Here is a 49,302-nt window from a genome sequence, read left to right as displayed (position 1 = left end):
GGCAAGAGTTACGCCCGTGAGGGCGGCTTCCTGGCCGATGTGGAGGGGTTCGACGCGGAGTTCTTCGGCATTCCGCCGCGTGAGGCCCAGTCGATGGATCCGCAGCAGCGGATCGTCCTGGAGACCGCCTGGGAGGCCCTGGAACGGGCCGGCATCCGCCCCGAGTCCCTGAGCGAGAGCCGCACCGGCGTCTACCTGGGCACCATGGGCTCCGACTACGACAACCTCCACAACCACGACCTCGACGCCCTCGACGGATACCTGGGAACCGGTAATGCGAACAGTGTGATCAGTGGCCGGGTGTCGTACTCGCTCGGCCTCCAGGGCCCCGCCCTGACGGTCGACACGGCCTGCTCCTCCTCCCTGGTCGCCACCCACCTCGGCGTCAACGCCCTGCGCAACGGCGAGTGCGAGACCGCCCTCGTCGGCGGCGTCACCGTCATGTCCACACCCGCCCTGTTCGTAGAGTTCAGCCGCCTCAAGGGCATGGCGGCGGACGGCCGTTGCAAGAGCTTCTCCGCCGACGCCGACGGCGCCGGCTGGGCGGAGGGTGCGGGCATCCTCGTCCTCAAGCGGCTCTCCGACGCCGAGCGGGACGGTGACACCGTCCTGGCCGTCATCCGTGGCTCGGCCGTCAACCAGGACGGCCGCAGCCAGGGCCTGACCGCCCCCAACGGGCCCTCCCAGCAGCGCGTGGTCCAAGACGCCCTGACCGCGGCACGCCTGAGCCCCGCCGACATCGACGCCATCGAGGCCCACGGCACCGGCACCACCCTCGGCGACCCCATCGAAGCCGGCGCACTCGCCGAAGTCTTCGGCCCCACCCGCGACACCGACCACCCCCTCTACCTCGGCTCCTCGAAATCCAACATCGGCCACGCCCAAGCCGCCGCCGGCATCGCCGGCGTCATCAAAATGGTCCTCGCCCTCCAGCACGAGACCCTGCCCAAAACCCTCCACGCCGACCAGCCCAGCCCCCACATCGACTGGAACACCAGCAACCTGCAACTCCTGCACCACAACCAGGACTGGAAACGCGGCGACCGCACCCGCCGGGCCGGCATCTCCTCCTTCGGCCTCAGCGGCACCAACGCCCACCTCATCCTCGAAGAAGCACCCGCCGCAGAGGCCGCATACGCTGCGGAATCTGCTCCGGAGAGTCCTTCGGACGTTCCGTATCCGCTGCTTGTCTCCGGTCGCAGCGAAGCCGCACTGCGCGCCCAGGCCGCCCGCTGGGCCGACTGGCTCGAGAACCAGGACGACATCACCGTCACCGACCTCGCCGCCACCACCGCCCTGCACCGCACCCACTTCGACGTCCGTGCCGGTGTACTGGCCGCCACTGCCGAGGACGCGGTGACCGGCCTGCGGGCGCTGGCCGAGGGCCGGACCCACGAGAACGTGGTGACAGGCACAGCCCGCCCCACCGGAAAGATCGTCTTCGTCTACCCCGGCCAGGGCAGCCAGTGGCAGGCCATGGGCCACGACCTCTACCACCAGGACCCCGTCTTCGCCCAGGCCATCGACGCCTGCGACACCGCACTACTGCCCCACACCGGCTGGTCCGTGCGTGACGTCCTCACCGGCCGCGACGGCACCCATCCCCCCACCGACCGGGTCGACGTGGTCCAGCCCGCCCTCTTCGCCATGGGCATCGCCCTGTCCGCCCTATGGCGCTCACGCGGCATCGAACCCGCCGCCGTCATCGGCCACTCCCAGGGCGAGGTCGTCGCCGCCGTCGTCAGCGGCGCCCTCACCCTGCAACAGGGCGCACAGATCGCCGCCCAACGCTCCCAAGCCGTCCTGGCCTGCGCCGGCCAAGGCGGCATGGCACTGATCGAACGACCCCTGGCCCAGGTCGAGCAATACATCGCCCCCTACGGCCCCGCCCTGTCCATCGCCGCAGTCAACACCGCCACCTCCACCGTCATCTCCGGCCAGACCGACGCCCTCCACCAACTCGTCCAACAACTACAAACCCAGGACATCTACGCCCGCACCATCAACGTCGACTACGCCTCCCACAACGCCCAGATGGACCCCCTCCTGCCCACCCTCGCCGACAACCTCACCAACCTGACCCCCCGCCCCGGTGAGGTCCCCTTCTACTCAACCGTCACCGGACACATCACCGACGGCACCCACCTCGACGCCACCTACTGGTGCCGCAACCTGCGCGAAACCGTCCGCTTCGACCAAGCCCTCAACCACCTCCTGGCCAACGGCCACACCACCTTCATCGAAATCAGCGCCCACCCCGTCCTGGCCATCCCCCTCACCGACGCCGCCACCCCCCACCACGGCCTGGTCACCGCCACCCTGGCCCGCAACCACGGCAACCTGACCCGCTTCCACCACAACCTCACCCTCCTCCACACCCACGGCCACCCCCTCAACTGGACCCACACCCTCCCCACCCCCACCACCCCCACCACCCCCACCAACCTCCCCACCTACCCCTTCCAACACCAACACTTCTGGACCGAGGTCCTCGGCGGTGGCCACAACGTGGCAGCGGCCGGTCTCGGCGCGGCCGAGCACCCGCTCCTCAAGGCCGAGGTGGACCTGCCCGATTCCGGCGGTGCCCTGCTGACGGGCCGTCTCGCGCAGCGAAGCCAGCGCTGGCTCGGTGACCACCGGGTGATGGGATCGGTGCTGCTGCCCGGTACCGCCTTCGTCGAACTCGCGATCCAGGCGGGCAACCACGTCGGCTACGGTCACCTGGAAGAGCTCACCTTGCAGGCTCCGCTTCAACTGCCCGCGCAGAGCGGTGTGCAGGTCCAGGTCGTCGTCGGGGAGGAGGACGAGAACGGCAGCCGGCCGGTGAAGATCTTCTCCCGCTGGGAGGACGCGGGTCCGACGGAGGGATGGTCGCACCACGCCACCGGTCGTCTCGGCCGTGAACTGCCCTCGGCCTCCTTCGACCTGGCGCAGTGGCCCCCGGTCGGGGCCGAGGCCGTGCCACTCGACGGCTTCTACCCGAACCTGGTGGAGGCGGGGCTCGAATACGGGCCCGCGTTCCAGGGTCTCGGTGCGGTGTGGCGCAAGGACGGCGAGATCTTCGCGGAGGTCGCGCTGCCCGAGAAGCAGCACGCCGAGGCGATCCGGTTCGGTCTGCACCCGGCTCTGCTCGACGCGGTGCTCCACGCCGCCGGCTTCGGACCGCTCACGGCAGAGCCCGGCAAGCCGTGGCTCCCGTTCTCCTGGTCGGGCGTCACCCTGCACGCCGTGGGGGCGACGGCCGTACGGGCACGGATCACCTCCGACGAGGACGGTTCCGTGCGAGTGGAGCTGGCCGACCTGTCGGGTCGTCCCGTCGCCTCGGTCACGTCCCTGGTGGCCCGTCAGCTGTCCGATGGACAGCTTTCGGAGACGGGGGCCGGCTCGCTGTACCGGTTGGCCTGGTCACCCGTCGCCGCCGGTGACACCCTCGCCGATGCGGCGAGCGCGGTGGTCGGCCGCGGTGCCGACACCTTCGCGGCGGCGCTGGAGACGGCCGGCTGGGAGTGCGAGGCCTTCGAGGACCTCGCGGCGCTGTCGGCGCACGTGGAGGAGACAGGTATGGCTCCTCGGACGGTCTTCGCGCCGCTCCTGAACCCCCGCTCGGAGGACGGAACGCCCGACTGCTCGTCGTTCGAGCCCGCGACGGCCCACAACGCGGTGCGTGAGGCACTACTGCTCGCGCAGTCCTGGGCCGAGGAGGGCCGTTTCTCCTCCTCCCGGCTCGTGCTGGTCACCAGGGGGGCGGTTACCGCGGGCGCGGAACCGTCCGACCTGGCGGGTGCCACCGTGTGGGGCCTGGTGCGGTCCGCCCAGTCGGAGCACCCCGGCCGGTTCGTCATGGTCGACCTGGACGACGCCCTCGACACCGGGAGCGCGTGCGAACTGCTCGCGGGTGCCCCGGTCGAGACGGAGCAGCAGCTCGCCCTGCGGGGCGGTGCCTGGCTCGCCCCTTCGCTCTCCACGACGCCCCGCGAGCCGCTGAGCGTGCCCGCCGGTGTGCGGGCGTGGCAGCTGATGCCGGGCGCTGGTGGTCTCAACGACCTCTCGCTGACCCCGTACCCGCAGGCGGTGGCGCCGCTGGCCGCCGGTCAGGTGCGCCTCTCGGTGCGTGCGGCGGGGCTGAACTTCCGGGACGTGCTGATCGCGCTCGGTACGTATCCCGACGCGGGTCACATCGGCAGCGAAGCGGCCGGTGTGGTGACCGAGGTCGCTCCCGATGTGACCGCTCTGGCTCCGGGCGACCGGGTGCTGGGTATGGTCGACCGTTCGTTCGGTCCAGTGGCCGTGGCCGACGCGCGGATGCTCGTACCGATGCCGGAGAACTGGTCGTTCGAACAGGCCGCCGCTGTTCCCATCGCGTATCTGACCGCGTACTACGGTCTCGTGGACCTCGCCGGGCTCCGGGCCGGTGAGAAGGTGCTCGTCCACGCAGCCGCCGGTGGCGTGGGTACGGCTGCCGTCCGCATCGCGCGGCACCTCGGCGCCGAGGTGTACGGCACTGCGAGCCCCGGCAAGCACGAGACGCTGCGGGCTACGGGCTTCGACGAGGCGCACCTGGCCTCGTCCAGGACCCTGGACTTCGAGGAGGAGTTCCTCCAGGCGACCTCCGGCGACGGTGTCGATGTCGTGCTGGATTCGCTGGCCGGGGAGTTCGTGGATGCCTCGTTGCGGCTGCTGCCACGCGGAGGCCGTTTCGTCGAGATGGGCAAGGCCGACATCCGCGACGCCGCCGAGGTGGCGCGGTCCCACGCGGGTGTCTCCTATCGGGCGTTCGACCTGATCGAGGCGGGGCCCGAGCGGCTCGGCGAGATGCTCACGGAGGTCGTGGACCTGCTGGAGAGCGGGGACCTCGAACCGCTGCCCATGCGCAGCATGAGCCTGTGCAACGCGCCCGAGGCGTTCCGGCTGCTCGCCCAGGCGCGTCAGGTCGGCAAGCTGGTGCTGACGGTGCCGCGGACCATGGATCCCGAGGGCACGGTCCTGCTCACCGGTGCCACCGGCGCCATCGGATCGCTGCTGGCCCGCCGTCTGGTGGAGGAGTACGGGGTCAGGCACCTGCTGCTGACCAGCCGTCGTGGCACGGACGCGGCGGGAGCCGCCGAGTTGCACGCCGAACTGACGGCGCTCGGGGCCGAGGTGCGGATCGTGGCCTGCGACGCGGCCGACCGGGAGGCTGTGGCGGAGGTGCTCGCCGGGATCGATCCGGCGCACCCGCTGACCGCTGTGATCCACTCGGCCGGTGTGCTCGACGACGGGGTCCTCAAGGCCCTGACTCCGGAGCGGTTGGCCACCGTGCTGCGTCCAAAGGTGGACGGGGCCTGGAACCTGCACGAGCTGACCCGGGACGCCGACCTCGCCGCCTTCGTCCTGTTCTCCTCGATGGCGGGCACCGTGGGTTCGGCGGGTCAGGCCAACTACGCCGCCGCGAATGTCTTCCTGGACACGCTCGCGCAGTACCGCCGGGGCCTGGGACTGCCGGCGCACTCGCTGGCCTGGGGTCCCTGGGACCTGCGGGAAACGAGCGCGATGATGGAGGGGATCGACGACAACGACCTCGCGCGGATCGCCGGCACGGGCCTCGTGCTGCTGCCTCCGCGGGACGGGCTCGGGCTCTTCGACGCGGCGCTGTCCTCGCCGGAACCGGTGACCGTGCCGGTGAAGTGGGACTTCCGGCAGCTGCGGGCGCGCGCCGCGAGCGGCGCGCTGCCACCGGTGCTGCGCTCCGTCGTCGGCGGGATCGCCCGACGGACCGCTGCGGGCGCTGTCGTCCCCAAGGGCGACGCCGGGCTGCGCGACCGGCTGGCCGGTCTTCCCACCGACGAGGCACGGCTGCAGGTGCTCGATCTCGTACGCGCCCAGGTCTCCGCGGTGCTGGGGCACTCCGGCCCGAGCGCGGTCGAGCCGACCACGGCCTTCAAGGCCCTCGGCTTCGACTCGCTGACCTCGGTGGACCTGCGCAACCGGCTCGGCGTGGCCACCGGGCTGAGCCTGCCGGCGACCCTCGTTTTCGACTATCCGACGCCGCAGGTGCTGGCCGGGCGGATCACCGATGAACTGCTGGACACCCGGCAGGAGATGCGGGCGGTGACGGCCGCGACCGGCACCTCGGACGACCCGGTGGTCATCGTCGGGATGGCCTGCCGCTACCCGGGCGGGATCACCGACCCGGACAGTCTCTGGGACCTGGTCGCCGAGGGCCGCGAAGGCATCTCGGAGTTCCCCTCGGACCGCGGCTGGGCCGTGGCCGACGACGCGGACTACCTGCGGGCGGGCGGCTTCGTCCACGAGGCGGGCGACTTCGATCCGGCGTTCTTCGGAATCAGTCCGCGTGAGGCGCTGGCGATGGACCCGCAGCAGCGGCTCCTCCTGGAGACCACGTGGGAGACGCTGGAGCGGGGCGGAATCGAACCGGCCGCGCTGCGCGGCACATCGGTGGGCGTGTTCGTCGGCGGTGCGTCGACCGGATACGGCACGGACGCGGACCTCGTCCGCGCCGGGGTGCAGGGCCACATGATGACCGGCGTCTCCAGCAGCGTGATGTCCGGCAGGCTGGCCTATGTGTTCGGCCTCGAAGGTCCCGCGGTGACGGTGGACACGGCATGCTCCTCCTCGCTGGTCGCCCTGCACCTCGCGGCCCAGGCCGTGCGTTCCGGAGAGTGCTCCCTCGCGCTGGCCGGCGGTGTGCAGGTCATGGTCAACCCGGCGGTGTTCGACGAGTTCGACAAGCAGAAGGGGCTGGCGTCGGACGCGCGGTGCAAGGCGTTCGCGGAGGCCGCCGACGGCACCGGCTTCGCCGAGGGTGTCGGCATGCTGCTGGTCGAGCGGCTGTCGGACGCACGGCGCAACGGGCACCAGGTGCTCGCCGTGGTCCGGGGCAGCGCCGTCAATTCCGACGGTGCGTCCAACGGTCTGACCGCGCCCAACGGCCCCTCACAACAGCGCGTCATCCGCCAGGCGCTCGCCAACGCCGGACTCGAACCGTCCGACGTGGACGCCGTCGAGGCGCACGGCACCGGCACCAAGCTCGGCGACCCGATCGAGGCACAGGCCCTGCTCGCCACCTACGGCCAGGACCGCCCCGACGGGCGGCCGCTCTACCTCGGCTCGATCAAGTCGAACATCGGGCACACCCAGTCGGCCGCGGGTGTCGCGGGCATCATCAAGATGGTGCAGGCCATGCGGCACGGCGTCCTGCCGCAGACCCTCCACGTGGACCAGCCCTCGACGCACGTCGACTGGACGGCCGGCGAGGTCGCGCTGCTCACCGAGAGCCGCCCGTGGGAGAACGACGGGCGGCCCCGCCGCGCGGCCGTCTCCTCCTTCGGCGTGAGCGGTACGAACGCGCACATCCTGCTGGAGCAGGCTCCGGCGCAGCCGGACCCCGCCACCGGGGAGGAGACCCCCTTCGAGGCGCTGCCCTGGGTGATCTCGGCCAGGTCGGGCGAGGCGCTGCAGGCACAGGCCGAGCGGCTGCTCGCGCATCTCGACACGCACGAGGAACTCCCGCCGGCGAGTGTCGCCGCCGCTCTGGGCACCGGGCGCACCGCCTTCGAGCACCGGGCGGTCGTCGTAGGTTCGGACCGGGCCGAGCTGCGCGCCGGGCTCCGTGCGCTGGTCGCGGGCCGGCCCGCAGCCGGTGTCCTGCAAGGCACCGCGCGCGGCTCGGGCCGGACCGTGTTCGTCTTCTCCGGCCAGGGCAGCCAGTGGGACGGCATGGGCCGCACCCTGCTGGAAAGCAGCCCCGCCTTCGCGCAGACCGCGGCCGCCTGTGACGCGGCGTTCGCGCCGCTGATCGGCTGGTCCGTGCTGGAGCTGCTGCGGGGCGAGCTGCCCGCGGCGGACTACCCGCTGGAGCGGATCGACATCGCCCAGCCGGTGCTGTTCACCATGTTCGTCTCGCTGGCCGCAACCTGGCGGGAGGCGGGCGTGATGCCGGACGCGGTGGTGGGCCACAGCCAGGGCGAGGTGTCCGCGGCCGTGGTCGCGGGGGCGCTCACCCTGGAGGAGGGTGTCCGCATCATCGCGCTGCGCAGCCAGGCGCTCCACCGCGACGGCGGCGGCGGTGAGATGGCCTTCGTCGACCTGCCGCTGGAGGAGGTCCTGAAGCGGTCGGCCGGTTACGGCGACCGAATCGCGATCGCCGCAGTGAACGCCCCGCGGTCCGTGGCAGTGTCCGGCGACACGGACGCCGTACTGGACCTCCTGATGGATCTCGACGACGACGACGTGTCATGCGGTCGGCTCCACTCCTCCTGCGCCTCGCACAGCAAGCACATGGACGGGCTGCTTCCACAACTCCAGGCGCAGCTGGGCGATCTGGCTCCACGCGACAGCCACGTGGCGTTCTACTCCACGGTGACCGGCGCACCGGTAGCCGGGCACGAGCTGGACGCCGCGTACTGGAGCCGGAACCTGCGGGAGACGGTGCGCTTCGAGGACTCCGTCCGTGCGCTGCTCGCCGACGGGCACTCCGTCTTCGTGGAGGTCTCCCCCCACCCGGCCCTGATGATGGCCTTGCAGGACACCGTCCAGGACGCCGGTGCGGACGCCGTGACGGTCGGCACCCTTCGGCGCGGCGAGGGAGGCCTCGAGCGCTTCGTCCACTCGCTGGCCGAGGTGTACGTCCACGGCGGCGAGGTCGACTGGGTGCCGCTGTTCCCGGGGACCGTACGGGCCGAGCTGCCCACCTACGCCTTCCAGCGGCAGCGCTACTGGCTGTCGCCCAGGGCGACCGCGAGGGACGCGGGCGCCGTCGGCCAGGAGGTCCTGGACCACGCCCTGCTGGCCGCCGAGATCGTGTCCCCACGGTCCGGGTCGGCCGTGCTCACCGGAAGGCTCTCGCTGTCCGCCCAGCCCTGGCTGGGCGACCACCGAGTGCACGGGAGCGCGGTGCTGCCCGGCAGCGCGTTCGTCGAGCTGATGACCAAGGCCGGTGACCGGTCGGGCTCCGGCCGGGTCGAGGAGCTCGTGCTCCACACGCCGCTGGTACTCCCGGACGCCGAGGGCAGCGGGCGCGGCACCGGCGGTGTACAGCTCCAGGTGATCGTCGGGGAGGAGACCGAGCCGGGGACCCGTCCGGTCGATGTCTTCTCACGCAGGGAGGACGCCGCTGCGGAGGAGGACTGGACCCACCACGCCTCGGGCATCCTGACCGGTGCCGCCGACCCGGCTCCCGGCTTCGACCTGTCGGCCTGGCCACCACCGCAGGCCCGGACCGTCGACGTCGAGACGCTCTACGAGCTGCTCGCGGAGAGCGGTCTGGAGCACGGGCCTGCCTTCCGGGCCGTACGGGCAGCGTGGCGGCACGGTGACGACCTCTTCGCCGAGGCCGAGCTGGACCGGGACCTGCATGCGGACGTCGACGGCTTCACCCTTCATCCCGCGCTGCTGGACGCCGCCTTGCACGTCGGGTGGTTCGCCCAGACCGGCACCGGCGAGCTGCCCCTGATCCCCGAGCTGGTGCGGGGGGCCGAGCTGTACGCCCGCGGCGCCACCGTCGTACGGGTGAAGGTCACCCGGCGGGCGGAGGACACGTTCGGCGTCGAAGTGGCCGACGAGTCCGGGCGGCCGGTCGCGTCGATCGAGGCGCTGACCTCGCGGGGCATCGAGGCGGAACGGCTCGCCGGCCCCGGAGCGCTGCAAGACGGCGCCCTCTACCGGGTGGAGTGGACTTCCGTCCCGTCGGCGAGGCCCGATTCACCGGCCCGCTGCGCGGTCGTGAGCGCCCCGGACGCGGCGCTGCCCGCCCTTGAGCAGGCTGGTTGGGCCGTTGAGGCGTACACCGGTTTCGAAGCGCTCGCCGAAGCCGCCGCGGACGGAGGCGGAGTCCCGGCCACGGTCTTCGTCCCTCTGGCGGCGGACACGTCGGACGATCCGCTCGCGGACGTCCGCGGGCTGACCGCGTCGGCACTGTCGACGCTGCGGTCCTGGCTCGCCGAACCCCGCTTCGCCTCCTCCCGGCTCGTCCTGGTCACGCGGGGCGCGGTCGACACGGGCGCGGAGGCGCCTGACCTCGCCACCGCCGCCGTATGGGGCTTGGTCCGCTCGGCGCAGTCCGAACACCCCGGCCGCATCGCCCTGGTGGACCTGCCGGACACGGACGACGCATGGTGGCTGCCCACCGACGCGCCATTCGGCACGGAGCCGCAACTCGCGCTGCGAGCCGACGGGTTGCTCGCGCCACGGCTGGCCCCGGCGACCGACGCCGCGGAGCCGGTGCCCGGCGCCCGCCCGCTGGACCCGGCCGGAACGATGCTCGTCACCGGTGGCACCGGGACACTGGGCGCGCTCGTGGCCCGGCACCTGGTCACCGCGCACGGAATCCGCCGTCTCGTGCTGACCAGCCGTCGTGGCCCGGACGCGCCCGCTGCGGCAGGACTCCGCGCGGAGCTGGCCGAACTCGGCGCGGACGCCCGGATCGTCGCCTGTGACACGGCGGACCGTACGGCGGTGGCCGAGGTGCTGGCCGGGATCGACCCGGCACACCCATTGACCGGCGTGGTGCATCTGGCGGGCACCCTGGACGACACCGTCGTCGAGTCGCTGACCCCGGAGCACATGGACACCGTCCTCAGGCCGAAGGCAGACGGCGCCTGGCACCTGCACGAGCTGACCCAGGACCTCCCGCTGGCCGCGTTCGTCCTCTTCTCGTCCATGGCCGGCACGCTCGGTGCGGCCGGTCAGGGCAACTACGCCGCCGCGAACGTCTTCCTGGACGCGCTCGCCCAGCACCGCCGGGCGAAGGGCCTGCCCGCCCACTCGCTCGCCTGGGGGTTCTGGGCGCAGACCAGTGAACTCACCGCGGAGCTCGGCGCGAACGACCTCGCCAGGATGGCGAAGGCGGGCGTCCTGCCGCTCGCGTCCGAGCGGGGACTCGCGCTGTTCGACGGCGCGCTCGACCGGCCCGAGCCGGTGCTGCTGCCGTCCCGTTGGCAGTCGCGCCGCCTCCGGGCGCACGCCACCGCCGGCACGCTGCCGCCGGTGCTGCGCGGGCTGGCCGGCACCATCGTCCGCAGGACCGTGGCGGTCTCCGGGACCGGCACGGTCGACTCTGGGCTGCTGGGCCGCCTCGCCGGGTTGTCGCCCGACGAGGAACTGGCCGTGATGCTCGACCTGGTGCGCTCCCACGCGGCCGCCGTGCTCGGCGCGCCGTCCCCGGCCACCATCGACGAGCACAAGGCGTTCAAGGAGGCCGGGTTCGACTCGCTGACTGCCGTCGAGCTGCGCAACCGGCTGGGAGGGGCTACCGGGCTCACCCTGCCCTCGACCCTGGTCTTCGACTACCCGACACCCGCCGTACTCGCCGCTCATCTACGCGACGAGGTGACCGGGACCCGGACAACAGCCGTGCCGGTGGCGGCGGCCGTCTCCCGGGACGACGACGATCCGATCGTGATCGTCGGCATGGCCTGCCGCTACCCGGGCGGGGTCACCGACCCGGACGGTTTGTGGAACCTGGTCGCCGCGGGTACGGACGCCATCAGCGGCCTCCCGGAGGACCGTGGCTGGGACCTGGACAACCTCTACGACCCGGACCCCGACCGGTCGGGTACGTCGTACACGCGCGAGGGCGGCTTCCTCTACGAGGCGGCGGACTTCGATCCGGCGTTCTTCGGGATCAGCCCGCGTGAGGCGCTGGCGATGGACCCGCAGCAGCGGCTCCTCCTGGAGACGTCGTGGGAGACGCTGGAGCTGGCCGGCATAGACCCGACGTCGCTGCGGGGCAGCCGGACGGGTGTGTTCGTCGGAAGCATCAGCCAGGACTACGTGTCCGGTGTGGCGAAGGCACCCGACGAGGTGCAGGGGCATCTGATGACCGGCAACACCAGCAGTGTGGTCTCCGGCCGGGTGGCGTACACCCTGGGGCTGGAAGGTCCCGCGGTGACGGTGGACACGGCGTGCTCCTCCTCGCTGGTCGCCCTGCACCTCGCGGCTCAGGCCGTGCGTTCCGGAGAGTGCTCCCTCGCGCTGGCCGGCGGTGTCACCGTGATGGCGACACCGGCGACGTTCATCGGCTTCTCCCGTCAGCGGGGCCTGTCGGAGGACGCGCGGTGCAAGGCGTTCGCGGAGGCCGCCGACGGCACCGGCTTCGCCGAGGGTGTCGGCATGCTGCTGGTGGAGCGGCTGTCGGACGCACGGCGCAACGGGCACCAGGTGCTCGCCGTGGTCCGGGGTTCGGCCATCAACCAGGACGGTGCGTCCAACGGTCTGACCGCGCCCAACGGCCCCTCACAACAGCGCGTCATCCGGCAGGCGCTCGCCAACGCCCGACTCGAACCGTCCGACGTGGACGCCGTCGAGGCGCACGGCACCGGCACCAAGCTCGGCGACCCCATCGAGGCACAGGCCCTCCTCGCCACCTACGGCCAGGACCGCCCCGACGGGCGCCCGCTGCACCTCGGCTCGATCAAGTCGAACATCGGCCACACCCAGGCCGCGGCGGGTGTCGCGGGCATCATCAAGATGGTGCAGGCCATGCGGCACGGCGTCCTGCCCCAGACCCTCCACGTGGACCAGCCCTCCACCCACGTCGACTGGACGGCCGGCGAGGTCGCGCTGCTCACCGAGAGCCGCCCCTGGGAGAACGACGGGCGGCCCCGCCGCGCGGCCGTCTCCTCCTTCGGAATCAGCGGTACGAACGCGCACGTCGTCCTGGAGCAGGCGCCGGATGCGGAGCCGGAACCGTGGGACGAAACCACGCCGGAGCGCACCGGCCTTCCGATCGTTCCCTGGGTGGTGTCGGGGAGGACGGCTGCCGCGGTCCGGGACCAGGCCGCCCGTCTGGTCTCACACCTGGAACACCACCCCGACGCCGATCCGCAGGACATCGGCCACGCCCTCGCCACCACCCGCACTCTCTTCGAACACCGCGCCACCGTCACCGGCGAGAACCGCACCGAACTCCTGACCGCCCTGAACGCCCTCGCCACCGGCGAACACCACCCCCACATCACCACCGGCCGACCCACCAAGGGCCCCCTCGCCTTCGTCTTCGCCGGCCAGGGCACCCAACGACCCGGCATGGGCCACGACCTCTACACCGCCTACCCCGCCTTCGCCACCGCCTTCGACACCATCGCCACCCACCTCGACCCCCTCACCGGACACTCCCTCCACGACACCGTCTTCACCACCACCGACCACCGCATCGACGAAACCCGCCACACCCAGCCCGCCCTCTTCGCCTTCGAGGTCGCCCTCTACCGCCTCATCGAAAGCTGGGGCATCACCCCCGACTACCTCATCGGCCACTCCATCGGAGAGATCAGCGCCGCCCACATCGCCGGCATCCTCACCCTCGAAGACGCCTGCACCCTGGTCGCCGCACGCGCCCGCCTCATGCAGGCCCAGCCCACCGGCGGCGCCATGGTCGCCCTCCAAGCCACCGAGGACGAGGTCCTGCCCCACCTCACCGACCGCGTCTCCATCGCCGCACTCAACGGACCCCGCTCCACCGTCATCGCCGGCGACGACGACGCCGTCGAACACATCACCCGCCACTTCGAGGACGACGGCCGCAAAACCAAATGGCTCAACGTCTCCCACGCCTTCCACTCACCCCACATGGACGGCATGCTCCAGGAATTCAAAACCACCCTGGACACCCTCACCTACCACCCCGCCACCATCCCCCTCGTCTCCAACCTCACCGGCCAGCCCCTGACCACCACCGACGCCGACTACTGGACCCGCCACGTCCGCGAAGCCGTCCGCTTCGCCCACGGCATCCACACCCTCGACACCCTCGGCGTCACCACCTACCTCGACCTCGGCCCCGACGGCACCGCCGCCGCCATGACCACCAACACCCTCCCCGACACCACCCACGCCCACATCATCACCACCCACCGCACAAACCAGCCCCCCACCCACAGCCTCACCCACGCCCTCACCCACCTCATCACCACCGGCACCACCCCCCACTGGCACACCTACTACAACCCCACCCACACCACCCCCCACCCCCTGCCCACCTACGCCTTCCAACACCAGCGCTACTGGCTGCCCGCCACCCAGAACACCACCACCGACCTCACCACCGCCGGACTCACCCCCACCCACCACCCCCTCCTCGCCGCCACCCTCGAACTCCCCGACAACAGCGGACACCTCCTCACCGGACGCCTCTCCCTCACCACCCACCCCTGGCTCGCCCACCACGCCGTCATGGGTTCCGTGCTGTTCCCGGGGACGGCGTTCGTCGAACTCGCCGTCCACGCCGGTGACCTGGTCGGCTGCTCCCACGTGGAGGAGCTCACCCTGCAGGCGCCGTTGATCCTCCCCGAGCGCGGCGGAGTCAACGTGCGGCTCTTCGTGGCCTCCGCGGACGAGAACGGCCGCCGCAGGCTCACCGTCGCCTCCCAGGCGGAGGACGGCCCCTGGCTGCAGCACGCCGAGGCGGTGCTCACCACCACCGCGCCCGAACCGGTCGTGGCACCCGACTGGACCGTCTGGCCGCCCAAGGGCGCCGAACCCGTTTCCATCGAGGGCTTCTACGACCACTCGGCCGAGGCGGGTTTCGCATACGGCAGCGTCTTCCAGGGGCTGCGCGCGGTGTGGCGCGACGGCGACGACGTCCTGGCGGAGGTCGCACTGCCCGAGGAGCACCACGAGGCCGCGGGCGCGTTCGGCCTGCACCCGGCGCTCCTCGACGCCGGCCTCCACTCGGTCGGTCTGACCAAGGCCATGGGCGAGGAGGCCATGCTGCCCTTCGCCTGGAACGGCGTCACCCTGTACGCAATGGGTGCCTCGGGTCTGCGGCTGCGGCTGACCCCGACCGGTGCCGACGGCACCGTCTCGGTGGACATCGCCGACGTCGCGGGCCGCCCCGTCGCCCGCATCGAGGAACTCGTCCTGCGGCCGGTCAGCCGGGAGAAGATCTCCGCCGGGCGGACTTCCTCGGGCGGCTCGCTCTACCGGGTGAAATGGATGGCCGCGCCGCAGCTCGCGGTACCGGCCCCCGACATCTCCCACGCCTCCCTCGGGGAACCGCTCGTCGACGGGCCCGCCTACCCGGACCTCGCGGCGCTCCGGGACGCAGTGACGGCCGGGGCACCCGTCCCGGACGTGGTGTTCGTCGCCTGCCCGCCCGAATCGGGGGATGTCCCCGCGGCCACCCGGGCCATCACCGGCCGCGCGCTGCGGCTGACCCAGGAGTGGCTGGCCGAGGAGCGGTTCGAACCGTCCCGGCTCGTACTCGTCACCACCGGCGTGGTCGCGGCCACGCCCGACGCGTCCGTCGCCGACCTGGCGGGGGCCGCCACCTGGGGTCTACTGCGCTCGGCGCAGTCGGAGAACCCGGACAGGATCGGCCTGCTGGACCTGGACGGCGAGCCCACCGCGGCACTGTCCGCCGCTCCGACGGCCGAGATCACCGCAGCGCTCCTCGACGGTGAGCCCCAGCTGGCGGTGCGCGGGGGCGCGCTGCTGGTGCCGCGGGTGGTCACCGTCGACCGGATACCCGCCCCGGAGGAGTCCGCGACCGACGAGCCGTTGTCCGCGGCCGGCACCGTCCTGATCACCGGTGGCACCGGCGTGCTCGGTGCCGAACTGGCCAAGCACCTGGTCCGCGAGCGGGGCGTACGCCACCTCGTGCTGGCCGGCCGGCGCGGCCCGGCGGCCGACGGCGCGCCGGAACTGCTGGCGGAACTCACCGCGCTGGGCGCCTCGGCGCGCATCGAGGCCTGCGACGCCGCGGACGGCGAAGCGCTCGCCTCACTCCTGGCCTCCATCGGCACCGAGCACCCGTTGACCGGTGTCGTACACGTCGCCGGTGTGATCGACGACGGCGTGCTGGCCTCGCTCACCCCGGAGCGGATGGACGCCGTGTTCCGTCCCAAGGTCGACGCCGCGTGGAACCTGCACCGGCTCACTGCGGAGGCGGACCTGGCGGAGTTCGTCCTGTTCTCCTCCGCGGCGGGTGTCGTCGGTGCGCCCGGCCAGGGCAACTACGCGGCGGCCAACGCCTTCCTCGACGCCCTGGCCCAGCATCGGCGGTCGGCCGGACTGCCCGGCCGGTCGCTGGCCTGGGGCGCCTGGGCGCAGGCGAGCGGCATGACCTCGGCGCTCAGCGAGGCGGACCGCTCCCGGATGGCGCGCGGAGGCGTGCTGGCCCTCGAGACCGCCGAAGGCATGGGCCTGTTCGACGCGGCCGCCCGGGTCGGGGACCCGGTACTGCTTCCCATGCGGCTCGATCTGAAGGCCGGTGGCTCGCTGGTGCCCCCGCTGTTGCGGGCCCTGGTTCCGGCCGCGCGGCGCACCGCCGCCTCCGGCACCTCGTCCTCCTTCGGGCCCGCGCTGCTCCAGCGGCTGCTGGTGCAGGGCCCCGAGGAGCAGCGGAAGACCCTGGCCGACCTGGTGTGCGCCGAGGTGGCTGCCGTACTCGGCTACGCCTCCGGGAGCACACTGGAACCGGACGTGGCCTTCTCCGAGCTGGGGTTCGACTCGCTGATCGCGGTCGAGCTCCGCAACCGGCTCAACGGGATCACCGGCCTGAAGCTGCCCTCCACGTTGGTGTTCGACTATCCGAACCCGGCCCTGCTGGCGCAGTACCTGGGCGAACAGATCCTTCCGGAGCCCGAGTCCGTCAGCGACCAGCTGCTCAAGCAGATCGACGGCCTCGAAGCGCTGCTGGCCGAACTGGCACCCGAGCAGGACGACCTCACCCAGGTGCGGGAACGGCTGCGCACGGTGCTGGCCAAGCACACCAAGAGCACGGAGGCGGAGGGCGAGCCCGACATCGAGGACACCTTGCTGTCCGCCTCGGACGACGAACTCTTCGACTACTTCGACAAGGATCTGGGGATCTGAGGTCCACTCCCCCACCCGGCCCCGGAAGCGAGCGCGCTTCCGGGGCCGGTCCCGTTCCGGTGCAGCGCCGGTCCACCACTCGTCAACGCGACCGCAGAACCCAGCGAGGGCTAGATGTCTAACGAGGAAAAGTTCCGTCAATACCTGGCGCGTGCCGCGGCCGAGCTGAAGCAGGTCCGCGAGAAGCTTCAGCAGGTCGAGGACGACTCGCACGAGCCGATCGCGATCGTCGGCATGGCCTGCCGCTACCCGGGCGGGGTCACCGACCCGGACGGTTTGTGGAACCTGGTCGCCACCGGTGGGGACGGTATCTCGGCCTTCCCGGAGGACCGTGGCTGGGACCTGGACAACCTCTACGACCCGGACCCCGACCGGTCGGGTACGTCGTACACGCGCGAGGGCGGCTTCCTCTACGAGGCGGCGGACTTCGATCCGGCGTTCTTCGGGATCAGCCCGCGTGAGGCGCTGGCGATGGACCCGCAGCAGCGGCTCCTCCTGGAGACGTCGTGGGAGGCGGTGGAGTCGGCCGGTATCGACCCTGCTTCCCTGCGCGGGTCGCAGACCGGCGTATTCGCCGGACTCATGTACCACGACCACGTCTCCCGGCTCCGTGACGTCCCCAAGGACCTCGAGGGCTTCCTCGGCAACGGCAACGCGGGCAGTGTCACCTCGGGCCGGGTGGCGTACACCATGGGCCTGGAAGGTCCCGCGGTGACGGTGGACACGGCATGCTCCTCCTCACTGGTCGCCCTGCACTGGGCGATCCAGGCGCTGCGGACCGGTCAGTGCAGGTACGCGCTGGCCGGCGGTGTCACGGTGATGGCGACACCGGCGACGTTCATCGAGTTCTCCCGTCAGCGGGGCCTGTCGGAGGACGGCCGGTGCAAGCCGTTCGCGGACGCGGCCGACGGGACGGGATGGTCCGAGGGTGTCGGCATGCTGCTGGTGGAGCGGCTGTCGGACGCACGGCGCAACGGGCACCGGGTGCTCGCCGTGGTGCGGGGTTCGGCCATCAACCAGGACGGTGCGTCCAACGGTCTGACCGCGCCCAACGGCCCCTCACAACAGCGCGTCATCCAGCAGGCGCTCGCCAACGCCCGGCTGACACCGAAGGACGTGGACGCCGTCGAGGCGCACGGCACCGGCACGACGCTGGGCGACCCGATCGAGGCACAGGCCCTGCTCGCCACCTACGGCCAGGACCGCCCCGACGGGCGGCCGCTCTACCTCGGCTCGATCAAGTCGAACATCGGGCACACCCAGGCCGCGGCGGGTGTCGCGGGCATCATCAAGATGGTGCAGGCCATGCGCCACGGCGTCCTGCCCCAGACCCTCCACGTGGACCAGCCCTCCACCCACGTCGACTGGACGGCCGGCGAGGTCGCACTGCTCACCGAGAGCCGCCCCTGGGAGAACGACGGGCGACCCCGCCGCGCGGCCGTCTCCTCCTTCGGCGTGAGCGGTACGAACGCGCATGTCGTCCTGGAGCAGGCGTCGGCTGTGACGGAGCGGCCGGACGGTTCCGAGGCCTCCGGCAGCCCTGAGGTCTCCGGCGCCTCCGATGCCTCCGAGGTCTCCGGAGAGTCGTCGGCCTCGGCGCCGGTCAGGCTGCCCGTGATCCCCTGGGTGGTGTCGGGGAGGACGGCTGCCGCGGTCCGGGACCAGGCCGCCCGTCTGGTCTCACACCTGGAACACCACCCCGACGCCGATCCGCAGGACATCGGCCACGCCCTCGCCACCACCCGCACTCTCTTCGAACACCGCGCCACCGTCACCGGCGAGAACCGCACCGAACTCCTGACCGCCCTGAACGCCCTCGCCACCGGCGAACACCACCCCCACATCACCACCGGCCGACCCACCAAGGGCCCCCTCGCCTTCGTCTTCGCCGGCCAGGGCACCCAACGACCCGGCATGGGCCACGACCTCTACACCGCCTACCCCGCCTTCACCACCGCCTTCGACACCATCGCCACCCACCTCGACCCCCTCACCGGACACTCCCTCCACGACACCGTCTTCACCACCACCGACCACCGCATCGACGAAACCCGCCACACCCAGCCCGCCCTCTTCGCCTTCGAGGTCGCCCTCTACCGCCTCATCGAAAGCTGGGGCATCACCCCCGACTACCTCATCGGCCACTCCATCGGAGAGATCAGCGCCGCCCACATCGCCGGCATCCTCACCCTCGAAGACGCCTGCACCCTGGTCGCCGCACGCGCCCGCCTCATGCAGGCCCAGCCCACCGGCGGCGCCATGGTCGCCCTCCAAGCCACCGAGGACGAGGTCCTGCCCCACCTCACCGACCGCGTCTCCATCGCCGCACTCAACGGACCCCGCTCCACCGTCATCGCCGGCGACGACGACGCCGTCGAACACATCACCCGCCACTTCGAGGACGACGGCCGCAAAACCAAATGGCTCAACGTCTCCCACGCCTTCCACTCACCCCACATGGACGGCATGCTCCAGGAATTCAAAACCACCCTGGACACCCTCACCTACCACCCCGCCACCATCCCCCTCGTCTCCAACCTCACCGGCCAACCCCTGACCACCACCGACGCCGACTACTGGACCCGCCACGTCCGCGAAGCCGTCCGCTTCGCCCACGGCATCCACACCCTCGACACCCTCGGCGTCACCACCTACCTCGACCTCGGCCCCGACGGCACCGCCGCCGCCATGACCACCAACACCCTCCCCGACACCACCCACGCCCACATCATCACCACCCACCGCACAAACCAGCCCCCCACCCACAGCCTCACCCACGCCCTCACCCACCTCATCACCACCGGCACCACCCCCCACTGGCACACCTACTACAACCCCACCCACACCACCCCCCACCCCCTGCCCACCTACGCCTTCCAACACCAGCGCTACTGGCTGCCCGCCACCCAGAACACCACCACCGACCTCACCACCGCCGGACTCACCCCCACCCACCACCCCCTCCTCGCCGCCACCCTCGAACTCCCCGACAACAGCGGACACCTCCTCACCGGACGCCTCTCCCTCACCACCCACCCCTGGCTCGCCCACCACGCCGTCTTCGGCGGAGTCCTGATGCCCGGGACCGGCCTGCTGGACGTGGCACTCGCCGTCGGCCGGGCCGTCGACGCCCCCCGCGTCCGGGAGCTGTCGCTCTCCAGGCCGCTGGCGCTGCGTGCCGGCGCCCCGGTCAGGTTGCACGTCCTTGTCGAGGGACCGGACGAGCACGGCCACCGTTCCCTCGCGGTCTACAGCCAGCCCGAGGACACCGCCGAGCCCGGCGCCTGGACCCTGCACGCGACCGGTGAACTGGCCGGTGCCACCGCGGAGGAGACCGCCGGTGCGCCGGAGCTGCGCACCTGGCCCGTGCAGGACACCCAGCCCGTCGAACTCGACGGGTTCTACGAGCGCCTGGATGCCCAGGGCTTCACCTACGGGCCTGCCTTCCGGGCCCTCCAGGAACTGCGCACGAGCGGACGCGTCGCCTACGGACGCCTCGTCCTGCCCGAACAGGCGGGCACGCCCGACGGATACGGGGTGCACCCGGCTCTGCTCGACAGCGCGCTGCACGTCCTCGCCGGCATCACCACCTCGGATGACACGCCGGACGCGGACACGGTGATCCTTCCGTTCGCGTGGTCAGACGTGGAGCTGTACGCGACCGGCGCCACGGAGCTGCGAGTCCGCATCGAGCTGCCGCAGTCCCAGGACCCGGGCGGTTCTCCGGTGGCGAGCGTCCTGGTGACCGACGCCGAGGGCGAGCCGGTCCTGCGGGCGCGCGCCCTGGAGATGCAGCGCGCGACGGCCGCGCAGCTGCGGGCGGCCCAGGAGTCCGGCGTGGACCACCTGTACCGCCTCGACTTCCAGCAGGTCGTCCTCGACGGCGAGGACCGCCCTTCGCCCGAGGGGCTGCTGGTGCTGGGCCACGGCGGCGCCGTCGGGGACGCCCTCGGAGCAAAGACGTCCGACGGGCTCGCCCCCGACGCCACCCCCCGGCGGATCGTCGTGGACCTGACCGCCGCCCGCCCCGACGCCGGGTTGGACCTCGATGCCCCGGCCGCCGAGCTGGCGCTCGCGGCCACACGGGACGCGCTGTCGCTCGTCCAGCAGGTGCTGACGGAGGAGCGGCTGTCCGGCACCGAGCTCGTCTGGGTGACCCGGGACGCGCTCGCGGTCGGCCCGCAAGACGGTGCTCCCGGCTTCGCCCACGCCGCAGTGTGGGGTCTGGTCCGCACCGCGCGGGCGGAGCACCCCGAGCGTGTCCTGCGTCTGATCGATCTCGGGGGCGAACCATCGGATCCCGCGGTGATCGGTGCCGCGCTCGCCCTGGACGGGGAGCCGGAACTGGCGCTGCGCGCGGACTCCGCGTACGCCCCGCGCCTGGTGCGCGCGCGGGGCTCAGTGAGCGCGGTGACCCCGCCTGCCGGGGATTCCCCCTGGCACCTGACGATCCGTGAAAAGGGCCGGCTCGACACCTTCGCCGCCGTGCCGACGGACCAGTCCACGCCGCTCGGCGCCGGAGAGGTGCGCGTGCGCACCCGGGCCGCCGGTCTGAACTTCCGTGACGTCCTCAACGCCCTGGACATGGTCCACGCGCCGGAGCTGGGACTCGAATTCGCCGGCGAGGTGCTGGAGACGGGCGCGGAGGTGACCCACCTGCGCGTCGGCGACCGGGTCATGGGCCTGTCCGTCGCCACGTTCGGCACCGAGGTCCGCGCGGACGCCCGGGTGGTCGCCCGGATACCCGACGCGCTGGGCTTCGCCGAGGCGGCGACCGTGCCGCTGGCCTTCCTCACCGCCTATTACGCGCTCACCGACCTGGGCGCGCTGCGGCCGGGCGAGAAGGTGCTGGTCCACGCCGCGGCGGGCGGTGTCGGCATGGCGGCCGTGCAGCTCGCCCGGCACTTCGGCGCCGAGGTGTACGGCACGGCGAGCACGGGCAAGTGGCCGGCGCTGCGCGCCCTGGGCCTTGCCGACACCCACATCGCCTCCTCCCGTGACACCGGCTTCGCGGCCGCGTGGCATGGTGCGGGCATCGACGTCGTGCTGAACGCGCTTGCCGGGGAGTTCGTGGACGCCTCCCTGGGGCTGCTGTCCGACGGAGGCCGGTTCCTGGAGATGGGCAAGACCGACGTCCGCGACGCGGACGAGGTCGCCGCAGCCCGCCCTGGGGTCCGCTACCAGGCGTTCGACCTCATCGAGAGCGGACCCGAGCGGATCGCCGAGATGTTCGCCGTGCTCACCGAGCTGCTGGACGGGGGCGCCCTCACGCCGCTCCCGTTCGCGGCGTACGACCTGCTCAACGCCCCCGACGCCTTCCGGTACATGGGGCAGGGCCGGCACACCGGCAAGGTGGTGCTGACCGTCCCCCGGCCGCTGGACCCCGAGGGCGGCGTGCTGGTCACCGGTGGTACCGGTGAGCTCGGCCGGGCCGTCGCGGAGCGGCTGGTGCGCGAGCATGGCGTACGCCATCTGGTCCTGACCTCGCGCCGCGGGCCGGATGCGCCCGGCGCGGCCGACCTGGCCGCCGAGCTGCGTGCGGCGGGTGCCGAGGAAGTCCGGATCGTCGCCTGCGACATGTCCGACCGCGATCAGGTCGCGGGGGTGCTCGCGGACCACGCCGCCGACCGGCCCTGGACGGCCGTCCTGCACCTCGCCGGCGTCATCGACGACGCAATGGTGCGGGGGCAGGACGACACGAGGCTGGCCACCGTGTTCGGTCCCAAGGCGGACGGCGCGACCCATCTGCACGAGCTCACCGCCGAGCTGGACCTCGCCGCGTTCGTCCTGTTCTCCTCCGCCGCGGGCACGCTCGGTTCGCCGGGCCAGAGCAACTACGGCGCGGCCAACGCCTTCCTGGACTCCCTCGCGGCCTACCGGCGCCGGCGGGGCCTGCCCGCGGTGAGCCTCTCGTGGGGCCTGTGGGCGCAGAGCGGCACGGGCATGACCGCCCACCTCGGCGAGGCCGAACTCGCCAGGATGCGCCGCCAGGGTGCCCACGCGCTGAGCGTTCCCGAGGGCCTGGACCTGCTGGACGCGGCTCTGCGCCGCCCCGAGGCGCACCTCGTCCCGGTGAAGTTCGACACGGGCGCGCTCCAGCGCGGCGCCGACGCCGGGCTCCCGGCGCTGTTCCGGGCGCTCGTCCGGCCCAGGGCCAAGCTGCGCGAGGCCGCGCAGCACAGCGGCGGCGGCTCGCTCCGCGACCGGCTGGCCGGCACGCCCGAGGCGGAGCGGCTCACGGTCCTGACCGAGCTGGTACGCCGTGAGGTCGCCCTGGTCATGGGGGTGTCCGGGGCGGACGGTGTCGGCGCGGAGCAGCAGCTGAAGGAGCTGGGCATCGACTCGCTGATGGCGGTGGAGCTACGCAAGCGGCTCTCCGACGAGGCGGGTGGTGCCCAGCTCCCCTCCGACCTGGCATTCAGCCACCCGACCTCGCGGGCAATTTCCGAGTTCCTGCTGGCGGAGGTCTTCGACGACCTGACGGCTCCGGCGGTGCCGGCTGGCGGGGCCGAGCTGCCGGCGCTGTCGCGGGCGGCGGGCGTCTCCCGTTATCCGGCGACCCACGGGCAGCGCCGCCTGTGGTTCATGGAGCACCTGCACCCCGGTTCCCCGCAGTACAACACGGTGTTCCGGCAGCGGGCCGAGCGTCCGCTGGACCAGGAGGTCCTCGGGCGGGCGCTGGCCTGGGTGGTGGACCGGCACGAGTCCCTGCGCACCACCCTGCGCGCAGAGCCCGAAGGCCTGGTCCAGGTAGTGCAGCCGTCCGCCGAGGTCCCGGTGGTCCGGGAGGACCTGTCGCGGGCCGACGAGCGGGCGGTGGAGGAGCGTCTGCGTCGCGAGGAGCTGACTCCGTTCACCGTCGACGGCGGGGGCCTCGTACGGGGACTCCTCCTGGACCTGCCCGACGGCGGGCAGTTGGTCTGCTTCGTCCTGCACCACGCGATCACGGACGGCTGGTCGTCCGGGATCTTCCTGCACGACCTGTACGAGGCGTACCACGCGTTCCGTGACGGCCGGGAGCCCGAGCGCCCCTCGGTGGAGCACCAGCTCGGCGACTACGCGCTGTGGGAGGAGCGCTGGGTGCGTGAGGACCGCTTCGCCCCGGCGTTGGACTTCTTCGGCCGGGAGCTGGCGGACGTGCCGAGGCTGGAGTTTCCGCCCGGTCCGCGGCAGGAGACCGACGGCGCAGAGGGCGACGCGGTGTATTTCGGCGTGCCCGTCGGCCTGCGGGACGAGCTGGAGCAGCTCGCCGCCTCGGTCTCGGTGACCCCGTACACGGTGCTGGTCAGCGCGTTCGCCGTGTTCCTGAGGCGTTACTGCGACCAGGACGACTTCGCCGTCGGCACCGTCTGGGGAAATCGCCGGCTGTCCGGTACGGCGGGCCTGGCCGGTTTCCTGGCGAACACGCTGCCGCTGCGCTGCGACCTGACCGGCGACCCCGCCTTCCGTGAGGTGCTGGAGTCCATGCGCCCGCGGGTACTTGGTGTCCTGGAGCACCAGAGCGTGCCGCTGACCGAGATCGTGCGGACCGCCGCGGGCGAGCGCACCGGCGAGGAGAACCCCTTCTTCCGGGCCGCGTTCAACTACATCAGCGCCTCCGCACCCGCCCTCGGCGAGGGCGAGGATGCCTGGACCCGTCCCGGGACGGGAAGCACCCTCGGCAACGTCCGGGGCGCCGCGAAGTTCGAGCTCGGCCTGACGCTGGTCTCCGACGAGACCGGGCTCCGGGGCGAGCTGGAGTTCCAGTCGCATGTCCTGGACCGTGCCGCGGCCGAGCGGATGGTGGACAATTTCCGGACCCTGCTGGCCTCGGTGGTGAGCGCGCCCGACACCCCGATCGGGTCCCTGGCCCTGCTCGGCGAGGCCGAGCGGAGCTGGCTGGACGAGCGGGCCGGGTCGGTGCCCGCCGAGCCTGTGGACTCGCGGACCGCGCTGGAGCGGGTGCTGGTGCGCGCGGCCGCCGCGCCCGAGGACGTCGCGCTGGTCCACGGCGAGCACACGCTGACCTACCGGGACATGGTGGGGGCGGCGTCGGCGGTCGCCGGGCGCCTGCGCGAGGCGGGTGTCGGACCGGACGTCCTCGTCGGCCTCCACGCCCCGCGTTCCGCCGCCTTCGTGGTGATGGCGCTCGGTGTGTGGATGGCGGGCGGCGCGTACATACCGCTCGACCCCACCTATCCGCGTTCCCGGACGGAGTACGTCGTCGGGGACAGCGGGGCGGCCGTCGTCCTGGACACTCCCCAGGACCCGTTCGAGCCGGCCGGTGAGGGCATCGACGTCCTCACGGTCGACCTCGCCGCTCTGACGGCGCCGGGCGCGGACGCGGCGCTGCCGCCGGTCGCGCTGCCCGCTCCGGCGGACCTCGCCTATGTGATCTACACGTCGGGATCGACCGGCCGCCCGAAGGGCGTGATGCTGGAGCATGCCCAGTTCGCGAACTTCTGCACGGCGATGGACGAGACCGTCGGCGGCGGCAGCGGCGACTGCTGGCTCGCCGTCACCAGCCCGTCCTTCGACATCTCGACGCTCGAACTCCTGTGGACGCTGACCCGCGGCTATCGCGTGGTCGTCGCCGACGGCGGTGTCGCGGAGTGGGGCCGCTACCGGGACCTCTCGCCCACGCACCTGCAGTGCACGCCGTCGCTGGCCCGCATGCTCGTTGCCGACCGCGAGGGCCGTGCCCTGGTGACCGGCCTGCGCCGGCTGCTCGTGGGTGGCGAGGCCCTCGACCGTCCGCTCGCCAAGAAGCTGCTGCGACACTGCACGGGCGAGATCACCAACATGTACGGACCGACCGAGACCACCGTGTGGTCGTCGGCCTGGACCGTGGAGCCGGGCGACATCGCGCTCGGCCGGCCGCTGCACGGCAACCGCCTGTACGTGCTGGACGCCGGCGGGCAGCCCGTGCCGCGCGGTGCCCGGGGTGAGCTGTGGATCGGCGGCCTGGGCGTGGCCCGCGGCTACCTCCACCGTCCCGAGCTCACCGCCGACCGTTTCGTCCCCGATCCGACGGGCCTGCCCGAACAGCGCATGTACCGCACCGGCGACGTCGTGCGCTACCGGCTCGACGGCAGCCTGGAATTCTGCGGGCGCACCGATGCCCAGACCAAGCTGCGCGGCCACCGCATCGAGCTGGGCGAGATCGAGGCCGTGGCGGGCGAGTGCCCCGAGGTCGCTTCCTGCGCGGCCGTCGTCCGCGAGGACACCCCCGGCGACCAGCAGCTCTTCCTGTACTGGGTGCCGGCCGGGGAGTCGGCGGACGAGGGGGCCGTACGCGAGCGGCTGGCCGGACGGCTGCCGTCCTTCATGATTCCCGCGCGGCTGGTCCGCAGGACGGAACTGCCGCACACCCCCAACCAGAAGATCGACCGCAGCGCGCTGCGCGCGTTGCCGCTGTCCGTCGCGGAGCCCGCGGCCGGCCCCGGCCGTGCGGCCGACGGCTCCGGGTCGGTCGAGGACATCGTCGCCGCCGCGTGGCAGTCCGTCCTCGGGCTCACCCGCATCGAGCGCGACAAGGGATTCTTCGATCTCGGCGCGAGCTCGATGTCGGCCCTCAGCGCACACCAGCTGATCTGCGCCGGAATCGGCCGCGAGTTCCCGCTCTCCGCCGTGTTCCGCTACCCGACCGTGCGCCGTCTCGCCGCCCACCTGGGCGGGGAGACGGCGCACGGCACACGCGTCGAGCGGGGCATGCGCCCCTCCTCCGACGAGCCGATCGCGATCGTGGGAATGGCCTGCCGGCTGCCCGGCGCCCCGGACATCGACACGTTCTGGCGCGGGCTGCGGGAGGGCCGGGACTTCATCCGCCGGTTCACCGACGAGGAGCTGCGCGAGGCGGGCGTGCCCGACGCGCTGCTGGCCGACCCCGCGTACGTCAGGGCCAAGGGCTATGTCGAGGACGCCGACCTGTTCGACGCCGGGTTCTTCGGCTACTCGCGGTCCGAGGCCGAGGCCATGGACCCCCAGCACCGGCTCTTCCTGGAATGCGCCTGGGAGGGACTGGAACACGCGGGCATCGTCGCCGACTCCTTCGACGGGGCCATCGCGGTCTTCGGCGGCTCCGGATTCGGCGGGTACCAGCAGGACGACGTGACCGATCTGTCCTCCTTCTACCGGAACATGGTCGGCACGAAAGGTGACTTCCTCGCTCCCCGGGTGGCACACAAGCTGAATCTGCGCGGTCCGGCGCTCAACGTGCAGACCGCCTGCTCGACGGGGCTGGTCGCCACCCACCTGGCCCGGGAGAGCCTGCTGCGCGGCGAGTCCGACGTCGCCCTGGTCGGCGCGTCCTCGTTGTCCGTGCCGCTCAAGAACGGCTACCCGTACCAGGAAGGCATGGTCGTCTCCCCCGACGGCGCGTGCCGGGCCTTCGACGCGGACGGAGCGGGCACCGTGTTCAGCGACGGCGTCGGCGTGGTCGTGCTGCGCCGGCTCTCCGACGCTCTCGCCTCAGGCGACACGGTCTACGCCCTGGTGCGCGGCAGCGCCATCAACAACGACGGCTCCGACAAGGTCGGCTTCACCGCGCCGAGCATCTCGGGCCAGGCACAGGTGATCGCGGCCGCGCAGGCGGCGGCGGGCATCACCCCGGACACCGTGGGTCTCGTCGAGGCGCACGGCACGGGCACGGCCCTGGGTGACCCGATCGAGGTGCAGGCGCTGCAGGAGGTCTTCGCGACCGCCGAGCGGGACGAACCCTGCTCGCTCGGCTCGGTGAAGACGAACATCGGCCACACCGATGCCACAGCGGGCGTCGCCGGTCTGCTCAAGGCGGTGCTGAGCCTGCACCACCGGGAGTTCGTGCCGAGCCTCCACTTCACACGCCCCAACCCCGAGATGGGCCTCGACCCCGAGCTGTTCCGGGTCAGCACGGAGACCGCCCCGTGGGACTCGCGGCGGCCGCGCCGCGCCGGCGTCTCCTCGTTCGGTATCGGCGGCACCAACGCCCATGTCGTCCTCGAAGAGGCGCCCGCGCCCCGCGAGGACGCTCCCACCGCGGCGACGGACACGGAGCTGCCCGTCGTCCTGTCTGCGAAGAACGAGACGGCGCTGCGGGCGCAGGCCGCCCGCTGGGCCTCCTGGCTGGGCACCCACCCCGACGTCGCGCTGCACGACGTCGCGGCCACCGCCGCCCGCCGCCGCACCCACTTCGCCGCCCGCGCCTCGATCACCGCGCGGACGGCGACGGAGGCGGCCGAGGCGCTGACCGCCCTCGCCGAGCACCGCTCCCACCGGAGCCTGGCCGAGGGGACCGCCGCCGAACGCCGCGGGCCGGTCTTCGTCTTCCCCGGGCAGGGCAGCGAGTGGGCCGGGATGGGCCGGGAACTGCTCGAACAGTCCGAGGTGTTCGCCCAGGTCGCGCAGGAGTGCGACGCGGCGTTCGCCCCCTACCTCGGGCGCTCGGTCGTGGAGCTGCTGCGCGAGGCGGACGCCTCGTCCTGGTCGCGCCTGGACGTCGGCCAGCCGCTGACCTTCACGATGTACGTCGCCTTGGCGGCGCTCTGGCGTTCGCTCGGCGTGCAGCCCACGGCCGTCGTCGGACACTCGCAGGGCGAGGTGGCGGCCGCGGTCGTCGCCGGGGCCCTGACCCTGGAGGAGGGCGCGCGCATCACGATGGTCCGCAGCACCGCACTGCAGGACCGGGCCGGAACGGGCCGTATGGCCGTGGTGGACCTGCCGCTGGAGGAGGTCCTGGACCGGATCGCCCCGTATGAGGGCACGATCTCGGTCGCCGCGGTCAATACCCCCCGCTCGGTGGCGCTGTCCGGCGACGCGCAGGCCGTCGACGAGCTGCTGAACCTTCTCGACGACGAGGACGTCCCGTGCGGCCGGCTGGACGCCCCGGTGGCCTCGCACAGCCACTACATGGACGCCGTCGTCCCCACCCTCGCGGCGGAACTGGCGACGCTGCGGCCGCGCGCGGGCGAGGTGCCGTTCTACTCGACCGTCACCGGCGCCCCGCTGCCGGGCGAGGATCTTGGCGCGGCCTACTGGTGCCGCAACCTGCGCGAGCCGGTCCGGCTCGACCTCGCCCAGGAACGGCTTCTCGCCGACGGCGTCGATGTGTTCCTCGAGGTCAGCCCGCACCCGGTGCTGCTGATGCCGCTCACGGACGGCGCCCTGCTCCTGGGCGACGACCGGGCCGTGGTCGTGTCCACCCTGTACAACGGACGGGGCGGCCTGAGCGAGGTGCTGCGCACCGCGGGACTGCTGCACGTGCACGGCGTCCCCGTCGACTGGGACCGGTGCCTGGGCGCCGGCGCGGTCGCCGCGCTGCCCGGGTACGCGTTCCAGCGGCAGCGGTACTGGGCCGAGCAGGCGAAGACTCCCGCCCCGGCCGCCGCCACGCCCGCTGACGCCTTCTGGAAGGCGGTCAGCGACGGCGGCGTCGACGGGGTCGCGGCTCTGCTGGGCGCTCCGGAGCGGCTGCGGTCAGGGATCGAGGAGCTGCTGCCGCTGCTCACCGCGTGGCAGGACAGGCAGCGCCTCGACGCCACGGTCGCCTCCTGGCTGTACGACGAGGTCTGGCGGCCGTCCGAGCCGGCTGGGACGGGTCCCGCCCCGGACGGCGACTGGGCCCTGATCGGCGGCGGGGGCGAGGACGGCCCGGCCGCCGAGCTCGACCGCGCGCTCCGGGCCTCGGGCGCCACCGTGCACAGGCTCGACGTGGGCCCGGACCGCGACGGCCTGGCGACCGCCCTGGCCGCGCTGCCGCCCTCACTCCGGGGGATCGTGACCTTCGAGGGCGCCGACGACCGGCTCGACGAGGCGGGGGTCCCGGACGGCTTCCGTCACGTCCTGGCCCTGGTGCAGGCCCTCGGCGACAGCGGGCGGACCGTACCGGTCTGGGCGGTGACCCGCGGGGCGGTCAGCGTCGACGGTGCGGAGGCCCTGACCGGGCCCTTGGGGTCCCTCGTCGCCGGCCTCGGCCGCGTCGTCGCCCTGGAAGCGCCGGCCCTGTGGGGCGGCGTCGTCGACCTGCCCGCACAGCCGCATGACGGCTGGGCCGCCCAGTTCGTCCGGGCCGTCGGCGCCGCCGACCACGAGGACCAGATCGCGCTGCGCCCGCGAGGCCGGTTCGTACGGCGCATGGTGCGGACCGCGCCGCGGCCGGGTCCGCAGACCTGGTCGACCACGGGCACGGCGCTGATCACCGGCGGCACGGGCGGTCTTGGCCTCCAGCTGGCCCGCTGGCTGGTGGACCGCGGGACCGGGCACCTGGTGCTGGCGTCCCGCAGCGCCCGGGAGACCCCCGAAGTGACGGCGCTGCGGGAGGAACTGACCCCGAAGGGCGTCACCGTCACCCTGGCCGCCTGCGACGTCGCCGATCTCCGTCAGGTCCGGGAACTGATCGCCCGCAGCGACACGGCCGATGCCCCGCTGCGCACGGTCGCCCACCTCGCGGGCGTCAACCGCAACGCGCCCCTCGGCGCGGTCACGGCCGGGCAGATGGGCGCGGGACTGGCCGCCAAGGTCCGTGGCGCCTGGAACCTGCACGAGGTGCTCGGCGGCCGCGCGCTGGACGCGTTCGTGCTGTATGGCAGTGGCGCCAGCCTCTGGGGCGGCGGCCACCAGGCCGTGTACGGCGCGGCCAACTCCGGACTGGACGCGCTCGCCCGCCACCGCCGGGAGCGGGGCCAGGCCGCCACGGTCGTCCACTGGGGCGGCTGGGCGGGCGCCGGCATGCTGACCGCCGAGGACGAGAGGCAGGTCGAGGCACGCGGTCTGCTCTCCATGGAGCCCGCGCACGCCCTGCACGCGCTGGGGACCGCGCTCGACGCCGGTCTGACGGCCCTCGGCGTGGCCGACATCGACTGGACACGCTTCGCACCCACCTACAGCGCGTCCCGGCCCCGTCCGCTGATCGAGGAGATCCCCGAGGCGCGGGCGGCGCTGTCCACCGCCCTGGCGGCCGACCCGCGGGCGGGCGACCGGCTACGGGGCGAACTCGCCCGGCTGGGCGAACAGGCACGGCTGCACACGATCGTCGAGCTGATCAGGGCCGAGGCGGCGGAGGTGCTGGGGCTGGTACCCGAGAAGGTGAACGTGGACCAGCCGCTCCAGCAGCTCGGCTTCGACTCCCTGATGGCCGTCACGGTGCGTGGCACCCTCGCCCGCGCCACGGGACTCGCGCTCACAACGGACGTCTTCGTCCGGTACACCACCTGCGAGGATCTCGGCCGGTACCTGCTCGGTGAACTGTTCCACAAGCCGGCCATCGGACCGCGGCCGGACAAGTCCGCGGGCACCCCGTGGCTGCGGCTGCTGAAGCCCGCCGTGCGGCCGCACGCCCGGGTCGTGGCCATGCCCGGCATGGGAGGCACCTCGGGCGGATACGTTCCGCTGATCCGCAGCCTGCCCGAGGGGGTCGAACTCCTCGCCGTCCAGTTGCCCGGCCGGGAGGCGCGCACCGACGAGCCGCCCATGACGGACATGATGGTCATGGCCGACGAGGTCGCGGCGGCACTGGCCGGGTACGCCGACGTCCCGCTGGTCCTCTACGGCCACAGCCAGGGATCCTGGCTGGCGTGGGAGGTCGCCCACCGGCTGGGTGACCGGCCCGACACTCCGCCGCTCTCCCTCGTTGTGGCCTGCGCCCAGACCCCGTACGCGGAGGTCACCGAAACCGTCCGCAGGATCGGGGAGAGCGCGACGGCCTGGGACGGCACGTCCACGGCGCACCTGGCCCAGACGTTCGAGGGTCTGCTGCCCCGTCAGATCCTGGAGAACGAGGAGCTGCTCGCCGAGTATGTCGTGCGGCTGCGGGCCGACACCGAGCTGGGCGAGAACCACCAGGCGGCACTGAAGGGCCTGCGCCGGGAGGGGCTGGACGTGCCGGTCGTCGCGATCGCGGCCACCGACGACCCGGCGGTCTCCCCGGAGGCCATGGACGACTGGCGCGTGCTGACACGCGGCTCGTTCGTGCGCCGGAGCATCGAGGGCACGCACGCCGCGCCGCTCGAGCAGCCAGGCGTGATGGCGGCCGAGCTGATCGCGGCGATCCCGGGGGGCGGCCACTGACCCCTCGTACCACCAGGAGGTGAGGGGCCCGGCGGCCCCTCACCTCCGACGTCCCTTCACGGCCCAGGCCGAAGTCGAGTCCCGCGCGGAGCCGAGTCCACTCGGTGTCAAGTTCCGCGTGGTGCGCTTGGGCAGGCGGTTTCCCGCCCGATGCCGGTGTCCGGCATCGACCGGCGCAGGACCAGGCCGGCCGACCGAAGGGTGTCAGATGGGCGTGTACACGACGGGAATGGCCGTCGAGACCGGTGCCGCGGGTATCGCGGCATTCCTGCGCGGTGCCGTGGCGGAGCTGCTCGGGGTCACGCCGGACCGCGTCCCCGCGACGGTGGCACTGCGCGACCTTGGCGTCGACTCGCTGGGCGCGACTCGCCTTGCCGACGACCTGTCGAAACGGCTGGGACGCCCCGTACCCGCCTGGACGCTGTGGCAGCACCCGACCGTGGCGGAACTGTCCGCGGTGCTCGCCGGTGAGCGACGGCCGGCGGCTCCCCCCGGCCCGGAGCACCGGGGCACCGTTGCCACCGAGCCGATCGCCATCGTCGGTCTCGGCTGCCGGCTGCCGGGCGGCATCACCACCCCCCGGGAGCTCTGGGAGAGCCTGGTCGCGGGCGAGGACGCCGTCGGCGAGGTGCCGGCGGACCGCTGGAACGCCGACGACTGGTTCGACGAGGACGTCCGGGCCCCAGGCAAAGCGACCACCCGACGGGGCGGATTCCTCGACGACGTCGCCGGCTTCGACGCCGCCTTCTTCGGGATCTCGCCGGCCGAGGCCGCCCGGATGGACCCGCAGCAGCGGATCGCCCTGGAAGTCGCCTGGGCGGCCCTCGAGGACGCCGGCATCGTGCCCTCGGCCCTGGCCGGAAGCCGTACCGGTGTGTTCGTCGGGACGATGTGGCAGGAGTACCACCTGGCCACCGGGGCCGACCCGGAGGCGATCGGTTCGCATTCGGCCGTCGGCTGGGACACCTCGATCGTGCCGGCCCGGATCGCCTATGCCCTGGGACTCCAGGGGCCCGCGCTGTCCGTCGGCTCGGCGTGCAGCTCGTCGCTGGCCGCCGTGCACCTGGCCGCCCACAGCCTGCGCCGCGGGGAGTCCGACGTCGCACTCGCGGGCGGCATCAGCTTGATGCTGCACCCCCACACGACGGTCGCCATGACGAAGTTCGGCGGGATGAACCCGGCCGGGCAGTGTCGCGCGTTCGACGCGGACGGCGCCGGATACGTCCGCGGCGAGGGCTGCGGCATGGTCGTCCTGCGACGCCTCTGCGACGCCCTGCGGGACGGCGACCGCGTCTACGCGGTGCTGCGCGGCAGCGCGGCCAACAACGACGGCGCCTCCAACGGACTGACCGCACCCAACCCGCGCGCGCAGGTGGACGTCGTCCGCAACGCCTGGCGCGAGGCGGGCATAGCGCCGCACCGCGTGTCGTACGTGGAGGCGCACGGCACCGGGACCCCCCTGGGCGATCCGATCGAGGCGGCCGCGCTGGGCGAGGTGTTCGCTCCGGGGCGCACCACCCCCCTGCTTCTCGGATCGGCGAAGACCAACTTCGGTCACCTGGAGCCCGCCGCCGGTGTGCTGGGCGTCCTCAAGACGGCGCTGGCGCTGCACCACGGCGAGATCCCGGCGAGCCTCCACTTCCGGCAGCCCCATCCGCACATCGACTTCACCGGACAGGCCCTCGACGTGGTCGCGGCCCGGCGGGACTGGCCCGAGGGCCCCCGCCACGCCGGGGTCAGCGGTTTCGGCTTCGGTGGAACCAACGTCCACCTCGCCCTGAGCGAGGCCCCTCACCGGCGTCCCCTCGCCGTGCCGGCCGTCGTGCGCGAGGCGGCACGGGACGGCAGGGCGAGTGCCCCCACCGTCGCATTCTGCTTCTCCGGACACGGCTCCCAGTGGGTCGGCATGGGCCGTGACCTGCTGGCCGAGCCCACCTTTCGGGAGTTCCTCGCCGACGTCGACCGTGCGGTCGCCGCGCAGACCGGTTGGTCCGTCGTGGACGAACTGGTCGCCGGGGACAGCCGGCTCGACCGCACCGAGGTCCTCCAGCCGGTGCTGTTCGCCCTCCAGGTCTCCGTCGCCCGCACGCTGGCACGGTGGGGCGTCACCCCCGACGTCGTGTTCGGGCAGAGCGTCGGCGAGGTCGCGGCCGCCGTCGTCTGCGGTGCGCTCACCCTCGACCAGGGTGCCCGGGTCATCACCGTCTGGTCCCGGCTCGTCGCCGAGCGGGCCGTCGGCCTCGGCACGATGATCGTCTGCGACCTCTCCCCCGAGGACGCCGCCGCGTTCGCCGGGGACCGGGTCACCGTGGCCGGGCACCTCTCGCCCCGCCAGGTCTGCCTGTCCGGACGCACGGACATGATCCACGAGGTCGAACGCGAACTCGGCAACGCCGGTGTCACGACGTACCGGGTGGCCATCGACTACCCCTCGCACAGTGCCGAGCTGCTCCCGCTCGCCGGAGAACTCACCGAACTGCTCGCGGACATCGCACCCTGCCCGGGCCATGTGCCCTTCCTGTCCGGCGTCACCGGCGACCTCCTGGACGGCACCGGCCTCGACGCGGAGTACTGGGCCCGGAACATGTGCCGGCCGATGCTGATCGACGAGGCCGTACGCACCCTGGCCGACGGCAACGCCCGGCTGGGCATCGTCGAGATCGCCCCCCACCCCGTGCTGCGCAGGTCCCTGGAGCACACCCTCGCCGCGCGCGGCAGGGCCGACGACACCCCGGTGCTGCCCACCTGCCGCCGAGACACGCCCGCCGTCGACACGCTGGAGCACCTCCTCGCCACGCTCGGCTCCGAGGGCGTCGACATCGACTGGGCGCGGGTCACCGGCACGGCCCCCGAGGGGCAGGGACCGCTGCCCTGGGTACTCGCCGCGAAAACGGAGGAGGCGCTGCGGGCCCAGGCCGCCGCCCTCCATCGGCACGTACAGGACCGGCCCGAGCTCTCTCCCCGCGACATCGGCCACTCCCTCGCCACCACCCGGACCGCCTTCGAGCACCGCGCGGTCGTGGTGGCCGAGGACCGCGACGACTTCCTGCGGGGGCTGGACACCCTGTCCTCGGGCGACCAGGCGGCCGCCCTGATCACCGGCACCGGCCACGCCCGCTCCGACGACGGCGACCCCGGTCCCGTCCTGGTCTTCCCCGGCCAGGGCTCCCAGTGGGCCGGGATGGCCCGTGACCTGCTCGACCGGTCGCCGGTGTTCGCTGAGGCGTTCACAGCGTGCGAGCGTGCGCTCAGCCCCTTCGTCGACTGGGACCCGGCGGCGGTCCTCACCGACGAGGACGCCTTGCGCCGGGTGGACGTGGTCCAGCCCGTGCTGTGGGCGGTCATGGTCTCGCTGGCCGAACTCTGGCGGTCCCACAACGTGGCGCCCGCCGTCGTGGTCGGCCACTCCCAGGGCGAGATCGCCGCGGCCTGCGTCGCCGGCGGATTGTCCCTGGAGGACGGCGCCCGCATCGTCGCGCTCCGCAGCCAGGCCATCGCCCGGTCGCTGGCCGGCCGGGGCGGCATGGTGTCCGTGGCGCTGCCCCGGGCCGAGGCCGAGCGGCGCATCAGGAGGTGGGGCGGACAGCTGTCCGTGGCCGTGGTCAACGCCCCGGGGCTGACCGTCGTCTCCGGCGCGCCCGCCGCCCTGGACGAACTGATGGCGGAATGCGCCGAGCAGGGCGTACGGTCCCGCCGCATCCCGGTGGACTACGCCTCCCACTCCGCGCAGGTCGACGGTCTACGCGAGGAACTGCTCGCGGCCCTGGCACCGATCCGGCCCCGCTCCAGCGACGTGGGGTTCTTCTCCACGGTCACCGGCACGCTCCTCGACACCGCGGAACTCGACGCCGAGTACTGGTTCCGGAACCTGCGGACGACGGTGGAGTTCGCCTCCGCCGTCGAGTCGCTCACCACCCTGGGGCACCGGCTGTTCGTCGAGGCCAGCCCCCACCCCGTCCTGACCATGGCCGTGGAGGAGACCGCGGGCGCCGACGGCGTCGCCGCGATCGGCAGCCTGCGCCGCGGCGCCGGGGGCTGGGACCGCTTCCTGACCTCGGTCGCCGAGGCCCACGTGTGCGGCGCGGACGTCCGCTGGGACCCGGTCTTCCACGGCGCGCGCGTCGTGGACCTGCCGCCGTACGCCTTCCAGCACCGTCGCTACTGGCTCGACCCGGCCGAGGGGAAGGACCGCCCGCCGGCTGCCGTCACCGCGGAGGACGCCGCGTTCTGGTCGGCCGTGGAGAGCGGCGACCTCGACGCGCTCGCCACCGGGCTGGACGTCGACCCCGCCGCGTCCCTCGCCGAACTGGTCCCGGCCCTGTCCTCATGGCGCCGCCGCTCGCAGAGCGGCATGACGGTGCGGAACTGGCGCTACCACATCGACTGGAAGTCGGCCGACGTCCCATCCGGCCTGCTGCCGCCCGCCCCCTGGCTGGTACTGCTCCCCACCGGGAGCGCCTCGGCCGACGCGGTGGTGCGCGGCCTCGAGGACGCGGGTGTCGAGCTGGACACCCTCACCTGGGCGCCCGGCGAGGAGCGGGCACTGTTCGCCAAGCGGCTCCGGGAGGTCTGGGACGACCAGGAGGTCCTGCCTCAGCCGGAGTTCGCCGGTGTCCTCTCGCTGCTCGCCCTGGCCGCCGGGCCGGCGGACCAGACAGTGCCACCCGGTTACGCCGCGACCCTGCTCGCCGTGCAGGCGCTCGGTGACGCGGAGATCGCCGCCCCGCTGTGGTGCGTGACCCGGGACGCCGTCCGCACGGGACCAGGCGACGATCGGGTCGACCCTGTCCAGCGCGCGGTGTGGGGTCTCGGCCGCGTGGCCGCCCTCGAACACTCCGACCGCTGGGGCGGGCTGATCGACCTGCCGGGGACACCGGACGGCCGTTTGTGGCCGCGGCTGGCCGCCCTGCTCGGCGGGAACGGCGCCGAGGACCAGGTCGCCGTGCGCCCCGAGGGCGTCCTCGTACGCCGCCTCGCCCGGAACGAGACCGTACCCGGCACCGCCTGGCGCCCGTCCGGAACTGTCCTCGTCACGGGCGGCACCGGTGTGCTCGGCGGCCGGATCGCCCGCTGGCTGGCCCACAACGGTGCCCGGCGAATCGTCCTGACCAGCCGTCGCGGCCCGGACGCGCCGGGCGCTGACGCCCTGGCGCGCGAGGTGCGCGAGCTCGGCGCCGAGGTGGTCGTCGAGGCCTGCGACGTGTCCGACCGGGACCAACTGGGCGGTGTCCTCGCCCGCATCCCCGAGAGCACCCCGCTGACCGCCGTCCTGCACACGGCCGCCGTCCTGGACGACGCGGTCGTCGACGCCATCGACCCGGAGCAGGTCGCCCGCGTGTGGCGGGCCAAGGCGCGCGGCGCGCTGAACCTGCACGAGCTGACGCGCGGCCACGACCTTGCCGCGTTCGTGCTGTTCTCGTCCTACGGGGCCACCGTGGGCCTGCCCGGCCAGGGCAACTACGCGCCCGCCAACGCGTTCCTCGACGGGCTCGCCGAGGTGCGCCATCTCGAAGGGCTGCCCGCCACCACGGTGTCGTGGGGTGCCTGGGACGGCGGCGGCATGGCCGAGACGACGGTCAAGGGGGTCCTGGACCGGCACGGTGTGCCCGGCATGGACCCGGAGCCGGCCCTCCTCGCCCTCCAGCAGGCTGTCGCCTCCGGCCGCCCCTGCCAGACCGTGGCCGACGTGCGCTGGCCGCGCTTCCTCACCGCATTCACGGCGGGCCGCCAGAGCCCGCTGCTTTCCGACCTGCCCGACGTACGCGAACTCACCGCCGCCGTCCCGGCGGTCGGCGCCCCCGTCGGCCCCACGCTCCGCCAGCGCCTGGAAGTGCTGCCGGCCACCCGGCGGACCGAGCCGGTCCTCGAGCTGGTCCGTGCCCACACCGCGACGGTGCTCGGCTACGGGCCACAGGAGCCCGTGGACACGAAGCGGGCGTTCAAGGAGCTCGGGTTCGACTCGGTGACCGGCGTCGAGCTGCGCAACCGGCTCAACGCCGAGACCGGACTGCGGCTCCCCGCCACGCTCGTCTTCGAGCACCCGACCCCGGCCGCGCTGGCCGAGCACCTGCTGGGCGAACTCGGCGTCGCCGCACGGGCCGACACGGGCGTGGACGCACTGGAGGCGGCGCTCGCCGCCCTGGACGCCACGGAGCTGACCGACGGCGAGAACGAACGGCTCTCCCGCGCGGCACGGCGGCTGGAGGAGCTGGTGACGCGGCCCGCGGCGGACGTGTCGCAGCAGCTCGACGACGCGTCGGACGACGAATTGTTCCAGTTCATCGACGAGAAGTTCGGACTCTGACATGGCGAATGAAGACAAGCTGCGCGACTACCTCAAGCGTGTCACCGGTGAACTGAGCGCGGCGCGCGAGCAGATCCGCCAGGCCGAGCTGAAGGAGCGGGAGCCGATCGCCATCGTGGCGATGAGTTGCCGGCTGCCCGGCGGCGTGACCACTCCCGAGGGCTTCTGGCAGCTGCTGGCGGACGGCGCGGAGGCCATCGGCCCCTTCCCCGACGACCGCGGCTGGGACCTGGGCCGCCTCTACGACCCCGACCCCGACAACCCGGGCACGGTCTACGCGAACGCGGGCGGATTCGTCGAGTCGGCCGGCGAGTTCGACGCCTCCTTCTTCGGCATCTCGCCCCGCGAGGCGCTGGCGATGGACCCCCAGCAGCGGCTGCTGCTGGAGGGCGCGTGGGAGGCGTTCGAACGCGCCGGCATCATCCCGGAGTCGGTGCAGGACCGCACGACCGGCGTCTACGTCGGCACCAACGGCCAGGACTACGCGTCCCTCGTCACCGGCCGCAGCAGCACCGAGGGGCACGCGCTGACCGGGGGTGCGGCCAGTGTCCTGTCCGGCCGCATCGCCTACGCGTTCGGCCTCCAGGGCCCCGCCGTGACCGTCGACACCGCCTGCTCCTCCTCGCTGGTGGCGCTGCACCTGGCGGTGCAGGCGCTGCGCCGGGGCGAATGCTCCCTGGCGCTCGCGGGCGGGGCTACCGTCATGGCCACGCCGAACCTGCTGGTCGAGTTCAGCCGACAGCGCGGACTGTCGGCCGACGGGCGCTGCCGGGCATTCTCCGAGGACGCGGACGGCACCGGATTCGCCGAGGGCAGCGGTCTGCTGCTCCTGGAGCGGCTCAGCGACGCCCGCCGCAACAACCACCCGGTGCTCGCCCTGGTGCGCGGCACCGCCGTCAACCAGGACGGCGCGAGCAACGGCCTCACCGCCCCCAACTGCGCCGCCCAGCAGGCCGTCATCCGGGCTGCGCTCGCCGACGCCGGACTCGGCCCCGCGGACGTCGACGCGGTCGAGGCGCACGGCACCGGCACCCGGCTCGGCGACCCGATCGAGGCACGGGCCCTGCTCGCCACGTACGGGACGTCCCGACCGGCCGAACGGCCCCTGTGGCTGGGCGGTGTGAAGTCGAACATCGGCCACACCCAGGCCGCCGCGGGCGTGGCCGGAGTGATCAAGATGGTGCAGGCCCTGCGCCACGGCGAGCTGCCCCGCACCCTGCACGCCGACGAGCCGAACTCACACGTCGACTGGACCGCGGGCGGCGTACGCCTGCTGACCGAGCCGGTGGCATGGCCCGCCGGCGACGGAGCGCGCCGCGCCGGCGTCTCGTCGTTCGGAATCAGCGGGACGAACGCCCACGTCATCCTCGAAGGCCCCGAGGCCGAGCAGGCCGATGCCCCCGAAGCGCCCCGGACCGGCACGGACCTCCCCGCGGTGCCATGGCTGCTGTCCGGCCGCGACGCGGCGGCGGTCCGCGAGCAGGCCGCTCGCCTCGCCGACCACCTGGACCGCCGCCCCCGGGTGACGGTGACCGAGGTGGCACGGTCGCTGGCCACCACCCGTACCGCCTTCGACCACCGGGCCGCCGTGACCGGCGCCGACCGCGAGGAACTCCTCGCCGGCGTACGCGCGCTCGCCGAGGCCCGGCCTCTGCCGGACACGGTCGCCGCAGGTACGGCACTGACCGGCCGAACGGCCCTGGTCTTCTCCGGACAGGGCACCCAGCGGGTCGGCATGGGCCAGGAGCTCCACCGGGACTTCCCCGTGTTCGCAGCCGCCTTCGACGCAGTGTGCGACCGGTTCGACCCGCTCCTCCCCCGCCCGCTGCGGGACGTCGTCTTCGCAGCCCCGGGCACCCCCGAGGCCGCGCTCCTCGACCGTACGGAATTCACCCAGCCGGCTCTCTTCGCGGTCGAGGTCGCCCTCTTCCGGCTCGTCGAGTCGTGGGGCGTCACCGCGGACCAGGTCCTCGGACACTCCGTCGGCGAGCTGGCCGCCGCGCACGTCGCCGGCGTGCTGTCCCTCGACGACGCCTGCGCCCTGGTCGCGGCCCGCGGCCGACTCATGCAGGCCCTGCCCGCCAGCGGCGCGATGCTCGCCGTCAAGGCCTCCGAGTCCGAGGTGATACCGCTGCTCGCGGGCCATGCGCACGAGGCCGGACTGGCCGCCGTGAACGGACCGGGGTCGGTGGTCGTGTCCGGCGCCGCCGCCGCGGTCGACGAGATCGGCGCACAGCTGTCCGCCCGGGGCGTCAAGACCCGGAAGCTCGCCGTCTCGCACGCCTTCCACTCGCCGCTGATGGATCCGATGCTGGCCGAGTTCGCCTCGGTGGCGGCGACGATGACGTACGGTGCGCCGACCATCGGTCTCGTCGGCAATGTGACGGGCCGGCTGGTCACCGACGAGGTGCGCGGGCCGGAGTACTGGGTCCGGCACGTACGCGAGGCCGTCCGCTTCGCCGACGGGGTGCGGACGCTTCTGGAGGCGGGAGTGACCCGCTTCGTCGAACTCGGCCCCGACGGCACCGGCTCCGCGATGATCGCGGAGTGCCTTGCGGAAGCGGGCCTGGAGGCCACCACCGCGGTGATGCCGGTCCTCCGCAAGGACCGCCCGGAGTCCCGGACGCTGGTCGGGGCGATCGCCCGCGCCCACGCTCACGGCGTCACCGTGGACTGGGAACGGTTCTTCGCCGGCACCGCCGCCCAGCGCGTCGAACTCCCCACCTACCCCTTCCGGCGCACCCTCCACTGGCCCGAGCCGACAGCCCCCGCCCTGGATGCCGCCGCCCTCGGTCTCGAGGACCCGGCGCATCCGTGGCTCGCCGCCCGGACGGCGCTCGCAGGCGGATCCGGCCAGGTCTTCACCGGCCGACTCTCGCTCGCCGAGCAGCCCTGGCTGGCCGGACACAGCGTGTTCGGCCAGGTCGTCGTGCCCGGCACCGGACTGCTCGAACTCGCCCTGGCGGCCGCACACCGGTCGGACGCGGCCGGGATCGAGGACCTCACCCTCGTGGCCCCGCTCGTCCTGCCGCCCGCCACCCCCGTCCACGTCCAGGTGTTCGTCGCAGCCGCCGGGCACGGGAACGACCGGCGGCCGGTGACGATCCACAGCCGCCCGGAGGGCCAGGAGAACTGGACCCTGCACGCGACCGGTGAACTCGCCGCAGCACAGGACGAGAACACCGCCACGCCCTTCGCCGCACTGCGCCGCTGGCCGGTCCCCGGCGCCCGGTCCATCGACACGGACGGCTTCTACGACCGCTTCCGGGCACAGGGGGTCGACTACGGCCCGGCGTTCCGGGGCACCGCCGAGCTGTGGAACCACGACGGCACGGCCTACGGCCTCGTACGACTGCCCGACGGGGTGACGCCCGATGCCTTCGGCATCCACCCCGCCCTGCTGGACGCGGCGCTCAACGTGATGAAGGCGGTGCCGGACGGCGACGGGGACACCACCGGCGTGCTGCTGCCGTTCGCCTGGTCGGGCGTCGAGCTGTACGCCACCGGCGGCAGCGAACTGCGCGTCCGCGTCGACGTCGAGACCACGGAGACCGGCTGCCGCCTGACGGTCCTCCTCGCCGATCCCGCCGGCGCCCCCGTGGCCCGGATACGCGGCCTCGAAATGCGCCGGGCGAACGCCGAACTGCTCAGGGCCGCCACCCACACCCGGATCGAGGACCTGTACCGGCTCGAACTCCAGCAGCTGCCCGAGTCGGCGCCGAGGTCCGCCGACCGGCCCACCACCCTCGTCCTCGGCGGCACCGGCGACCTCGCCCGCACTCTCGGCGCCGACACCCTGCCGGACGCGGACGCCCTCCTTGCCGCCCTCGACGGCGGTGCCCCGACGTGGCAGCGCATCATCGTCGACGCCACCGGCGCGACCGGACGCCCTGACACGGCCGTCCACGAGGCGATCGCGGAAGCACTCCTTTTGCTGCGGGGGCTCCTTACCGAACCGCGCCTGGAGAACACCGAACTGACCTGGGTGAGCGGCCCCGGACCGGACGCCTCACCCTCCGGGAGGCCGGAACTCGGCCACGCGGCGTTGCGCGGTCTGCTCCGTGCCGCCCGCGCCGAGCACCCGGACCGGGTGCTGCGCGGCATCGAACTCGACGGGCCGGCCGACGGCTCGGTCAACCGCGCCCTTCAGGTCCTGGGAGAGCCGGAACTCGTCGTGCGCGGGGCCGACTTCCTCGCCCCTCGCCTCGTCCGCGCCGCCGCGGACATCCCGGAGGACGCGGCCTCCCCGCTCGACCCGGACGGCACCGTCCTGCTCACCGGCGGCACCGGCGAGCTCGGCCGCGCTGTCGCCCGCCACCTCATCGGCACCCACGGCGCACGCCGGCTGATCCTCGCCTCCCGGCGCGGCCCGGACGCACCGGACGCCGCGGACCTGGCTCGCGAGCTGGCCGAGGCGGGCGCACTGAGCGTGCGTACCGTCGCCTGCGACGTGGCCGTCAAGGACGACGTGGCCGCACTGCTCGCCACCGTGGACGCCGAGCACCCGCTCACCGCCGTCGTCCACCTCGCAGGCGTCATCGACGACGGCCTGGTGACGACGCAGAGCCCCGAGCGTCTGGCGCGCGTCTTCGCACCGAAGGTGCACGGCGCCCTGCACCTCGACGAACTGACACGGAACCAGGACCTGAAGGCCTTCGTCTTGTTCTCCTCCGCGGCCGGTGTGCTCGGCACCGCCGGGCAGAGCACGTACGCCGCCGCCAACGCCGTCCTCGACGCGCTCGCCGTACGGCGACACCACGAAGGCCTGGCCGCGACCAGCCTCGCCTGGGGCCTGTGGAGCCAGGGCGGCACCGGCATGACCGCGCACCTCGGCCAGGCGGAGATCTCACGCATGCGCCGCCAGGGCATCGCCCCCATGCCGGTCGAGCACGGACTGCACCTCCTCGACGTGGCAATGCGCCTGCCGGACGCCACCCACGTACCCATCCGGCTGGACTTGGCCGCGGCAGCCCGGCAGCTCGACGAAGGCGCCGAGGCACCCGCGGTCCTGCGCTCGCTGATCCGGCCGCGGCTCCGCAGAGCCGCCGAGGCGACCGAGCACTCCGACACGTTGCGGGAACGGCTGCTCCCCCTGTCCCCGGACCGCAGGACCGAACTGGTGACCGGGGTCGTGCTGCACGAGGTCGCCGTGGTGCTGGGACTCGACGACGCCACCTCCGTGACACCGAACCAGGTACTCAAGGAGCTGGGCCTCGATTCTCTGATGGCCGTGGAACTGCGGCGCCGCGTCGCCGCCGCCGCCTCGGTGTCCCTGCCGTCCACGCTGGCCTTCGACTACCCCACACCGGCCGCCGTCGCCGGACTGGTCCTCACTCGGCTGGAGTTTGCGGACAGTGCGCGCCAGGACGCACCGTCCGACGACCCCGCGTCCGTCCTCGGCTGGGTCCTCGACCAGGTCACCCCGGACGACCTTCACCGCAGCGGGCTGCTCGAACTCCTGGTGGACCTCGCCCGGCGCACGCCCGCCCACACGACCACAGAGGGCGGGCAGCGGCCCACCGAGGCCCGGACCGGCGCCCCGCACACGGCACCCCGTCTTGAGGAACGGTCCGTCAACGACATCAACGCGGAGCTCGACGCCCTGCTCGCGTCGGTCGGCGACGAGGCCCTCTGACCGGCACGCGCACCCGCACCGTTCCCCGTCCCGCCCAGAAAGGCTGATCGATGAGTATGACGTCCCCTGACCGGATGGAAGCGGCACTGCCCGCGATTCGTCTGCTCCAGAAGCGAGCGGCCGACCTGGAGGCTCAGCGGACGGAGCCGATTGCCGTGGTGTCGATGGCCTGCCGGCTTCCCGGCGGTATCGACACGCCGGAGGGCTTCTGGGATCTGCTGTCGTCGGGCGGGGATGCGGTGGGCGGGCTGCCCAAGCGCTGGGAGAGCCTGGGGATCTACGATCCGGATCCGGAGGCGGTGGGCAAGAGTTACGCCCGTGAGGGCGGCTTCCTGGCCGATGTGGAGGGGTTCGACGCGGAGTTCTTCGGGATCTCCCCGCGTGAGGCCCAGTCGATGGATCCGCAGCAGCGGATCGTCCTGGAGACCGCCTGGGAGGCCCTGGAACGGGCCGGCATCCGCCCCGAGTCCCTGAGCGAGAGCCGCACCGGCGTCTACCTGGGCACCATGGGCTCCGACTACGACAACCTCCACAACCACGACCTCGACGCCCTCGACGGCTATGTGAACTCGGGCAATGCGAGCAGTGTGATCAGTGGCCGGGTGTCGTACTCGCTCGGTCTCCAGGGCCCCGCAGTCACCATCGACACGGCCTGCTCGTCCTCCCTGGTCGCGATGCACCTCGCCGTCGCCGCGCTCAGGACCCGAGAATGCGGCCTCGCCCTGGCCGGTGGCGTCACCGTGATGTCGACGCCCGCGACGTTCGTGGAGTTCAGCCGCCTCAAGGGGCTCTCCCCCGACGGCCGTTGCAAGAGCTTCTCGGCGGACGCCAATGGCGTGGGCTGGGCGGAGGGTGCGGGGATCCTGGTCCTCAAGCGGCTCTCCGACGCCGAGCGGGACGGTGACACCGTCCTGGCCGTCATCCGTGGCTCGGCCGTCAACCAGGACGGCCGCAGCCAGGGCCTGACCGCCCCCAACGGCCCCTCCCAGCAGCGCGTGGTCCAAGACGCCCTGACCGCGGCACGCCTGAGCCCCGCCGACATCGACGCCATCGAGGCCCACGGCACCGGCACCACCCTCGGCGACCCCATCGAAGCCGGCGCACTCGCCGAGGTCTTCGGCCCCACCCGCGACACCGACCGGCCGGTCTATCTGGGTTCGTCGAAGTCGAACATCGGCCACGCCCAGGCCGCGGCGGGTGCGATCGGCGTCATCAAGATGGTCCTCGCGCTCCAGCACGAGACCCTGCCCAAAACCCTCCACGCCGACCAGCCCAGCCCCCACATCGACTGGAACACCAGCAACCTGCAACTCCTGCACCACAACCAGGACTGGAAACGCGGCGACCGCACCCGCCGGGCCGGCATCTCCTCCTTCGGCCTCAGCGGCACCAACGCCCACCTCATCCTCGAAGAAGCACCCGCCGCAGAGGCCACCGCCCCCACCCCCGCCCCGATCGACCACCCACTCCCCCTTCTTGTCTCCGGTCGCAGCGAAGCCGCACTGCGCGCCCAGGCCGCCCGCTGGGCCGACTGGCTCGAGAACCAGAACGAGACCTCGTTCCGGGAAGCGACCCTGACAGCAGCCCACTCCCGCACCCACTTCGACGTCCGTGCCGGTGTACTGGCCACCACTGCCGAGCAGGCCATCGCCGGCCTGCGGGCGCTGGCCGAGGGCCGGACCCACGAGAACGTGGTGACAGGCACAGCCCGCCCCACCGGAAAGATCGTCTTCGTCTACCCCGGCCAGGGCAGCCAGTGGCAGGCCATGGGCCACGACCTCTACCACCAGGACCCCGTCTTCGCCCAGGCCATCGACGCCTGCGACACCGCACTACTGCCCCACACCGGCTGGTCCGTGCGTGACGTCCTCACCAGCCCAGACCCCGGCCCCAACAGCACGCACCCTCCGGTCGACCGGGTCGACGTGGTCCAGCCCGCCCTCTTCGCCATGGGCATCGCCCTGTCCGCCCTATGGCGCTCACGCGGCATCGAACCCGCCGCCGTCATCGGCCACTCCCAGGGCGAGGTCGTCGCCGCCGTCGTCAGCGGCGCCCTCACCCTGCAACAAGGCGCACAGATCGCCGCCCAACGCTCCCAAGCCGTCCTGGCCTGCGCCGGCCAAGGCGGCATGGCACTGATCGAACGACCCCTGGCCCAGGTCGAGCAATACATCGCCCCCTACGGCCCCGCCCTGTCCATCGCCGCAGTCAACACCGCCACCTCCACCGTCATCTCCGGCCAGACCGACGCCCTCCACCAACTCGTCCAACAACTGCAAACCCAGGACATCTACGCCCGCACCATCAACGTCGACTACGCCTCCCACAACGCCCAGATGGACCCCCTCCTGCCCACCCTCGCCGACAACCTCACCAACCTGACCCCCCGCCCCGGCCAGATCCCCTTCTACTCAACCGTCACCGGACACATCACCGACGGCACCCACCTCGACGCCACCTACTGGTGCCGCAACCTGCGCGAAACCGTCCGCTTCGACCAAGCCCTCAACCACCTCCTGGCCAACGGCCACACCACCTTCATCGAAATCAGCGCCCACCCCGTCCTGGCCATCCCCCTCACCGACGCCGCCACCCCCCACCACGGCCTGGTCACCGCCACCCTGGCCCGCAACCACGGCAACCTGACCCGCTTCCACCACAACCTCACCCTCCTCCACACCCACGGCCACCCCCTCAACTGGACCCACACCCTCCCCACCCCCACCACCCCCACCAACCTCCCCACCTACCCCTTCCAACACCAACACTTCTGGACCGAGACCGGCCGCGGACACGGTGACGCCGACTCCCTCGGCCTGCACACCTCCACCCACCCCTGGCTCGGCGCGGTCACCCCCCTCGCCAACGGCGAAGGACACCTGCTCACCGGACGCCTCTCCCCCACCGAACAGCCCTGGCTCACCGACCACGCCGTCTTCGGCACCCCCCTCGCCCCCGGCACCGGACTCCTCGAACTCGCCCTCACCGCCGCCCACGAAGTCGGCGCGGCAGAGGTGGGAGAGCTGACCCTGATGGAACCGTTGACCGTGCGTGACGCGGTGCGGCTCCAGGTTGTGGTCGGCCCGAGCACCGACGGCCGCCGGTCCGTCGCCGTCTACAGCCAAGCGGAGGACTCCCTCGACGGCGTCTGGCGCCGACACGCGATCGGCGAGCTCCTCGACGCCCCCTCCGGCGACGGCACCGGGTTCGACGCACTCGCCCACTGGCCGGTCCCCGGGGCGGAACAGCTCGACCTCGACGGCTACTACGAGAAGTTCGAGGCGCAGGGCCTCGCCTACGGTCCGTCCTTCCGGGGACTGCGGGAGCTGTGGCGCGCGGGCGACCGCGCCTTCGGCCTCGTCCGCCTGCCGGAGGGCATCGCACCCGACGAGTTCGGCATCCACCCGGCCCTCCTCGACGCCGCCCTGCACGCAGTGGCCGCGCTGCGCGGCCCGGACGCAGCCGTCGTACTACCCTTCGAGTGGAGCGGCGCCGAGCTGCTCGCCAGGGGCGGATCCGAACTGAGGGTCCAGGTCGAACTCGACCAGACGGCTTCCAGCGCGCATATACATGTCGTGGACGCGACCGCACGCCCGGTGGCCTCGATCCGTGAACTGAGCCTGCGTGAGGCGAGCTCCGCCCAGCTGCGGATCGCCGAGCGGGTGGAGCACCTGTACCAGGTCGAGTTCCAACCCCTGAACACCGCACGTACGGCGGCAGCTGGCGACGGACCGGCGGCCGAGCACGACGATGTCGTGCTCGGTGCGTGTTCCGGGCTCGGTCCGGCCCTCGGCGTCGACGTGTTCGCCGACGTCGACGCACTCCTGGCCCGCGAGACCGTGCCGTCCCGGATCCTGATCGACGCCACGCGCCCCCTCGAGGGTGGCCCCGTACGGGCTGCCGAGGAGGCCTTGCTCACGCTCCAGCATCTGCTCGGGGAGGATCATCTGGAGGCGACGGAGCTGGTCTGGGTGACCCGCCGTGCCGTCGGCACCGCCGCTGCTGATCTCGCCCACGCCCCGCTGTGGGGTCTCGTCCGCACGGCCGCGGCTGAGCACCCCGAGCGTTCCGTGCGTCTGATCGACCTCGATGCGGGCTCGGACCTGCTCGTCGAGGCGCTCGAACTCACCGCGGACGAGCCCGAGATCGCCGTACGCGACGGTGAGATCTGCGCCGTACGTCTGGTGCGGGCGGTGGCCGGTGAGCGGGTGTCGGGTCCGGAGTTCGGTCCGGATGGTGTGGTGTTGGTGACGGGTGGTACCGGTGAGCTGGGCCGACAGGTCGCGGAGCACCTCGTACGGGAGTACGGCGTACGCCACCTGGTACTCACCTCCCGCCGCGGCCTGGACACCCCCGGCTGCGACGAGCTGGTCACCACCCTCCAGGACGCGGGCGCCGAAACCGTCGACATCCGCGCCTGCGACATCACCGACCGCAACGACACCCAGGCCCTGATCGCATCCCTGGACCGCCCCCTGACCGGTGTCTTCCACCTCGCCGGCGTCCTCGACGACGGCCTGATCACCACCCAGACCACCGAACGCCTCACCCGCGTCCTCGCCCCCAAGATCGACGGCGCCCTCCACCTCCACGAACTCACCCACGACCACGACCTCACCGCCTTCGTCCTCTTCTCCTCCGCCGCCGGAGTGCTCGGCACCCCGGGGCAGAGCACCTACGCCGCCGCCAACGCCTTCCTCGACGCCCTCGCCGAAAACCGACGCGCCAACGGACAACACGCCGTCAGCCTCTCCTGGGGCCTGTGGCAGCAGGCCGGACTCGGCATGACCGCCCACCTCGGCAACGCCGAACTCGCCCGGATCCGCCGCCAGGGCATCGGTGCCCTCTCCGTCCCGGACGGAATGCGGCTGCTCGACGCCGCCCTGGCCCAGACCCACTCGGCGCATGTCGCGCCGGTCAAGCTGGAGTTGGCGGCACTGCAGAGGGCCGCGGACCAGGGCACGGCCCTTGCTCCGAGGTTCCGGAGTCTCGTACGGTCCCGGCTGCGGCAGGTGGGCGGGCCACTCGTGCAGCCCTCCTCGTTCCGTGATCGTCTCGCCGTGTTGTCGGAGGGCGGGCGTCGTCAGGAGCTGGCACGTCTGGTGTGCACCGAGGCCGCCGTCGTGCTCGGCATCTCCGATGCCACCACTCTCGGCCCGGACCAGGTCCTGAAGGACCTGGGCATCGACTCCCTGATGGCAGTGGAACTGCGCCGCCGCCTGTCAGCGGAGACCGGAGTGTCACTACCCGCCACCCTGGCCTTCGACTACCCCACCCCGACCGCCATCGCCGGACTCCTCCTCGACAAGCTCGCACTGACCGGCCGCGCCAAGCCGACCACCACCCGCCGCTCCCGACGCACACCAGGCGACGAGCCGATTGCCGTGGTGTCGATGGCCTGCCGGCTTCCCGGCGGCATCGACACGCCGGAGGGCTTCTGGGATCTGCTGTCGTCGGGCGGGGATGCGGTGGGCGGGCTGCCCAAGCGCTGGGAGAGCCTGGGGATCTACGATCCGGATCCGGAGGCGGT

The 49,302-nt window shown here is 72.8% G+C and carries 3 protein-coding genes and 4 pseudogenes; all 7 read left to right on the top strand.

What is annotated here, in order from left to right; all coding sequences use genetic code 11:
* Nucleotides 1–39 precede the first annotated feature (39 nt).
* Nucleotides 40–16,812 (top strand): SDR family NAD(P)-dependent oxidoreductase, encoded by a 16,773-nt coding sequence (locus tag OG841_RS48415; RefSeq protein WP_371571417.1) that lies wholly within the window; start codon nucleotides 40–42, stop codon nucleotides 16,810–16,812.
* Nucleotides 16,813–16,956: 144 nt separating this feature from the next.
* The gene (locus OG841_RS48410; protein WP_371571424.1) at nucleotides 16,957–31,833 is read left to right on the top strand and encodes an amino acid adenylation domain-containing protein; all 14,877 of its coding nucleotides are present in this window, start codon (nucleotides 16,957–16,959) and stop codon (nucleotides 31,831–31,833) included.
* A gap of 208 nt (nucleotides 31,834–32,041) precedes the next feature.
* Nucleotides 32,042–37,324 (top strand): annotated as a pseudogene (locus tag OG841_RS48405) (SDR family NAD(P)-dependent oxidoreductase); the annotation flags it as partial.
* A gap of 438 nt (nucleotides 37,325–37,762) precedes the next feature.
* Nucleotides 37,763–41,252, top strand: a pseudogene (locus tag OG841_RS48725) (beta-ketoacyl synthase N-terminal-like domain-containing protein); the annotation flags it as partial.
* Entirely contained in the window at nucleotides 41,235–43,772 is a 2,538-nt protein-coding gene (locus OG841_RS48720; protein ID WP_442759707.1) for a type I polyketide synthase, read from the top strand. The pseudogene OG841_RS48725 and the gene OG841_RS48720, both read left to right, overlap by 18 nt.
* Nucleotides 43,773–43,858: 86 nt before the next feature.
* Nucleotides 43,859–45,388: pseudogene (locus tag OG841_RS48715) on the top strand (type I polyketide synthase); the annotation flags it as partial.
* Nucleotides 45,389–45,538: 150 nt separating this feature from the next.
* Nucleotides 45,539–49,234, top strand: a pseudogene (locus OG841_RS48395) (SDR family NAD(P)-dependent oxidoreductase); the annotation flags it as partial.
* Nucleotides 49,235–49,302 lie beyond the last annotated feature (68 nt).

The sequence above is a fragment of the Streptomyces canus genome (assembly GCF_041435015.1).
In the GTDB taxonomy this organism is placed as follows: Bacteria; Actinomycetota; Actinomycetes; order Streptomycetales; family Streptomycetaceae; genus Streptomyces; species Streptomyces canus_G.
This window is presented reverse-complemented; position numbering and strand designations above follow the sequence as displayed.